At 64.5% G+C, this 57,260-nt stretch carries 49 protein-coding genes (2 of these 49 cut by a window edge); 25 read left to right on the forward strand and 24 right to left on the reverse strand.

Features of this window, described 5'->3' with window-relative positions:
* Together hpnA and AB4Y40_RS16895 are read left to right on the forward strand one after the other, a co-directional pair.
* Positions 1-912, forward strand: partial view of a hopanoid-associated sugar epimerase gene (gene hpnA, locus AB4Y40_RS16890; protein WP_368688675.1) — the 3' portion only. It extends 111 nt beyond the left edge of the window; only the last 912 of its 1,023 coding nucleotides appear in the window; the start codon falls outside the window, past its left edge; its stop codon occupies positions 910-912.
* 109 nt (positions 913-1,021) lie between these two features.
* Positions 1,022-1,651, forward strand: a complete 630-nt coding sequence (locus AB4Y40_RS16895) for a hypothetical protein (protein ID WP_368688676.1) — start codon at positions 1,022-1,024, stop codon at positions 1,649-1,651.
* Between the two features lie 81 nt (positions 1,652-1,732).
* Here AB4Y40_RS16895 and AB4Y40_RS16900 read toward each other — a convergent pair whose 3' ends face one another.
* Complete coding sequence (locus tag AB4Y40_RS16900; RefSeq protein ID WP_368688677.1) at positions 1,733-2,911, reverse strand: glycosyltransferase; 1,179 nt, start codon at positions 2,909-2,911, stop codon at positions 1,733-1,735.
* Positions 2,908-3,777, reverse strand: a complete 870-nt coding sequence (gene hpnC, locus AB4Y40_RS16905; RefSeq protein ID WP_368688678.1) for a squalene synthase HpnC — start codon at positions 3,775-3,777, stop codon at positions 2,908-2,910. The genes AB4Y40_RS16900 and hpnC overlap by 4 nt, the downstream gene beginning before the upstream one ends.
* A gap of 409 nt (positions 3,778-4,186) precedes the next feature.
* Between hpnC and ispH the strand changes: the two genes are divergently transcribed.
* Positions 4,187-5,131, forward strand: a complete 945-nt coding sequence (ispH, locus tag AB4Y40_RS16910) for a 4-hydroxy-3-methylbut-2-enyl diphosphate reductase (RefSeq protein WP_254353571.1) — start codon at positions 4,187-4,189, stop codon at positions 5,129-5,131.
* 12 nt (positions 5,132-5,143) lie between these two features.
* Positions 5,144-6,295 (forward strand): adenosyl-hopene transferase HpnH, encoded by a 1,152-nt coding sequence (gene hpnH / locus AB4Y40_RS16915; RefSeq protein ID WP_028202781.1) that lies wholly within the window; start codon positions 5,144-5,146, stop codon positions 6,293-6,295.
* A gap of 75 nt (positions 6,296-6,370) precedes the next feature.
* Here hpnH and AB4Y40_RS16920 read toward each other — a convergent pair whose 3' ends face one another.
* The 3 genes from AB4Y40_RS16920 to AB4Y40_RS16930 form a co-directional block, all read right to left on the reverse strand.
* Positions 6,371-8,344 carry an SMP-30/gluconolaconase/LRE-like region family protein gene (locus AB4Y40_RS16920; protein WP_368688679.1) on the reverse strand — a complete coding sequence of 658 codons (1,974 nt, stop codon included), beginning with the start codon at positions 8,342-8,344 and terminating at the stop codon, positions 6,371-6,373.
* Positions 8,345-8,632: 288 nt separating this feature from the next.
* Entirely contained in the window at positions 8,633-8,839 is a 207-nt protein-coding gene (locus tag AB4Y40_RS16925) for a YbdD/YjiX family protein (RefSeq protein ID WP_028202784.1), read from the reverse strand.
* A gap of 25 nt (positions 8,840-8,864) precedes the next feature.
* A complete protein-coding gene (locus AB4Y40_RS16930; protein ID WP_368688680.1) occupies positions 8,865-10,952 on the reverse strand; it encodes a carbon starvation CstA family protein in 2,088 nt (695 codons plus the stop codon).
* Between the two features lie 340 nt (positions 10,953-11,292).
* On the opposite strand from AB4Y40_RS16930, the gene AB4Y40_RS16935 reads away from it, so the two are divergent.
* Both AB4Y40_RS16935 and AB4Y40_RS16940 read left to right on the forward strand, forming a co-directional pair.
* Positions 11,293-12,789 carry a cache domain-containing protein gene (locus AB4Y40_RS16935; protein WP_368688681.1) on the forward strand — a complete coding sequence of 499 codons (1,497 nt, stop codon included), beginning with the start codon at positions 11,293-11,295 and terminating at the stop codon, positions 12,787-12,789.
* A gap of 2 nt (positions 12,790-12,791) precedes the next feature.
* Positions 12,792-13,457 (forward strand): response regulator transcription factor, encoded by a 666-nt coding sequence (locus AB4Y40_RS16940; protein ID WP_342919245.1) that lies wholly within the window; start codon positions 12,792-12,794, stop codon positions 13,455-13,457.
* 67 nt (positions 13,458-13,524) lie between these two features.
* On the opposite strand, the gene AB4Y40_RS16945 is transcribed toward AB4Y40_RS16940, so the two are convergent.
* The gene (locus tag AB4Y40_RS16945) at positions 13,525-14,133 is read right to left on the reverse strand and encodes a phospholipid-binding protein MlaC (RefSeq protein WP_368688682.1); all 609 of its coding nucleotides are present in this window, start codon (positions 14,131-14,133) and stop codon (positions 13,525-13,527) included.
* 243 nt (positions 14,134-14,376) lie between these two features.
* On the opposite strand from AB4Y40_RS16945, the gene AB4Y40_RS16950 reads away from it, so the two are divergent.
* Positions 14,377-17,004, forward strand: coding sequence for an MMPL family transporter (locus tag AB4Y40_RS16950; protein ID WP_368688683.1), 2,628 nt, complete (start codon positions 14,377-14,379; stop codon positions 17,002-17,004).
* Positions 17,001-18,059, forward strand: coding sequence for a VacJ family lipoprotein (locus AB4Y40_RS16955; RefSeq protein ID WP_368688684.1), 1,059 nt, complete (start codon positions 17,001-17,003; stop codon positions 18,057-18,059). The genes AB4Y40_RS16950 and AB4Y40_RS16955 overlap by 4 nt, the downstream gene beginning before the upstream one ends.
* Positions 18,060-18,164: 105 nt before the next feature.
* On the opposite strand, the gene AB4Y40_RS16960 is transcribed toward AB4Y40_RS16955, so the two are convergent.
* The 8 genes from AB4Y40_RS16960 to AB4Y40_RS16995 form a co-directional block, all read right to left on the reverse strand.
* Positions 18,165-18,650 carry an acyl-CoA thioesterase gene (locus AB4Y40_RS16960; protein ID WP_368688685.1) on the reverse strand — a complete coding sequence of 162 codons (486 nt, stop codon included), beginning with the start codon at positions 18,648-18,650 and terminating at the stop codon, positions 18,165-18,167.
* Positions 18,651-18,768: 118 nt separating this feature from the next.
* On the reverse strand, positions 18,769-19,434 hold the full coding sequence (locus AB4Y40_RS16965; RefSeq protein ID WP_368688733.1) for a phosphorylase: 666 nt from the start codon (positions 19,432-19,434) through the stop codon (positions 18,769-18,771).
* Positions 19,435-19,487: 53 nt separating this feature from the next.
* Positions 19,488-21,455 carry a squalene--hopene cyclase gene (shc, locus tag AB4Y40_RS16970; RefSeq protein ID WP_368688734.1) on the reverse strand — a complete coding sequence of 656 codons (1,968 nt, stop codon included), beginning with the start codon at positions 21,453-21,455 and terminating at the stop codon, positions 19,488-19,490.
* A 47-nt stretch (positions 21,456-21,502) separates the two neighbouring features.
* Positions 21,503-22,771: a hydroxysqualene dehydroxylase HpnE gene (gene hpnE / locus AB4Y40_RS16975; protein ID WP_368688686.1), complete on the reverse strand. Its 1,269-nt coding sequence runs from the start codon at positions 22,769-22,771 to the stop codon at positions 21,503-21,505.
* Positions 22,771-23,622, reverse strand: a complete 852-nt coding sequence (gene hpnD / locus AB4Y40_RS16980; RefSeq protein WP_368688687.1) for a presqualene diphosphate synthase HpnD — start codon at positions 23,620-23,622, stop codon at positions 22,771-22,773. Before hpnD ends, hpnE begins: the two co-directional genes overlap by 1 nt.
* Before the next feature lie 283 nt (positions 23,623-23,905).
* On the reverse strand, positions 23,906-24,850 hold the full coding sequence (locus tag AB4Y40_RS16985) for a diguanylate cyclase (RefSeq protein WP_368688688.1): 945 nt from the start codon (positions 24,848-24,850) through the stop codon (positions 23,906-23,908).
* Positions 24,847-25,470 carry a chemotaxis protein CheC gene (locus AB4Y40_RS16990; protein WP_110383369.1) on the reverse strand — a complete coding sequence of 208 codons (624 nt, stop codon included), beginning with the start codon at positions 25,468-25,470 and terminating at the stop codon, positions 24,847-24,849. The genes AB4Y40_RS16985 and AB4Y40_RS16990 overlap by 4 nt, the downstream gene beginning before the upstream one ends.
* On the reverse strand, positions 25,463-25,831 hold the full coding sequence (locus AB4Y40_RS16995; RefSeq protein WP_321925897.1) for a response regulator: 369 nt from the start codon (positions 25,829-25,831) through the stop codon (positions 25,463-25,465). The genes AB4Y40_RS16990 and AB4Y40_RS16995 overlap by 8 nt, the downstream gene beginning before the upstream one ends.
* Before the next feature lie 618 nt (positions 25,832-26,449).
* Between AB4Y40_RS16995 and AB4Y40_RS17000 the strand changes: the two genes are divergently transcribed.
* Positions 26,450-28,729 (forward strand): ATP-binding protein, encoded by a 2,280-nt coding sequence (locus AB4Y40_RS17000; protein WP_368688735.1) that lies wholly within the window; start codon positions 26,450-26,452, stop codon positions 28,727-28,729.
* Between the two features lie 166 nt (positions 28,730-28,895).
* Positions 28,896-29,615: a hypothetical protein gene (locus AB4Y40_RS17005; RefSeq protein WP_368688689.1), complete on the forward strand. Its 720-nt coding sequence runs from the start codon at positions 28,896-28,898 to the stop codon at positions 29,613-29,615.
* A gap of 38 nt (positions 29,616-29,653) precedes the next feature.
* Here the strand turns inward: AB4Y40_RS17005 and AB4Y40_RS17010 are convergent, their stop codons facing one another.
* Both AB4Y40_RS17010 and arsC read right to left on the reverse strand, forming a co-directional pair.
* Positions 29,654-30,208, reverse strand: coding sequence for an NADPH-dependent FMN reductase (locus AB4Y40_RS17010; RefSeq protein ID WP_368688690.1), 555 nt, complete (start codon positions 30,206-30,208; stop codon positions 29,654-29,656).
* Positions 30,209-30,570: 362 nt separating this feature from the next.
* The gene (gene arsC / locus AB4Y40_RS17015; RefSeq protein ID WP_368688691.1) at positions 30,571-30,924 is read right to left on the reverse strand and encodes an arsenate reductase (glutaredoxin); all 354 of its coding nucleotides are present in this window, start codon (positions 30,922-30,924) and stop codon (positions 30,571-30,573) included.
* Between the two features lie 493 nt (positions 30,925-31,417).
* Between arsC and parA the strand changes: the two genes are divergently transcribed.
* Positions 31,418-32,080 carry a ParA family partition ATPase gene (gene parA / locus AB4Y40_RS17020; RefSeq protein WP_042271984.1) on the forward strand — a complete coding sequence of 221 codons (663 nt, stop codon included), beginning with the start codon at positions 31,418-31,420 and terminating at the stop codon, positions 32,078-32,080.
* 24 nt (positions 32,081-32,104) lie between these two features.
* Positions 32,105-33,184: a ParB/RepB/Spo0J family partition protein gene (locus AB4Y40_RS17025; protein ID WP_368688692.1), complete on the forward strand. Its 1,080-nt coding sequence runs from the start codon at positions 32,105-32,107 to the stop codon at positions 33,182-33,184.
* A gap of 139 nt (positions 33,185-33,323) precedes the next feature.
* On the opposite strand, the gene AB4Y40_RS17030 is transcribed toward AB4Y40_RS17025, so the two are convergent.
* On the reverse strand, positions 33,324-34,682 hold the full coding sequence (locus AB4Y40_RS17030) for a replication initiation protein (protein ID WP_368688693.1): 1,359 nt from the start codon (positions 34,680-34,682) through the stop codon (positions 33,324-33,326).
* A 1,875-nt stretch (positions 34,683-36,557) separates the two neighbouring features.
* On the opposite strand from AB4Y40_RS17030, the gene AB4Y40_RS17035 reads away from it, so the two are divergent.
* The gene (locus tag AB4Y40_RS17035) at positions 36,558-37,760 is read left to right on the forward strand and encodes a DNA-binding protein (RefSeq protein WP_368688694.1); all 1,203 of its coding nucleotides are present in this window, start codon (positions 36,558-36,560) and stop codon (positions 37,758-37,760) included.
* 65 nt (positions 37,761-37,825) lie between these two features.
* On the opposite strand, the gene AB4Y40_RS17040 is transcribed toward AB4Y40_RS17035, so the two are convergent.
* From AB4Y40_RS17040 to AB4Y40_RS17050, 3 genes are all read right to left on the reverse strand, one after another.
* Positions 37,826-38,818 carry a tyrosine-type recombinase/integrase gene (locus AB4Y40_RS17040; protein ID WP_368688695.1) on the reverse strand — a complete coding sequence of 331 codons (993 nt, stop codon included), beginning with the start codon at positions 38,816-38,818 and terminating at the stop codon, positions 37,826-37,828.
* Between the two features lie 96 nt (positions 38,819-38,914).
* Positions 38,915-39,322, reverse strand: a complete 408-nt coding sequence (locus AB4Y40_RS17045) for a DUF2471 family protein (protein WP_368688696.1) — start codon at positions 39,320-39,322, stop codon at positions 38,915-38,917.
* A 98-nt stretch (positions 39,323-39,420) separates the two neighbouring features.
* Positions 39,421-40,083: a helix-turn-helix domain-containing protein gene (locus tag AB4Y40_RS17050; protein WP_368688697.1), complete on the reverse strand. Its 663-nt coding sequence runs from the start codon at positions 40,081-40,083 to the stop codon at positions 39,421-39,423.
* Positions 40,084-40,222: 139 nt separating this feature from the next.
* Here AB4Y40_RS17050 and AB4Y40_RS17055 point away from each other — a divergent pair, with 139 nt between their 5' ends.
* Together AB4Y40_RS17055 and tdh are read left to right on the forward strand one after the other, a co-directional pair.
* Positions 40,223-41,422 carry a glycine C-acetyltransferase gene (locus AB4Y40_RS17055; protein ID WP_368688698.1) on the forward strand — a complete coding sequence of 400 codons (1,200 nt, stop codon included), beginning with the start codon at positions 40,223-40,225 and terminating at the stop codon, positions 41,420-41,422.
* 17 nt (positions 41,423-41,439) lie between these two features.
* On the forward strand, positions 41,440-42,471 hold the full coding sequence (gene tdh / locus AB4Y40_RS17060; RefSeq protein WP_368688699.1) for an L-threonine 3-dehydrogenase: 1,032 nt from the start codon (positions 41,440-41,442) through the stop codon (positions 42,469-42,471).
* Positions 42,472-42,495: 24 nt separating this feature from the next.
* Here tdh and AB4Y40_RS17065 read toward each other — a convergent pair whose 3' ends face one another.
* Positions 42,496-43,110, reverse strand: coding sequence for a YceI family protein (locus AB4Y40_RS17065; RefSeq protein ID WP_368688736.1), 615 nt, complete (start codon positions 43,108-43,110; stop codon positions 42,496-42,498).
* Positions 43,111-43,373: 263 nt separating this feature from the next.
* Between AB4Y40_RS17065 and AB4Y40_RS17070 the strand changes: the two genes are divergently transcribed.
* The 5 genes from AB4Y40_RS17070 (at position 43,374) to AB4Y40_RS17090 (ending at position 47,312) form a co-directional block, all read left to right on the forward strand.
* The gene (locus AB4Y40_RS17070; protein ID WP_368688700.1) at positions 43,374-44,198 is read left to right on the forward strand and encodes an AraC family transcriptional regulator; all 825 of its coding nucleotides are present in this window, start codon (positions 43,374-43,376) and stop codon (positions 44,196-44,198) included.
* 90 nt (positions 44,199-44,288) lie between these two features.
* On the forward strand, positions 44,289-45,263 hold the full coding sequence (locus tag AB4Y40_RS17075; protein WP_368688701.1) for a DMT family transporter: 975 nt from the start codon (positions 44,289-44,291) through the stop codon (positions 45,261-45,263).
* A 98-nt stretch (positions 45,264-45,361) separates the two neighbouring features.
* Positions 45,362-46,072: a TetR/AcrR family transcriptional regulator gene (locus tag AB4Y40_RS17080; protein ID WP_368688702.1), complete on the forward strand. Its 711-nt coding sequence runs from the start codon at positions 45,362-45,364 to the stop codon at positions 46,070-46,072.
* Positions 46,065-46,544: a DUF1348 family protein gene (locus AB4Y40_RS17085; protein WP_368688703.1), complete on the forward strand. Its 480-nt coding sequence runs from the start codon at positions 46,065-46,067 to the stop codon at positions 46,542-46,544. Before AB4Y40_RS17080 ends, AB4Y40_RS17085 begins: the two co-directional genes overlap by 8 nt.
* 186 nt (positions 46,545-46,730) lie before the next feature.
* Entirely contained in the window at positions 46,731-47,312 is a 582-nt protein-coding gene (locus tag AB4Y40_RS17090) for a hypothetical protein (protein WP_368688704.1), read from the forward strand.
* Positions 47,313-47,499: 187 nt separating this feature from the next.
* Here AB4Y40_RS17090 and AB4Y40_RS17095 read toward each other — a convergent pair whose 3' ends face one another.
* From AB4Y40_RS17095 to AB4Y40_RS17105, 3 genes are all read right to left on the reverse strand, one after another.
* Positions 47,500-47,769: a hypothetical protein gene (locus AB4Y40_RS17095; RefSeq protein ID WP_368688705.1), complete on the reverse strand. Its 270-nt coding sequence runs from the start codon at positions 47,767-47,769 to the stop codon at positions 47,500-47,502.
* A gap of 368 nt (positions 47,770-48,137) precedes the next feature.
* Complete coding sequence (locus AB4Y40_RS17100) at positions 48,138-48,479, reverse strand: type IV toxin-antitoxin system AbiEi family antitoxin domain-containing protein (protein WP_368688706.1); 342 nt, start codon at positions 48,477-48,479, stop codon at positions 48,138-48,140.
* A gap of 132 nt (positions 48,480-48,611) precedes the next feature.
* Positions 48,612-49,052: a hypothetical protein gene (locus AB4Y40_RS17105; RefSeq protein ID WP_368688707.1), complete on the reverse strand. Its 441-nt coding sequence runs from the start codon at positions 49,050-49,052 to the stop codon at positions 48,612-48,614.
* 1,059 nt (positions 49,053-50,111) lie between these two features.
* Between AB4Y40_RS17105 and AB4Y40_RS17110 the strand changes: the two genes are divergently transcribed.
* The 5 genes from AB4Y40_RS17110 to AB4Y40_RS17130 all read left to right on the forward strand — a co-directional run.
* Positions 50,112-50,396, forward strand: a complete 285-nt coding sequence (locus tag AB4Y40_RS17110; RefSeq protein WP_368688708.1) for a hypothetical protein — start codon at positions 50,112-50,114, stop codon at positions 50,394-50,396.
* The gene (locus AB4Y40_RS17115) at positions 50,396-51,292 is read left to right on the forward strand and encodes a TIR domain-containing protein (RefSeq protein WP_368688709.1); all 897 of its coding nucleotides are present in this window, start codon (positions 50,396-50,398) and stop codon (positions 51,290-51,292) included. The genes AB4Y40_RS17110 and AB4Y40_RS17115 overlap by 1 nt, the downstream gene beginning before the upstream one ends.
* 238 nt (positions 51,293-51,530) lie before the next feature.
* Entirely contained in the window at positions 51,531-53,351 is a 1,821-nt protein-coding gene (locus tag AB4Y40_RS17120) for a hypothetical protein (protein ID WP_368688710.1), read from the forward strand.
* Complete coding sequence (locus AB4Y40_RS17125; RefSeq protein ID WP_368688711.1) at positions 53,348-56,428, forward strand: AAA family ATPase; 3,081 nt, start codon at positions 53,348-53,350, stop codon at positions 56,426-56,428. The genes AB4Y40_RS17120 and AB4Y40_RS17125 overlap by 4 nt, the downstream gene beginning before the upstream one ends.
* A 25-nt stretch (positions 56,429-56,453) precedes the next feature.
* Positions 56,454-57,260 carry the 5' end (the start) of a hypothetical protein gene (locus AB4Y40_RS17130; protein ID WP_368688712.1) on the forward strand. Its footprint extends 1,458 nt past the window's final position, so the window shows 807 of its 2,265 coding nt (coding positions 1-807); its start codon is at positions 56,454-56,456; the stop codon falls past the right edge of the window.

Consider the following 57,260-nt stretch of genomic DNA (forward strand, 5'->3'; position numbering starts at 1 on the left):
CTGCTGGTGCGCGCGACGAGCCCGCGCAAGAACCTCGAAGCGCTCGACGCCGAGATCGTCACCGGCGACATGCGCGACGCCGCCTCGATGCGCCGTGCGCTCGACGGTGTGCGCTACCTGTTCCACGTGGCCGCCGACTACCGGCTGTGGGCGCCCGATCCGCACGAGATCGAGCGCGCCAACCTCGAAGGCGCCGAAGCCACCATGCGCGCGGCGCTCGACGCGGGCGTGGAGCGCATCGTCTACACGAGCAGCGTGGCCACGCTCAAGGTCACGAGTTCGGGCAACTCCGCCGACGAAACCTCGCCGCTCACGCCCGAGCAGGCCATCGGCGTGTACAAGCGCAGCAAGGTGCTGTCCGAGCGCGCCGTGGAACGCATGATCGAGCGCGACGGCCTGCCCGCCGTGATCGTCAATCCGTCCACGCCGATCGGCCCGCGCGACGTGAAGCCCACGCCCACGGGCCGCATCATCGTGGAAGCGGCCACCGGCAAGATTCCCGCGTTCGTCGATACCGGCCTGAACCTCGCGCACGTGGACGACGTGGCGAACGGCCACTTCCTCGCGCTGGAACGCGGACGCATCGGCGAGCGCTACATCCTCGGCGGCGAGAATCTGCCGCTGCAGCAGATGCTCACCGACATCGCCGGCATGGTGGGCCGCAAGCCGCCCACGATCGCGCTGCCGCGCTGGCCGCTCTATCCGCTTGCGATGGGCGCGGAAGCCGTGGCGCGCTTCACGAAGCGCGAGCCGTTCGTGACCGTCGATGCGCTCAAGATGTCGAAAAACAAGATGTATTTCACGTCCGCGAAGGCGGAACGCGAGCTGGGTTATCGCGCGCGGCCGTATCGCGAGGGCCTCAAAGACGCGCTCGCGTGGTTCCGCGAGGCCGGCTATCTGAACGCCCGATGAGGGCAGCTGAGGAAACTGTTACAACTTTTCTTGCGACATGCGTACAACGCCTGAAGGGCAATGCACGCGAGCTGCGGGTAAAATCCCCGGTCTTACCTGAGAAGCTCGCATGAATCTTCAAGACCAGATTGGCGTGCTCGAAGCGGGCGTCGATCAGCTCCTTCAGGCCGCCGCCGCCGCGCATGCACCGCGCGCCGATGAACGCGCCGCCGCAGTGCCCCAGCAGGACACTCCCGTTGCAAGCAGCGAAGCGGAGCAAGCCGTCGCTGAGCAGCCGCACACCGTTGCCGTCGAGACGGCCGCGGAGGCTGCCGATGCCGCCGCCGCAGAACCCGTTGAAGCCGCCAATGCAACCGTGACCGACACTGCCGAAGCCATCGAACCCGCGGCCGTTGCGGCCAACGCTGCGCCTGCGCAGCCCGAATTGCACGTGGCGCGTCCGTCGCAAAACGAGATCACGCTGACGATTGGCGGCCAGACGGTGACGCTCAACGCGCTGCAAGTCGGCCAGATGATCGAGGAGCTGTCGAACGCGCGCGCCTCGATGCAGCCCGAACCGCCGCCCGGCATTCCGCAAGGCTGGCGCTTCGCATCGACGAAGAATCCGATGATGGCCGTGCAGAAACAATCGAACGGCGACCGCCTGCTGGTGCTGCGCCACACGGGCCACGGCTGGGTGCCGTTTACGTTCTCGCCCGACATCGTCGTGCAGATGTACATGATGCTCACGCAACGCTGACGCGCGAGCAGACACCGTCAAAACAAAAAAGCCGTCGAAACCGACGGCTTTTTTCATTGGCTGCTTCTCGCGAGAAGCGCCTCAACGCCCCTGAACCGGCGCCTGCACGCGCGCCTTCCACTGACCGCCCTTGCCGCGCCAGAAGCGCCACGCCGATGCGAACGTCGCGCCCACGTAGAACAGCGCGACGAGCGGTAGGAACGGCGCCCACAGCGGCGAGCGCCGGTAGTAGGCGAGCATGGGCGAGTAGGCGCAGCACATCAGCGCCCAGGCGAGCCACGCGGGCCAGCCGTGCGGCCCGAGCACGAGCGCGACCACGGGCGGCGCGAGATAGATGATCGTCATGCCGAGCAGCGTGCCCGCGAGCTGCCACGCCGAGTAGTGCAGTTGCGTGAACGCCGTGCGCGCGATCATGTTCCAGATGTCCTTCCACGAATCGTACGGGCGCAGCGACACGCTCTTCGCGGCGACGTCGAGACGGATCGGGTGATGCCCTTCGCCGCGATGCTTGATGCGCGCGGCGAGGCTGCAGTCGTCGATCAGCTCGGCCCGGATCGACTCGATACCGCCCGCCTCTTCGAGCGCCTGGCGGCGCACCAGCATGCAGCCGCCGGCCGCGGCCGCCGTGCGGTTCTTCGGGTTGTTGACCCACGAGAACGGATAGAGCTTCGCGAAGAAGAACACGAACGCCGGGATCAGCGCCTTTTCCCAGAAGGAATCGCAGCGCAGCCGCACCATCAGCGAGACGAGGTCGCGGCCTTCGGCCTGGGCGCGCACGACGAGCTGCGCGAGCGCTTCGGGCGGATGGCCGATGTCGGCGTCGGTGAGGAGCAGGTAGTCGGCGGGCAGCTTGAGCGTGCGCACCGCCTCGATGCCCTGCGACTGCGCCCACACCTTGCCCGACCAGCCCGCCGGCAGCGGCTTGGCCGTAATCACGCTGAGCTTTTCCGGGCACTGCAGCGCGAGCGCGGCGGCGCGCGCGGCTTCCGCGGTGCCGTCGGTGCTGTGGTCGTCGATCACGATCACGTGAAACTCGCCGCCGTAGTCCTGCTGGAGCAGCGAGGTCACGGCCTCGCCGATCGCATCGGCTTCGTTGCGCGCCGGCACCACGGCGCACGCGGCAGGCCAGCCGGCCGCGGGCTCGACGATCGGCAGCGGCGCGGCCGGGCGCGCGCGCCAGAAACCGCCGCGCCCGAACAGCAGCACGAGCCAGATCAGCAGCGAGAGACAGGAGACGGCAAACAGAATGGTCGTAGTCATGCGTTGTTACTCTCGATCGAAGAGGCGCGCACGCCCACGCGGCGCGACAGCCACATGGCCGCCGTGCGCAGAAGCACCACGGCCCAGTCGGGTGCGCGCAGCGCAGGCCGCGCGCGGAACACATCGTAGCCGCCGCGCTCGATGATTTCGAGCACGCGCAGTCCGCCATGCACGACGCTGCACAGCTCGAGGCCGAAGCGCCCCGGCACGCGCAGCGCGAGCGGCGCACCGCTCACCATCAGCGCCCGCGCGCGCGCCACCTCGTGCGCCATCAGCGCGCGCCAGGCGTCGTCCACCCTGCCGGCGGCAATTTGCGCTTCGGTCACGCCAAAGCGCTCGCGGTCGGCGAGCGGCAGGTAAATGCGGCCGCGCGCCCAGTCGGCGCTCACGTCCTGCAAGAAGCTGACGAGCTGCAAGGCGGTGCAGATCGCGTCGGAATCGGCCAGATTCTCGGGCGTCGCCGCGTGGATCAGATGCAGCATCAGATGGCCGACCGGGTTCGCCGAGCGCCGGCAAAAGTCCAGCAGCTCGAAGCGGTCGGCATAGCGCGTCGTGTCGATATCCTGATCGAACGCCGCGACGAGGTCGTAAAACGGTGCGAGCGGCAGGCGGCACTCGCGCACCACGTCCGTGAGCTGCGCGAACAGCATGGGGTGCACGCGCGCGGGGCGGCCTTCGGCCACGGCGTTCAGGCCTTCGCGAAAGTCGGCGAGGCGCGTGTGGCGTTGCCCGGGGCTCCAGTCGCCTTCGTCCGCGATGTCGTCGAGCGTGCGCGCGACGTGGTAGATCACGCCGACAGGCGCGCGCAGCGCCTTCGGCAGCAGTACGCGCGCTACCGGAAAATCGTCGTAGTGGTCGGGTTCCATCAAGGCGTCCAGAATGGGGTCGTATCCCCGGGCGCCATCCAGGCGACCCGCGGGACGCCACATTTTAAGGGTTCCCGGAGTATGTTGCACCGCGCAACGCCCGGACGCCGGCTCCCGGCGCCGTGCTGCGCCGCGTGCGCGGCGCGAGTTGCGCAGGCCGTGGGAGCGCCACGCAGCGGGCTTTTCGAGATAAATTGGGGCGCTGACCGGACTGCACCGTCGCGCGCACGCCGCACCCGCGCGTGGTCCACACAGCAAACGAAAGGCGAAGGGGTTAAAATGCGCGTCTGGTTTTTACTCCGTCACCCCTTTGGCGGATTTTTGCATCTTTAATAATAGACAGCCGCCGGCGATCAGGTCATTTTTACCGACTTGCTCGTTTTGTGCGGCAGTCGGAGTTCGCCACCCTATGCGAGTGATCCTTGCCCAACCCCGCGGCTTTTGCGCGGGGGTTGTCCGCGCTATCGAAATCGTCGATCGCGCACTGCAGAAACACGGCGCGCCGGTCTACGTGCGCCATGAAATCGTCCACAACCGTCACGTGGTCGAAAACCTGCGCAACAAGGGCGCGCGTTTCGTGGAAGAGCTCGACGAAGTGCCGGAAGGCGCCGTGGCGATTTTCAGCGCTCACGGCGTGGCCAAGACCGTGGAACGCGCCGCCGAGGAACGCGACCTCGACGTGCTCGACGCCACCTGCCCGCTCGTCACGAAGGTTCATGTGCAGGGCCGCCAGTACGTCGCGGCGGGCCGCACGCTGATCCTGATCGGGCACGCCGGCCACCCTGAAGTGGAAGGCACGATCGGCCAGATTCCCGGCACCGTGCTGCTCGTGCAGAGCGAAGCCGATGTTTCGAAGCTCGATCTGCCGCTCGATGCCCCGCTCGCGTACGTGACGCAAACCACCCTTTCGGTGGACGACACGCGCGGCATCATCGACGCGCTGCTCGCGCGGTTCTCCGACATCGTCGGCCCGGACACGCGCGACATCTGCTACGCGACGCAGAACCGCCAGGCAGCGGTGCGCGAACTGTCGGATCAGGTGGAGGTTCTGCTCGTCGTCGGCGCGACGAACAGCTCGAACTCGAATCGTCTGCGCGAGATCGGCAGCGAAACGGGGGTGCCGAGCTACCTCGTCGCCGACGGCTCGGAAGTGAAGGCCGAATGGTTCGCCAATGTGCAAACGGTCGGCATCACGGCCGGCGCATCGGCGCCCGAAGAAATGGTTGAGAACGTCATTGACGCGCTGCGCGCGTTGGGGCCTGTCGAGGTGTCGACGATGGCGGGCCGTGAAGAAAAAGTCGAATTCAAGCTGCCGTCGAAGCTCTTGCAACCGCTCGTCGCGCGCGAAGTTTAAGGAGGACACGCTTTGTCTATTCCGCTGCTACAAAAAGTCCGCGTTGGCTCGTACATCTTCCGCCAGCATTTCAGCGGCAACAAGCGCTACCCGCTCGCGCTCATGCTCGAGCCGCTGTTCCGCTGCAATCTCGCCTGCAATGGCTGCGGCAAGATCGACTATCCGGATCCCATCCTGAACCAGCGCCTGTCGCTGGAGGAATGCCTCGAAGCCGTCGATGAGTGCGGCGCGCCGGTCGTTTCCATCGCAGGCGGCGAGCCGCTGCTGCACAAGGAAATGCCGCAGATCGTGAAGGGCATCATGGCACGCAAGAAGTTCGTGTATCTCTGCACGAACGCGCTGCTCATGGAAAAGAAGATGGACGACTACCAGCCGAATCCGTACTTCGTCTGGTCGGTGCACCTCGACGGCGACCGCGAAGCGCACGACCACTCGGTCTCGCAGGAAGGCGTGTACGACAAGGCCGTCGCGGCGATCAAGGAAGCCAAGCGCCGCGGCTTCCGCGTGAACATCAACTGCACGCTGTTCAACGACGCCGTGCCCGAGCGCGTGGCGAAGTTCTTCGACACGGTCGGCGAGATCGGCGTGGACGGCATCACGGTGTCGCCGGGCTATGCGTATGAGCGCGCCCCGGACCAGCAGCACTTCCTGAACCGCGACAAGACCAAGAACCTGTTCCGCGAAATCTTCAAGCGCGGCAACAACGGCAAGAAGTGGTCGTTCAGCCAGTCGAGCCTGTTCCTCGACTTCCTGGCCGGCAACCAGAGCTACCAGTGCACGCCGTGGGGCAACCCGGCGCGCACGGTGTTCGGCTGGCAAAAGCCGTGCTATCTGGTCGGCGAAGGTTACGTGAAGACCTTCAAGGAACTGATGGAAACGACCGACTGGGACAAGTACGGCACGGGCAAGTACGAGAAGTGCGCGGACTGCATGGTCCACTGCGGCTTCGAGGCCACCGCCGTGATGGACACGGTTGCGCATCCGCTCAAGGCCGCGCGCATCGCCCTCTCGGGCCCGCGCACGACGGGTGCGTTTGCGAAGGACATCCCGCTCGAGGGCGCGCGTCCGGCTGAGTACGTGTTCTCGCGTCACGTCGAGATCAAGCTCGAAGAGATCAAGAACTCGGCCAAGACGAAGAAGCCGGTTACGGTGGCGGCTAGCTAAAGCGGTTTCCGCCGCGGGCGGATGAAACGCAAAAAGGGCGCAACGGTTTTAGCCGTTGCGCCCTTTGTTTTTTTGTCACTTCGCGCTGAACGGCGACACCGTCGCATTCGTTGTGGTCGTGCTCGCCGCCGCCGGCGTCCACCGGTACACCACCGCGCTCGAAGCGTTGTAGTTATCCTTCGTCACGACATACTCGCCCGTCGAGCGCAGATACGCACGCAGGCCATACATCGAATCCACGTCGTTGCCCACGTACACCGCGCTCGGGTTGCTGTTGATGAGCGTCGTGTCGAGCGCGCCCGTGGTGAGGTTGAACGCATCGATGTTCGGCACGGTGTGCACGTAGCCCACGAACAGATAGTTTCCGGCGGCCGCAATCGATTTGGGATTCGCACTCGTGAGCGTGATCACCGGATTCGGCGCGCTCGTATTGCCGGCGAGCCAGCCGTGATACACCTCGACGCGCGTGCCGACCGCCGTCCAGTCGGTCACGCTGGCGTCCTCGCCCGTGAGGATCATCGTGTCGCTTTCGGGCAGATAGACGATGCGGGTGAGCCGCGAGATCGTGGCGGGAATCGGCGTGGTGATCGCGGCGCCCCAGGTCGGCTTGCCGGTCGAGTCGAAGCCGGTCAGCGGGTAGTGGGAAATGACGTTGGTCTTGTCGAGGCCGACCCACAGGTCGCCCTTGCTGTCGAGACAAAAGCCGTTGCGCACCGGGGCCGACGTACTGAACGCCGCCCCCGGCAGCGTGTAATCCGGAATGGCGATATAGCCGCTCGCCGCGTTGAAGTGGAAGAAGTAGAACGTATCGGGGTTCTGGCCGGCCGCCACGAGAATGCGCTTGCCGCTCACGCTCGCCACCTGCGCGAAATGGTTGCCGCGACCGGCGTCGGCGAGATTGATGCGCGGATCGGACGGATACGTGATCGGGTCGATGGTGTTGGCCACAAAGGTGCCGCCTGCCGTGCCCGAATAGATATTCATGCCGCCGTAGAACAGTGCGCCATCGGTGCCCGGATCCGGCGCCGCATTGCCTTCGAAGTTGAGCGACTGGAGCTTCCAGCGCAGCGTGCCGGTGCCGTCGTAAGCCTGCAGATCGGTGCCGCCGTTGCGGCCGAGGTCCCACGAGCCGCCCCACGGATTGTTCAGCACGTACAGCGTGCCCGCGGAATCCTTGCCGATGCCGACCACGCGCGTAAAGCGCTTGTCGCCCACCTGGCCCTTGATGCCTGAGGTCGTGTCGAGATAGCCGCCCAGCACGCCGAACGTGCCGGTTTGAGACGGCGTGCCCGCGACGCTGAAGGTCTTGATGTTCATGTCGGGACCCGAGTCGCCGATCATCAACTGCGAGGTCTGCGCATCGAAATACAGCGACGACGGCCGCGCCGTGGACGCCAGCTGGATGGTGTTCAGGAGCTGACTGCCGGCGCCGAACTCGAGCACGGCGCCCGCGCTCTTCTGCGCGACCCAGAGGTTGCCGCCCGCGTCGAGCGTCAGCGCGCCCGGGCCCGCCACGCTGATATCGCGCTGCCAGACGCCGTCCGTGGTGTACACACGCACGCGGTTGCCGGGGCAATCGCTCACGTAGAGCAGCGAGCCCGAGGTCGCGAGTCCGGTGACGACATCGGCGAGCTTTTCGGTCGTATCGGCGCTCACGGGGATCAGCAGGTCGCGCGCGCCGCTCGTGCGGTTATAGCGCCCGACGTTGCCGCTGCCATACGCGGCGTTGTACTGCATCGCGACGAACAGCGAAGTCGCGTTGCCCGTGATCGCGCCGCCCTGGAAGTCGCCGTGCCCGCCGATCGAGCCGAGGCTCTGGCCGTTCTGGTAGATCGCCACGCCGCCTTCGTTTTCATCCCACATCGACGACGTGTAGATGACGCCTTCGGGCGCGACCCACATCGAGCGGGCCACGTTGCCCACGTGCGTCGCGTTGGTGCCGTAGGTGTTCGCAATCCAGTCGGTGGAGTATTGCGCTTCGCAAACGGGCGCAGCCGTCGCGGTGAGAGCGGCGGCAAGCCACGCCGCGCCGATTCGATGCAAGATCATGAAAGATTCTTTGATTCGTACACCTTACGGTGCAACAGTTGAAGATGCCGTGCTGCCCACGCGGCAAACGCGCAGGCCGATTCCCGACGATTCGCATCCGTGCGCACCGCCGCGTGCGGCGTCATGCGTCGAATTGGTGTGGAACTTCGTCAGAGTTAACGGCAGCCGCCCTGCCGGAATTGAGTGCTTTTTGAGCGAACACCGAGCCGCGCAGATTACAGGCGTAAAAAAAGGCGCGACGGCCTTCGCCGTCGCGCCTCTTGCTGAACGTATCCGCTCAGTCGGGGGTCAGCAGCACTTCCCCGCGCCCGACCCATAGCGGGCGTTTTGCCGCTCGCGGAAAAACTCCTCGTAGGTCATGACCGGGCGGTCGGGATGCGTTTCGCGCGCATGCGCAACGTAGCCCTCGTAGTCCGGCAAACCGACCATCAAACGCATGGCCTGGCCGAGATAGCGCCCGGCCGTCTGTACGTTGTCGCGAAGTCCCGAGAACATGATGTGCTCCGTTCAGTAACGTCGATCAATGCACGCGATTCGTCACAGCTGCCGCGCCGCCAGCCGGCATCGCCTGATACGGCGTTTCCTGCACGGTCGGACGGTCGATGCGGCGCGCACGCGCAATCGCGATCAGGCCATACACGACGATGCTGACCACCACGAAGATGAACAGGCCGGAGAGCGCGGCATCGACGTAGTCGTTGAAGACCATGCGCTGCATCTGCTCGAGCGACTTGGCGGGCGCGACGATCTTGCCTTCCGCGATCGCCGCCGAAAGCTTCTGTGCGTGCGCGACGAAGCTCACCTTCGGGTTGCTGTCGAAAATCTTCTGCCAGCCCGCCGTGAGCGTGCAGATGAGGAGCCACACCGTGGGCAGTGCCGTGACCCATGCGAACTTCTCGCGCTTCATCTTGAAGAGTACGACGGTGGCGAGCATCAGCGCGATACCGGCGAGCATCTGGTTCGAGATGCCGAACAACGGCCACAGCGTATTGATGCCGCCCAGCGGATCGACCACGCCCTGGTAGAGGAAGTAGCCCCACGCGGCCACGCACAAGCCCGTGGCGATCAGGTTGGCCGGCAGCGACTCCGTGCGCTTGAGCGACGGGTGGAACGTGCCGAGCAGGTCCTGCAGCATGAAGCGGCCCGCACGCGTGCCCGCGTCGACAGCGGTCAGGATGAAGAGCGCCTCGAAGAGGATGGCGAAGTGATACCAGAACGCCATCATCGCCTCGCCGCCCACCACCTGGTGCAGGATCTGCGCCATGCCCACGGCCAGCGTCGGGGCGCCCCCGGCGCGCGCGACGATGGTCGTTTCGCCCACGGCCTGCGCGGTGTGCGTGAGCATGTCCGGCGTGAGCACGAAGCCCCAGTGACCCACGGTTGCCGCGACGGCGTCCGGCGTCGTGCCGAGCACGGCGAGCGGTGCGTTCATCGCGAAGTACACGCCCGGCTCGATCACCGAGGCGGCCACGAGCGCCATGATCGCGACGAACGATTCCATCAGCATCGCGCCGTAACCGATGAAGCGCGCGTTGGTTTCGTTATCGAGCAGCTTGGGCGTCGTGCCCGACGAGATCAGCGCATGGAAGCCCGACACCGAGCCGCACGCGATCGTGATGAAGAGGAACGGGAACAGGTTGCCCGACCAGACCGGACCCGTGCCGTCGATGAACTTCGTGAAGGCCGGCATCTTCAGTTCCGGCGCGACGATCAGAATGCCGATCGCGAGCGCGAGAATCGTGCCGATCTTCAGGAACGTCGAGAGGTAGTCGCGCGGCGCGAGCAGCAGCCACACCGGCAGCACCGAAGCGACGAAGCCATAGCCGATCAGGATCCACGTGAGCTGCGTGCCCGTGAACGTGAACATCGCTGCGAGCGTGGGCGAGTCATGCACGTGCTGACCGAAGGCGATGGAAGCCATCAGCAGGACGAAACCGATGATCGAAATCTCGCCGATCTTGCCCGGGCGGATGTAGCGCACGTAGAGGCCCATGAAGATCGCGATGGGAATCGTCGCGGCCACCGTGAACGTGCCCCACGGCGAGTTCGTGAGCGCCTTCACCACGATCAGCGCGAGCACCGCGAGGATGATGATCATGATGAGGAAGGTGCCGAACAGCGCGATCACGCCGGGCACCGGGCCCAGCTCCATCTTCACGAGGTCGCCCAGCGAGCGGCCGTCGCGGCGCGTGGAGAGGAACAGCACCACGAAGTCCTGCACGGCGCCCGCGAACACCACGCCCGCGAGAATCCACAGCATGCCGGGCATGTAGCCCATCTGCGCGGCCAGCACCGGACCGACGAGCGGACCCGCGCCCGCGATCGCCGCGAAGTGATGGCCGAACAGCACGAACTTGTTGGTGGGCACGTAGTCGAGCCCGTCGTTGTGGCGCACGGCCGGCGTCATGCGCAGGCCGTCGAGCTGCAGCACCTGCGTGGCGATGAAGCGGCTATAGAAGCGATACGCGATCAGATAGACGCACACGGCGCAGATCACGATCCACAGTGCGCTGATTCGCTCGCCGTGCGCGAGCGCGATAGTGCCGAACGCGAACGCGCCAAGCAGCGCGACCAGCGTCCAGACGACAAAACTGGATGTCCGACTCATGCGGTGTCTCCATTGTGTTTTTAGCTTTGTGTCCGGCATCGGAACCGGACCCTGGCGCGCCGTCCACAGCATCGTGGCGATGGCGGCGCATGCATGACGCATTGCGCCATGTCGTGGGCGGTAGTATTCGCTTTCAGACCGTCAGCCACAACCGGACAACTACGTAAGCGCGCTACGTAGAACTACGTAGGGGAGGCAACAATTCGTTGCGCACGCAACGACAATCGCGACCCACCGCGCAACGTGTCGCGCAAGGACACCGTCTTGCGCGGCGCGTGGATTTGTCCGCCTCGCCGCGCGCGCCCGGTTATGCTTGCAGACTCAGCTTCCGAACACCGTCATGCCCGCCCCATTTTTCTTCGCCGACCGCCGCCTGAAGACGAAAATCTTCCTGCTCGCGGTCGTACCGTTCCTCGCGGCCATTGCCGGCATCGGGATCGGCGTGCGCCAACAGGGCACGCAGCTCGCGCAAACGCAGCACGCGACGATGCAGAGCGCGTATATGTCGAGCAAGGAAATCGAACTGCGCCACTACGTGGAGCTGGCCACGAGCGCCATCGCGCCGCTCTATGCGCCCGAGGAAAACGCCAGCGACGCGTTGCCCGCGCCCGACAGCGAAGCCGACCGCCAGCTGGCCGCGCTAGCCGTGCTGCAGAAGATGGACTTCGGCCCCGACGGCTATTTCTTCGTCTACGACATGCACGGGCGCTCGCTCATGCATCCGCGCGAGCCCGCGCTCGTCGGCCAGGATCTCTGGAACCTGCGCGACCCGCAGGGTGCGCTCACGATCCAGCAACTGATTGCCGCGGCCCAGCGCGGCGGCGGCTACGTGCGCTATATGTGGCACCGGCCGTCCACGGGCAAGCTCGCGCCCAAGCTCGGCTATGTCGTGCCGCTGCCGCGCTGGGGCTGGATGATCGGCACCGGCATCTATCTCGACGACGTCGATTCGACGCTCGCGCACATCGACGAGCGCGCCTCCGCGAATATCGAGCACACCATTCAGTGGCTCGGCGTGATCGCACTCGCGGGCGTGCTCGTGATCGCGCTCGGCGCGCTCGTGCTCAACGTGAGCGAGCATCGCAGCACCGACGCCAAACTCAAGCGCCTCGCGCAGCAGGTGGTCGAGTCGCAGGAGCAGGAGCGGGCGCGGCTCTCGCGCGAACTGCACGACGGCATCAGCCAGATGCTCGTTTCGGTGAAGCTGCTGCTGGAGTCGGCGCTGGCGCGCTTCGAGCGCGGCGAAACGCGTGTGCCTGCCGCCGAAGCGTCGCTCGCCACCGGCCTCTCGCGGCTTTCCGATACGCTGCGCGAAGTGCGCAGCATCTCGCACGCACTGCGCCCCTCGATGCTCGACGACCTGGGCCTCGCGGCCGCGCTCGAGCAACTCACGCGCGAGATGGCCGAGCAAACGGGCATCGAGATCGCCTTCACGCAAGCCGCGCCGAAGCCGGCGACGAGCCGCAAGGCGCCAGTCCTCACGCTGCCGGACGCCGTCAACACCGTGCTCTTTCGCATTGCTCAGGAAGCGCTCACCAACATCGTGCGGCACGCGCAAGCAGCGCGCGCCGCGCTCACGCTGGAGGTCGCCGCGAGCGGCGTGACACTCGCCATTGCCGACAACGGCCGCGGCTTCGACGTGGCGCACGCGCTGGTCGACCCGCGCGCGGGTCTGGGCCTGCGCAACATGCGCGAACGCCTGGAGGCGCTGGGCGGCCGCCTCGACATCACCTCGCAGCCCGGCCATACGCTCGTCACCGCGTGGGTGCCTATTGCGTCGCATGCGGCGTCGAATGCAGCACCCAAAGCCGCTGCCGTATCAGGAACACCGAAATGACGATGACGAATGCAAACGTGAACGATTCGACCAGCCCGGGCGCCAAACCCGCGCGCCTCGTCCTCGTGGACGACCATCCGCTCGTGCGCGACGGCCTGCGTGCACGGCTCGAAGCCGTGCCGGGTTTCGAGGTGGCGGGCGAAGCCGGCAACGCCGACGAAGCCATCGCGCTCGCCGCGTCGCTCGAACCCGATCTCGTGCTGATGGACGTGGGCATGGCCGGCGTGAACGGCATCGCGCTCGCGGGTATTTTCCATGAACGCTTTCCGGCCATCCGCGTCTTGATGCTGTCGATGCACGACAACGTCGAATACGTGACCGAGGCGGTGCGCGCGGGCGCGAGCGGCTACGTGCTCAAGGATTCGCCGGCCACCGAGATCATCCGCGCGATCGAGGCCGTGCTGGCCGGGCGCACGTATTTCAGCGCGGGCTTGAGTGCGCGCATGATCCAGGCGTCGGCGCGCAGCACGCCCGTCGAGCGTCTCACGCCGCGCGAGCGCGACATTCTCGACGCGCTCGCGCAAGGACTCTCGAGCAAGCAGATCGCGCAGCGCGAGGGGCTTTCGGTGCGCACAGTGGAAACGCACCGGCTCAACCTCAAGCGCAAACTGGAGATCGAAGGCCAGGCGGAGTTGATCAAGTTCGCGGTGGAGCACCGCAGAAAGTGAAACGGGCGCTCCGGCTTACCCGGAGCGCCCGCAGCGTCACAGTGCGTGTGCAACCACCGATCGAAGATCAGCTGCGCGCGTTGTGGTCGACGAGGAACTTGATGAGGCCGTCGATGCCGCCCTTGGCGATCTGGTCGGCAAATTGCGTCTGGTAGACCTGGATCAGCCAGGCACCCATCATGTTGATGTCGTAAATCTTCCAGCCGTTGGGCGTTTGCGCGAGACGGTAGTCGATGGCGTCGTCGCCGCCGTTGCTGATCACGTGCGACTGCACCACGGTGTCTTTCGCGCCCGCACCTGTGTTCGAAGGCGAGAACTTGAAGGTCACCTGGGTATCGCGCAGTTGCGAGAGCGACGAGGCGTAGGTCTTCACGAGCAGGAGTTGAAATTGCTCATACAGCTTCTGCTGTTGTTCGGGCGTGGCCGTCGCCCAGGGCTTGCCAACGGCGATCCGCGTGGTGCGTTTGAAGTCGGTGGCGGGAACGAAATGGGTCTCGACCACCTGGGTGATCTTGTTCATGTCGCCGCCCCGTGCCTGCGGGTCGGCCTGCATCGCCTTCACGGTGCCTTCCACGGCGGCCTTGACGACGGCGTCCGGCGTGGTTTGCGCGAACGCGGCGCCCGAAACGCCCGTGAAACAGGCGGCGACGAAAAATGCGGTCAGGTAACGTTTCATACGCTCTTCTGGAACAGTGAAATTCAGGCGCCGGTACAGTGCGACTCAGTGCGTGCGGTTAAGTGCAAGTGCAATCACGTAACCGTCGCGCCGCCGGCTGAGCCAGTATAACGGCTTTGGCAGATGCGCTGCCGGGGCGCCGCCTCGAGCCCAGGTGTGCATGACCCGCGCCGGGACGGGCGGGGCCGGTATACTTGTGCGTTTCGCGTCAAAGAACCTAATTGACAGGGCCCCCTCGCCTGTATGCTGAAGCCATTCATCATTAGCCTCGTCGCCTGGTCGGTGCGCCGCGCGGCGTGGGTGATCACACTCGCGATCGTGCTTGCCGTCCTCTCCGGCGTGTACGTAGCGAAGCATTTCAAGATCAATACCGACGTCAGCGGTCTCGTCGAGAACACGGCCCAATGGGCCGCGCTGAGCGAAGCCAAGGACAAGGCGTTCCCGCAGCGCGCGAGCTCGCTGCTCGTGGTCGTCGAAGCCGACGCGCCCGAGCTCGCCGACGCCGCCGCCGACAAACTCGCGCAAGCGCTCAAGGCTGACTCGCGCGAATTCAGCGCCGTCTCGCAGCCCGCGGGCGGCCCGTTCTTCCAGCACAACGGCCTGCTGTTCCCGTCCACGGCCACCGTGCTCTCGACCACGGGCCAGCTCGTGCAGGCGCGCCCGCTCGTCAACCAGCTCGCGAAGGACCCGAGCCTCGCGGGTCTGGCCGGCACGCTCACGACCACGCTGCAACTGCCGCTCACGATCGGCCAGATCAAGTTGCCGCAAATGGCGAATCTGCTTGGCAGCGCCGCCACCGTCGTCGACGAGGTGCTCGCCGGCAAGCCCGCGGCGTTTTCGTGGCGCGCGCTCGTCGACAAGGACGCGGCCACGAAGCCCGCGTTCGCGTTCATCACCGTGCAGCCGGTGCTCAACTTCGGCGCGCTCAAGGCGGGCGCGAACGCGTCGGAGGCGATCCGCGCGACCGCCGACTCGCTTCATCTCGACAGCGAATTCGGCGCGCGCGTGCGCCTCACGGGCGAACAGCCGCTCGCCGACGACGAGTTCGCCTCGGTACAGGACGGCGCCGCGCTCAACGGCGTGATCACGCTCGTCGTCGTGCTCGTGATCCTGTGGCTCGCGCTGCGCTCGGGCAAGCTGATCGGCGCGACGCTCATCACGCTCGTGATCGGTCTCGTCATCACGGCCGCGCTCGGCCTCATGATGATCGGCTCGTTCAACATGCTCTCGGTCGCCTTCATGGTGCTGTTCGTGGGGCTAGGGGTCGATTTCGGCGTGCAGTTCGGCGTGAAGTATCGCGAGGAGCGCTATCAGGACGAGCGGCTCGACGCCGCGCTCCTCAAGACCGCGCGCACCATCGGCGTGCCGCTCACGCTGGCCGCGATCGCCGTGGCCGAAAGTTTCTTTTCCTTCCTGCCGACCGCCTACAAGGGCCTCTCGGAACTCGGGCAGATCGCGGGCGTGGGCATGTTCGTGGCGTACGTCTGCAACATGACGGTGCTGCCGGCGCTCATCCGCGTGTTCAATCCGGGAGGCGAGCGCGCCTCGCCGGGCTTCGCGTTCCTCGCACCCGTCGACAGATGGCTCGCCGAGCATCGCAAGCCGGTGCTGATCACCACGCTCATCATCGTGGTGGGCGCGACGCCCTTGCTGCTGCACCTGCGCTTCGACTTCAATCCGCTGCATCTTAAGGATCCGCATACTGAGTCGATGGCGACGCTGCTCGCACTCAAGAACTCGCCCGTCATCTCGATCAACGACGTGAGCGTGCTTGCGCCGTCGCTCGAAGAAGCCGACAAGATCGCCGCGCGGCTCTCGAAGCTGCCGGAAGTGGCGCGCGCTACCACGCTCAGTTCGCTGATTCCCGACGATCAGCAGCAAAAGCTCATGCTGATCTCGAGCGCCGCGCAGCAGCTCCTGCCCGCGCTCACGCAGCAGCCGTCTTCGCCCGTGACCGACGAAGTGCGCGTGCAGACGCTCAAGCGCGCGGCCAACCAGCTGTCGCTCGCCGCGGGCGACCATCCGGGGCCGGGCGCGGCGGAGGCGAAGCATCTGTCCGACTCGCTCAACAAACTCGCGAACGCGAGCCCGGCCACGCGCGACCGCGCGGAAACCGCCTTCAGCCTCACGCTCAAGCTCGCCTTCGCGCAGCTCGCGCGCCTGTTGCAGCCCTCGGAAATCACGCGTGAAAACCTGCCGCCCGAGATGGCGCGCGACTGGGTGGCGCCGACCGGCCAGGCGATCGTGGACGTCGCGCCGCGCGTGCCGCCGGGCGTCGATCCCAACGACGACGTGATGCTCGCCCGCTTTGCACACGCGGTGAAGGCGGCCGAGCCGAACGCGATCGGCGGGCCGATCTCGATCCTGCACTCGGCGAACGTGATCATCCTCGCGTTCTTCCAGGCAGCGGGGTGGTCGGTGCTGCTCATCACCGCGCTGCTCTGGATCACGCTGCGCAATTTCGGCGACGTGCTGCGCACGCTCATTCCTCTGCTGGTATCGGCGCTCGTGACGCTCGAACTGTGCGTCGTATTTGGAATTCAGCTAAATTTCGCCAACATCATCGCGCTTCCCCTGATGCTCGGCGTCGGCGTCGCGTTCAAAATCTACTTCGTGATGGCCTGGCGCGCGGGGCAGACCGGCCTCCTGCATTCGAGCCTCACACACGCGGTGCTTTTTTCCGCCGCGACCACGGCCACGGCGTTCGGGAGCCTGTGGCTATCGCATCATCCGGGCACGTCGAGCATGGGCAAGCTGCTCGCGCTGTCCTTGTTCTGTACGCTAATAGGCGCCGTGGTGTTCCAGCCGGTGCTGATGGGCAAGCCGCGCGCAAAACGCGCGAGATCGGAAACTCAGGGGATCGACCAATGAAGAAGAATCAAGCCGCGCTCACCATGGCGGCGGCGAGCCTGGCGCTCCTCGTGACGTCAGGCTGCGCCACGGGCCCCGACCGCAAACCGGGCGATCCGTTCGAGCCCGCGAATCGCGCAATTTTCACGTTCAACGACAAACTCGATACCTACGTCGCGCAGCCGGTTGCCAAGGGCTACCAGAAGGTGACGCCGCAGCCGCTGCGTCAGGCGATCACGAACTTCTTCTCGAACATCGGAGACGTCGACAACTTTGCAAACAACGTGCTGCAGCTGAAGATCACCGACGCCGTCCAGGATCTGATGCGCATCGCGATGAACACGACCTTCGGTCTGGGCGGCCTGATCGACTTTGCGACGTTGGCGGGGCTGCCCAAGCATCATCAGGACTTTGGCCTCACGATGGGCCATTACGGCATGCCGGCCGGCCCGTATCTCGTGCTGCCGCTGTTCGGGCCCAGTTCGGTGCGCGACGGCATCGGCATGGCCGTGGACGTGAAGTTCAACGTCATCAACTACTTCGAGCCGGCGGTGCGCAACCCGATGTATCTCGCGCAGTTCATCAGCGCGCGTGCGGACCTGCTCGGCGCAACCGACCTGCTCAAGCAGGCCGCGCTCGACCCGTATTCGTTCGTGCGCGACGCCTACCGCCAGCAGCGCGAATCGCTGATCCGCGGCTCGCGTGGCAACAATGCGCCGCTGCCCAACTATGGCGAGCCGGACGGCGAGCCCACACCGAACGAGAACGGGGCACCCAATTACGAGGATCCGGGCGAGTCTGGCGGTGCCGGCGGTGCGGGTGGTGCGGCCGCCCCCGGCGCGTCGAACAATGGTCTGCCGAATTATGAGGATCCGGGCGACGGGAGCGCGGCGGGCGCTGCCGGGGCGGCTGCGACGGGTGCTGCCGCGGCGGGTGCGGGTCCAGGTGCTGCTGCCGCGGCCGGCACAGCGGGTGTAGCGGCAGCGGCGGCCGCTTCCGCACCGGCGAGCGCATCGGCGCCCGTCGCGGCTTCGGGTGCGACGGCAGTGCCTGCGAAGCCGGCATCGGCGCCCTGAACGGCACATAGCGGCCGCCCGTTTGTGGGCGGGCGGCGTACGAACGCAAAAAAACCCGGCAACCTTTCCAGGTTGCCGGGTTTTTTACTGCGTCGTGCGCGCCGCTCAATGCACCGAAGCGTCCTCGCTCTCGGCCTGGCGCTCGGCTTCGTTCGCCGCCGCCAGCGCCGTGGCGTCCGCCGACGTCTGCACGGTCTGGCGATATCGCTCGTAGGCTTCATCGGCATAGCGGATGCGTTCGCGGCCGTGCGGGGCCGGCACGCCATCGGCGCCCAGGTTCACGAACACCATCTTCTCGATCGTCAGGATGCTCTTGCGCGTGATCTTGTTGCGCACTTCGGCGCGCAGCGTGATCGACGTCCGGCCGAAATCCGTGGCCGTGATGCCGAGTTCGATGATGTCGCCCTGGCGCGCCGAGCTCACGAAGTTGATCTCCGACATGAACTTGGTCACCACGCGCTGGTTGTCGAGCTGGCAGATCGCGTAGATCGCCGCTTCTTCGTCGATCCAGCGCAGCAGGCTGCCGCCGAACAGCGTGCCGTTCGGATTCAGGTCTTCAGGCTTGACCCACTTGCGAGTATGAAAATTCATGGCTGGTAACTCCCCGAAATGTGATTCGTCCCCAGCTCGCGAGTACGAACCTAGGGTTAACACTCAGATCTTACCAGAGATAGGGGTTTACCCTATGTATTTCAATAACCCGCCAGGGTCATTTGGGGAAAAAGGCGCCGGTGGCCGTCAGTACCTGCCGCGCGGCGCTCAGCGACTCGCGTGCCGCTTTCGCGTCCGCCGCCACGCGCAGCAGGCCGCCCAGTTGCGCCGGGTCGCGCGCCAGCTCGCGCAGGACCGGGAGCACCGCCGTCGTGCCGTCGTCGCGCAAACCGGCCATGGCCGCTTTCGGCAGGCTGCGCCACGCCGGATCGACGATCGCGCGGCACACCGCGAACGGCACGCCATGCGCGGCCGCCGCGGCGGCGGCCAGATGCGATTCCATGTCGACGGCGAGCGCTCCGCACGCGCTGAACAGCGCGGCCTTGTCCGCCGCACCGGTGAGCGGCGCGGCAACGGCTGCCTCCACGCCGCGCCGGGTTTTCGCGGCGAGCGGCGAGGCCATCAGCGCGTCGGCCATGCGTGCGCTCCAGGCGGCATCGGTCGCGACACGCCCGAACGGTCCTTCGATCGCCTGCGCGATCACGAGGGTGCCCGGCTCGAGATCGGGCGCCAGACCGCCCGCCGTGCCGAAGCTGACGATGCCCGCCGCGCCGTCCTGGAGCGCCGCCGCGAGCGCACTCTGCAGCAGATCGGCGCGCGCGGCGTAGACGGCGCGCACGCCGTCCTGGCCCTTGCCCGCGGCAATGCTCGCCTCGAAGGCCATACCCGTTACTGCGATCACGGGCAGGGCACGCGCCTTGATACCAGCCGCCACGCTCACAGACCGACCGTGACGCGCGTCACGCCCGCGCGCTTGAGGTTGCGGTAGCGCGCCAGCGCCCACAGCGGGAAGAACTTGCGATAGCCGTGGTAGCGCAGATAGAACACGCGCGGGAAACCCGTGGCCGTGAAGCGCGTCTCGTCCCAGAGACCGTGCTCCTGCTGCGTTGTCTGCAGATACTCGATGCCGCGTGCCACCGCCGGATGATCGACCGCGCCCGCGGCCATCAGGCCGAGCAGCGCCCAGGCCGTTTGCGAGGCGGTGCTCGAGGCGCGCTCGTAGCCGCGGTATTCGAGCTTGTAGCTCGTGCCGTCTTCGCCCCAGCCGCCGTCGTCGTTCTGGATCTGCACGAGCCATTGCACCGCACGCTTCATGCGCGGGTCGTCGTGATCGAGGCCGGCCGCGTTGAGCGCGCACAGCGCCGTCCACGTGCCGTAGATGTAGTTCATGCCCCAGCGGCCGTACCAGCTGCCATCGGCTTCCTGCTCTTCGAGCAGGTAGTTGTACGCGCGGCGCGCGTGCTCGCTCGCGGCCGGCAGTTCGCCGAGCTGCGCGAGCATCGACAGGCAGCGGCCCGAGACGTCGGCGGTCGGCGGATCGAGCAGTGCGCCGTGGTCCGAGAACGGGATGTTGTTCAGGTAGTACTGCGTGTTCTCCGGCTCGAACGCGCCCCAGCCGCCGTTGCTGCTTTGCATGCCGACCACCCATTCGCGCGCGCGGGCGATCGGGGCGTCGTAGGCCTGCGTGTTGTCGAGCTTGTCCACGCGGTCCATCGCGGCCACGACCACGGCCGTGTCGTCGACGTCGGGGTAGTGCGGGTTCGCGTACTGGAACGCCCAGCCGCCCGGGCGTACCGCCTCGCGGCGCGAGATCCAGTCGCCGCGCACGTCGAGAATCTGCAGCGGACGCAGCCATTCGAGACCGCGGCGCGCGGCATCCTCGGCGCGCGCGTCGCCAGTCTCCAGCAGGGCGTGCGCCGCCAGCGACGTGTCCCACACGGGCGACAGGCAAGGCTGGACGTACGCTTCCTCCGTATGGACCGTCACCAGCTTTTCGAGCGACTGGCGCGCGATCGCGCGATGCGGATGATCGGCGGGATAGCCGAGCACGTCGTACATCATCACGGCGTTGGCCATGGCCGGGAAGATCGCACCGAGACCGTCCTCGCCGTTCAGGCGCTCGTCCACGAACGCCACCGCGGCGTCGATCGCGCGCTGGCGCAGATAGCTCGGAAAGAGCGGATCGGTCACGCGCAGCACGCCGTCCACGGCGCGGAAGAAACCGAACCAGCCCTTGCTCTGATGCGGGGAGCGGGCGTTCAGGCCCACGCTCACCGGCGCGCCGCGGAACAGCTCGTCGATGCGCACGCCACGCGGGTTGCGCGCCACCGGGCGCTTTGCGCCCAGCACGAGCAGCGGCACGATCACCGTGCGCGCCCAGTACGACACCTTCGACAGATGGAACGGGAACCACTGCGGCAGCAACGTGATCTCGACGGGCATCATCGGGACTGCGTACCACGTGATCACGCCGAAGAGCGCGAGCAGGATGCGCGTGAACACGTTGACCTGCTCCGCGCCTCCCGCCGCGAGAATCGCCTCGCGCGCACGCACCATGTGCTCGGCATCTTCGGCATCGCCGATCATCTTGAGTGCGAAGTAAGCCTTCACGCTCGCGCTCACGTCCATCGCGCCGTCGGTGAAGAGCGGCCAGCCGCCGTCCGGCAGCTGGATGCGGCGCAGGTAGCGCGCGATCTTCTGTTCGAGCTCGAGGTTCGCGGTTTCGCCCAGGTAATGCACGAGCAGCACGTATTCGGCCGGGATCGTGGCGTCCGCTTCGAGTTCGTAGACCCAATGGCCATCGGCGCGCTGGTCGGCGAGGATCGCGTCGGTCGCGCGCGCGACGGCGGCGTCGAGCGTGGCGAGCGGTGCGGCCGTCTCATCGGCAAACGTGGGGGTGGGCATCGCCACGCCTGGCGTGGCGACGCCGAGCATGTCCTGGGATAAATCGTTCATCTACGTTCCAAATTTTCGGTCAGGAGCAGCTCGGCGGCCTTGCGGCCCGAGCGGATCGCTCCTTCGATCGTCGCGGGCAGACCGGTAGCCGTCCAGTCGCCTGCAAGCATCAGATTGTTCCAGCGCGTGCGCGTCGCGGGGCGGCGCCATTCCTCGTCGGGCACCGCGGCGAAGGTCGCGCGCGCGTCGGCGCACACGCGCCAGGCGGGCAGCGGCTCGAGCGGCAGCGAGGCCGCCTCGGCCACGTCGGCCCACACGCGGCGCGCGATCTCCTCGGGATCGAGGTCGAGCACGCCCTGCGCGTCGTGGATCGTCGCCGAGAGGCGACCTTCGGCCGCGCACAGCCAGTGGGCCGTGCCGTTGACGAGCGCCATCGGCGTCACGAGGCCCGGCGGCGCCGGCACCGCGTAGTGCACCGTGACGATCGCATTGTGGCGCTGCGGCGCCTGCAGCGCAGGCACGAGCGCCGCGGCGGCCGCGCCGGGCACGGCCAGCACCACCGCCTCGTCGGGCGCGAGCGTGACGCGCCCGTCTGAAAAATCGAGTGCGGCGACGCGGCCCGCCGCGTCGTCGTACACGATCTCCCTGAGCGGCGAGTCGAGGCGAATCGCCGCGCCGCCGTGCTGAAGCATGCGCAAGGCCGGATCGACGAACGCGCTGGAAAGGCCCCCGCGCGCCGCCAGCGGCCGGAACGACTCGCCGCCCGCCGCGAGCGACTCGCGCAGCATCGCGCCCGCCAGCTCCGCGCTGCCCACGCGCGGCTCGACATTGAGCGCCGTGAGAAAGAACGGGTGCAGCAGCCGATCCCACAGCACGCCTTCGCAGCGCATGGTCTGCGCCATCGTGCGGCCCGGCTTGGCGAACAGCAGCGGCAGCAGCCCCAGATAGTCGGCGGCGCGCGTACCCGGCACGCGCGAGCGCGAATCGCCGATCCAGAACGGCATGCGCGAACGCGAGAAGCGCACCGTCCAGCGCGAGCGCGCGGCGATATCCATGAACGCGAAGCCCGGCTCGGTGGGGCCGGAGAGCGCGTCGCCGGCGCCGATCGTGCGCACGTACTCGAGCGTGCGCGCATGTCCCGCCAGCACCAGATGATTGCCCGTATCGAGCGTCGCCGACAGCGTGCGGTCGTAGTACGAGCGGCAGCGTCCACCTGCCTGGCTGGCGGCCTCGTAGAGCGCCACCTGCACGCCGCGCCGTTGAAGCCGCACGGCCGTCGCGAGGCCCGCAAGCCCAGCGCCGATGACGTGGACTAGCCGAGGCATCAGAACAGCGCGTAACGCGCGACGATCCACATGAGCCGTGCGCGCGGCTTGCTGACTTTCGTGCGCGGCAGGTCGAAGCCGCGATCCACGGTGCGCTCGAGCAGCACGCGGTAGACACCCGACATGATGCGCGGCGCTTTCACCTGCGCGCGCGGCGCGGCGTCCATGATCGCGTCGGCCTGCGCGAAGTGCGCGCGGGCGCGCTGCACGAGCGTCTCGCACACGCGCGGCAGCGACGGGTCGGCGGCGATCGTGTGCGGATTGCCGGCCGCGATGCCTTCGCGCGCGAGCAGTTCGCGCGGCAGATAGCAGCGGTTGATGTCCGCGTCTTCGTCGATGTCGCGCAGGATGTTGGTGAGCTGCAGCGCGCGCCCCAGATGGTGCGACAGCAAGCGGCCCGGCTCCTCCCGCATCCCGAAAATCCTCACCGACAGCCGGCCTGCGGCGCTCGCCACGCGGTCGCAGTACAGGTCGAGCGTGTCCTCGTCGGGGGCGCAGATGTCCTCGGCGGCGTCCATGGCCATGCCGTCGATCATCGCGTGGAAATCTTCGCGCTGCAGCCCGAACGTATGGATGTGGCGCGTGAGCGCCGCAAGCGAGGCGCGCGGCGTGCCGGCATAGCACGCGTCGATGTCGGCGCGCCATTGGTCGAGCCCTGCCGCGCGCTCGGCACGCGGCAGGTCGCTGTCCGCGATGTCGTCGACAGCGCGGCAGAAGGCGTAGACCTGATACATGGCGTCGCGCTGCGCGGGGGGCAGGATCCGCATCGCCAGATAAAACGAGCTGCCCGACGAAGCGGCGGCAGCGTCGGTTTGTTGTGTATCGTCCACGACGAGATTGGAAACAGCCAAGACGATCTCCGCTGGGGCGCCCTCACGGGCGTTCGACTCTATTCGGGCCCGCATTGCCGCGGGTCGCCCGCGCGCGCGGACACGCGCGAGGCACCCGGCCCTTAAATTGCTCACCAGGAGGCGCGCAAGGCCGGAAACGGGCAAAAGTATATCAACCTTTGGGCGACCCGCGCAGGGCGGTCGGCGCATCAGGACCGCAGCGGAGAGAGGGGCGCGCAGCCCCGGAGCATGCATGGGGCGAAGAGCCGGATTGAGGCGGGGGCCGTCGGCGCCCCGGCCGGGATCAGGCGAGCGCGACCGAGCGGTTGCGCCCCTGGCGCTTGGCCGTGTAGAGGGCGGCGTCCGCCTCGTTGATCATGCCTTCGTAGTCGGGCGCACCCGTGCGCGCCGTGGCGGCGCCGACGCTGGCCGTCACGGGCACGATCACGCCCTGCACCTCGATCGGCTCGTCGCCGATCGTGCGGCGGATTTTCTCCGCGACGTAAAGCGCGTCGTCCAGCGGCGTGCACGGCAGGAGCAGCGCGAATTCCTCCCCGCCGAAGCGGCCGAACACGTCCTGCTTGCGCACCACGCCCGAGACACGCTGCGCCATCGAGCGCAGCACCGTGTCGCCGGCCACGTGGCCGAATTCGTCGTTGATGCGCTTGAAGTGATCGAGGTCGAACAGCAGCATCGACAGCTCGCCGCCGTAGCGCTGCCAGCGCAGGAATTCGTCGGCGAGGCGCGTTTCGAAAAAGCGCCGGTTCGCGATGCCGGTGAGGCCGTCGCGGTCGGCGTATTCGCGCAGCTTCGCCACGGCGTCCTCGCGCTCGCGCTGCATGACGCTCACGTGCGTGACGTCCGAGATGGTCACGCACACGGCGATCACATCGCGCCCGCGCATGAGCGGCATGAAGGTGCAGTCCTGCTGCATGTAGTCCACACCGCCCGTGATCGGCCGGTCATGGTCGAACTGGAACAGATACGGGCGCTGCTCCCACGAGCTGAACGCGAAGCTGCCCAGCTGGAACACGCTCTCCACCTTGCGCGTGAGCCACGCGCGCGGCAGGTCGGGGAAGCGCTCGAAGATCGAGCGGCCGATCACTTCCTCGGCGGTCACGCCGCTGTGATCCTGCATGAAGCGGTTCCAGCTCAGCACGTTCATGTCGCGATCGACCACGAAGATGCCGAAGCCCACCCGTTCGACCACGAGGTCCGCTAGTGTTGGCAACCCGGCTGGCTCGTTCATAGGCTATGTAACAACGCGTCGATGGCCCGGCTCACGACATGGATCGACTCCTCGGCCATCAGCATGACGAGGTGGGCGCGAAAGCGCTGGTCTTCCAGCGCGAAATTGACTTCGACGAGCAGCGCGACGTCCCAGGCGAGCAGGCCCGGCTGGAACACCTCGTCGAGCATGATCGCCTCGCCGAGCAGGCCCGGCTGCGAAAACACCGGCATGCGCCCGAGCTGGTCGAGCATCGACGACACGCACGCGCCCGTGAGCGCGTTGGCGACGTCGAACATCAGTTCTTCCTCGGTGAGGGCATCGTCGCCGATCGTCGCATAAGGTCCGCCGACCAGGCTGCCAAGTTCGGCGATCTCGCCGCTGCGGCAGATCACCAGCGCCTCGCCCTTGATCTCCGAGCGAAAGCCCTGGCGCACGGCCGCAACCGGGCCGTCGATACCGGTCATCTCGCGCAGCGCCGCCGCGGCCTCGGAGACGGCGACCACGCGCACGCGCGGCACCGACAGCTCGATGAAGGCGTTGAGCAGCCCCGACAGTCGCGTCGCAGCCTGCCCCATGCCGAGATTGGCGATCTCCTGCAGCGCGTCGCGCTGGAGTTCCGTGAACACTCGATCAGGCATACAACCCGTACTCCTTCAGGATGGGCAGCAGCGCCTCCTGGGTTACCGGCTTTGCGACGAACGCCGCCGCGCCGAGCGCGTGCACGCGCTCGCGGGCACGAGGCTGGACGTCCGCGGAAACGACGATCACGAACGTATTCAGGTCTTCGTGCTGCAACGCTTCGAGGACCTGAAAGCCCGTCAGGTCGGGCATCGTGAGGTCGAGAAACATCACAGCCGCGCGACCGGCGCGGTAATGGGCGAGCGCTTCGTGTCCGTTCGACGCGTACGAAATCGCCACGTCCCAGTCCTCGGGCAGCGCCTTCGTGAGCACCTTGCGGGCTAACAGCGAGTCATCGGCGATCACGATGGGCAAGGACATGGATATGCTGAATGAGTGTGCGTTGGACGGAGTGCGTTTCGACGGATTAACGGCGGCGTGGGCAATTACTTTAGGGAAACTTCAAAGAAAATTGCAAACCGGGCCGAATAATTCGTAACGCATAAACGGACCCGCGCGCGGGCGCGCCGACGCAAGGCGCATGGCCGCGCCGTTGCCCAATGGCTACCGGCAACCCGTGCGCCGGTCGTGAAGGCCCTCGTCTGCATGCCTGCAGCCACCCCGTAGCATGGCCATGCGCCGCAATGGCGAGCATGGCGCTCATGCGAATGCGTTATTTATCGTGTCCGGGATTCTCGAATCAAATTGAATCAAATGCAACTCGCCGTTAATCAATCAACGAACAAAATCGACTCATTCCGACTAGTTTATGGAAATAAATGATCCATCCCCTAAATAAAGAACGTCGATTATCCCTTTGTGGTACGTTTGCGCTTCGCCGATTTTCGCGCATTCGGCATCCGGCGAGAGGAAAACCCCTGGGCGGCCAGCCTGCCGCACGATGCTTGCGGCGCGCCGGGGATGCGCTGGCGTCGGGGCGTCATCGCGGTCGTTTATCATGTCGACTGCCCCGCCGCCTTTTCCCTGCTTTTCCGTACGATGATTGCTGACCGGCCCGAGCGGCCAGACGAACGCATAGCCCAGCCGCCCCCTGCCGACGACGCGCCGTTTCCGGCCGCGCCGGGCCACGACTTCACGGTACGCCGGCGCACGCTGCTCGCGCTGCTCGTCGCGGCGATCGTGCTGCCGTGCCTCTACGTCGCCGCCATGGCGTACAACGACCTGCGCGCGCGCGAAGCCGACGCCACCGACACCACGCTGCGCACCGTGCGCGTGGCCGAAGAGCACGCGCTCAAGGTGTTCGACATGAACGAGGCGCTCGACGCGCGCGTCGTCGACCTCGTGCGCGACCTGAACGACGACGGCATCCGCGCCAGCGAGCCGCAGATCCACGAGAAACTCGATGCGATCGGCGGCGGTTATCCGCAGGTGGCGGCGGTGTCGATTTTCGGGACGGACGGCGCCCTGCTCGCGAGCAGCCGCTATTCGCCGCCGCCGCCCATGTCGATCGCCGCGCGCGACGACTTCACCGGCATCCGCGACGGCCACGTGCTCGACCACGTCTCGCGCGTGATGCAGGGCCAGGTGAGCGGCGAGACCGTGTTCAACATGGGCGTGGCGCGCCTCGACAACGCCGGCGGATTCGCGGGTCTCGTCTCGGTCGCCTTGCGCCCCGGCTATTTCAGCTCGTTCTACCGCGACCTGCTCGGCCCCGACTCGCCGATGTCGCTCGGCCTCGTGCGCAGCGACGGCACGATCCTCGCCTTCGACCCGCCGCCGCGCATGGACGCCCCGGCGATCACGCCGCACTCGCCGCTGGGCGCCGCGCTCCAGCGCGGCACCGAGTCCGGCGTCGTGCGCATGCATTCCGCGCTGCTCGGCAGCAACGTGATCCTCGCGTTCCGGCGCGTGGGCGCGTACCCCGTCTACGTGACCTGCGCGTATCGCACGCCGGCGATCTGGGCGGCCTGGTACCGGCACCTGAGCGTGCTCATCATCTCGATGTTCACGCCGTCGATTGCCCTCTGGTGCGTGATCTGGCTGTCGCTGCGGCGCCTCGCCGCCGAAGAGGAGGCGTGGGAGCGCTGGCAGGCCGAGGCTTCGATGCGCCGCTCGATCGAATCCGCCTACCGGCAGTCGCGCAAGATGGAAGCGCTCGGCAACCTCGTGGGCAGCGTCGCGCACGACTTCAACAACCTGCTGATGATCGTCTCGGCCAACGTGCAGATCGCGCGGCGGCGCGGCGCGGCGGGCTTCGAGCGCGAACTCTCGGCGGTCGAGCGCGCGCTCAAGAGCGGCCAGTCGCTCACGCGCCAGTTGCTCGGCGTGGCGCGCAAGCAGCCGCTGCGCAACGAGACGATCCACGTCGGGCGCTGGCTGCCGGCGGCCCGCGAACTGCTGCGCGCATCGCTCGGCGCGAAGGTGTCGCTCATCGTCGAAGTCGACGACGACGTGTGGTCCGTGCTCGTCGATGTGGCCGAATTCGAGCTTGCGCTCATCAATCTCGCCGTGAACGCGCGCGACGCGATGCCCAACGGCGGCCGCTTCACGGTGCGCGCGCGCAACATCAGCTTCCGGCCGGGCGAAGGCTTCCCGCTCGACGGCGACTTCGTGCATGTCACCCTCGAAGACACCGGCACGGGCATGCCGCCGGATGTGCTCGCGCGCGCGTTCGAGCCGCTCTATACGACCAAGTCGAAGGGCACGGGCACCGGACTCGGGCTGCCGCAGGTGTTCGCGTTCTGCGAGCGCACCGGCGGGCTCGCCGCCATCGACAGTGCGATCGGCGCGGGCACGACCGTGCATCTGTATCTGCCGCGCTCGCTCGCCGAGCCGCCCGTGCCGCGTCCGAGCGAGCCGCGCGAGGAGAGCGCCCAGGTGCAGCACGGGCTGAACGTGCTGCTCGTGGAGGACAACGACGAAGTCGCGGCCGGCACCGAGGCGCTCCTGCAGATGATGGGCCACCGCGTGACCTGCGCGAGCGACGCGGCGAGTGCGCTGGAACGGGTCGAAGCGCCGCCTGCCGAGGGCGAGCCCACGCCGCGCTTCGACCTCGTGCTTTCCGACATCCACATGCCGGGGACGATGAACGGCATCGATCTGGCCGAGGCCCTGCAGGGGCTCGAGCCGGACCTGCCCGTGATCCTCGTGACAGGCTACGCGGAGGAACTCGAGCGCACGCGCAATGCCGATGTGCGCGTGCTGTCGAAGCCGTTCGACATCGCGCTGCTGGAGAGGATGCTCGAGGCGATTCGCGAGGACAGCCAGGCGCGTGCGAAGCGCGAGCACGATGCGACGCTCCCGAGCCCTCGCGCATGACAGGCCGCGGGTGACGCGCCTCGCGGCACGAGGCTTGCGGCAGGCGGCACGACCCGCAGAATCAGGCGGTTAGACGTCGCGCGCAGCATGCGCCAGCCGATGCACGAGCCACGCACAATCGGCGCATGATGGAAGCAGGCGTCGCCATCTGGCGAAGGAGGCTGCCATGAAACAGACCGTGACCGGCGTTTTCCAAACCTACGACGAAGCACGCCACGCGCAGGAGGCGCTGCTGCAACGCGGCTTCGCGGCGGGCGACATCGACCTGCCGGCGCGCACCGAGGGCGTGCTGGCCGGCATCGAGCGGCTCGTGGGAAGTTTTTTCTCGTCGACGGGCGATGCGCGTCGCACCACCGAGGCGCAGGCGGGCATGACGCCGCCGCCGGGCGAAGCGGTGCGCATCGGCGTGCACGTGAGCGACGAGGCGCACGCCAATCTCGCGTACGAGACGCTGCGCGAAGAGCACGCGACGGAAGTCGCGCTACGCGGCACGCCGTGGGCTTGGCCCGCGACGGACCGTCCGGTTGCGCGCGAGCACTCGGCGCTCGACGAGCTGGGTCTCTCCGAATTCGCCGACGCCATGCGCCGCCGCGCCGCGCAGACCGAAGCGGCACGCGAACGAGGCTCCGTTGCCCCGACCGTCGAACCCACTGTCGAACCGGTGCGGCCGACGAGCGAGGCCGAAGCGACCGTGCTCACCTCCGCCAGTGCACCAGGCGCCGGTGCGGTGATGGGCGCGCATCACGTGGACGTTCCTGGCGCGCCCGAAGCGACGCGACCCGCAGCAGGTGTCGCGCCGCAAATTCCGGACGAATTCCTCGAATACGAGGAAGACACGCCCGAGCACCACAAGGATATGCCGGGGCAGCGCCGCACGTTGCACTGAAGCCCCTCGCGCCAATGCGGCGTGGTCGCGATCAGGCGTCAGCGGCCGAGCTGGCGCTTGACCCAGGCCACGTAGGTGTCGACGAAGCCCTGCAGGAACTTGCGCGTATCCTCGCTGACGATCTCGCCTTTCTCGTTGATGCGGCTCGGGTCGTGTTTGATGAACATTTCGGGCTGACCGAGCAGCGCAACATCGAGATAGGCGAGCACGTTGCGCAGATGCTGCTGCGAGAGCGCTGTGCCCGTTGCCCCCACCGACGTGCCGAGCACTGCGCCCGGCTTGCCGCGCCACGAATTCGTGCCCCACGGCCGCGAACCCCAGTCGAGTGCATTTTTCAACCCGCCCGGAATCGAGCGGTTGTATTCGGGCGTGACGAATAGCAGGGCGTCGACGGCTTCGATCTGCTGCTTGAAGCGGCGCGCCACCTCGGGATAGTCGGCGTCGTATTCCTGGCTGTACAGCGGCAGCACACCGATGTCGAGATACTCAAAAGTAAAATCGGCGGGGGCCAGCGAAGTCACCGCGTGTGCGAGTTGCCGGTTGAATGAATCCTTGCGCAGACTGCCGACCACAACTGCGATCTTGTAGGCCATTTCGGTTTCCTCGGAAGCGCGCGCGAAGCGCAGTGGAAGGAAACATCATCATAGACGCGTGCGCATTCCGGCGATGCGCACGCGCTCGCCCGGACCCGCCCGATATCAGTATCGGCGCGGCGCTGTGGATAACCAGGGGTAACGCGAGTTTATCCACAGATTTTGGGCATAAGCTTGTGGACAACTTGCGTGGAGAGCCGATGAACAGGGGCCTCGCGTCGGATTCGTCTGCAGGTTAGCAAAGATGCAATTTCCATGCGCGCATGGCCGGGTTGGCACCTCGTCCCTGCACGCGGGCGCATGCGCTCGCAATTCACTCGCGTTTGGCGCGTGAGCAACCCAACGCATGCATCCCGGCAAGGTCAACCGAACAGCGCCGCGATGCTTTCGGTCGGGCGTCCGATCACGGCGCGGCCATCGCGTACGACGATGGGTCGCTGCAGCAGAACCGGATGCCGCGCAATTGCTTCGTAGAGCTGATCATCGGTGACACCGGGTGCATCGAGGCCGAGCTCCGTGTACTCGGTTTCGCCGGTGCGGATCATGTCGAGCAACGTGCCGCCCAGCATTGCGTGCAGCGCCTTCAGTTGGTCGACGGTGAGCGGCTGCTTCAGGTATTCAATCACCTCGACTGGCTCGTTCGCCTTTGCGGTGGAGACCAGCTCGCAAGCCGCGCGGGACTTGGAGCAGCGGGGGTTGTGGTAGATCGTGATCATGGCGTCGGAAGTGCAAGAGGGGAGTAGTGGGTGAGCCTCGGTGAGACCGGGGGCGTCGCTGCGATTTTACCGGGGGGCGTGTTGGCACGCGTAGGGCTTCAGTCGATGAGGTCGGACTCTTGTGCTCAAGGCTTGCTGCCAGGGGGGCCCGCGTGTGGGATTCGCGCTGAGATTCTCCGGTCGCGCGCTTGTGCGAGACGGGAGTGCGACGAGGTGAGCCTGACTTTATGCGCATAAAGCGGTGAGGTCCGCGCAGGGTCATCTTCCAGCGCGCCCGTTATTCGACCGATCGACACCACGCACCGAGGGCATCGCTGAAGCGTATGTCAGTACTGCAGGCGACCGCTACGCGGCATCCCCATCCTCCGCCCGAGCTTTATGCGCATAAACCTTGTCCGAATGGCTAATTCAGCCACGAATTACGCCAAAAATCATTGAATTGAAAAACATTCCAGGTAAAATCCCAACCTAATAGCAAAAAGGAGAATACCAATTGGCAGCAGAGATAATCGCAGTCACGCAGCAAAAGGGCGGAGTCGGCAAGAGCACGATCGCGATGCATCTCGGCGCGGCCTTTCACGAGAAGGGGAAGCGGGTTCTCGTCGTGGATGCCGACGGCCAAAACACGCTGGTCCATTGGGCCAGTGCGTCAGCCGATGGTGATACCGGCATCCCGTTTCCGGTCGTCAATCTTTCGGAAGCCGGTGGCCAGATCCACCGGGAGATCAAGAAGTTCGTCAACGACTACGACGTGATCGTCGTGGACTGCCCGCCGTCGATCACGGAAAAGGTCTCCGGTGTGGTGTTGCTCGCTGCGACCGTCGCCGTCATCCCGACTTCGTCTTCTCCGGCTGACTACTGGTCGAGTGTCGGTCTCGTGAAGCTCATCCAGCAGGCCCAGGTCATGAATGAAGATCTGCGCGCGGTATTCCTGCTGAACAAGACCGAAGAGAAGCGCATGCTCACCCGCGAGCTGAAGCGCGCCCTCGAAGAGCTTGGTTTCCCTTTGCTCAGAACGCAGATTCCCACACGAGAGGCGTACAAGCAGGCGATGGCCTTGGGCCAGACGGTTCTGCAAATGAACGACCGCGGCGCTCGCCTCGCCGCAGTGGAAGTGCGCGCATGTGCCGACGAGATCGCGGCGATGCTCCCCTGACTTTATGCGCATAAAGGACCCTGAATGAAACCCTCCCAATTCGCCAAAGGCTTTCAGGCTCGCCCTGACACGACGAGCAGCGAGAAGCGCACTGCGCTCGACCGCCTCAACGCCATCGACGGGCTCGTCCAGGACAAGCCAAAAACGCGCGAAGTTGCTGGGCGCTCGAGTCAGCCTGCGCTTGTGACGGGCCTTGAACCTGCCGTCGAGCCGATTCTCGACGACGCAGTCGGCCTCGAAAACGAGTCGGTCGAATACCGCGCCTGGCGCATCGCGCAAGGCTACCGCCCGGGGCAGATCATCGAGTTGCCCCTCAAGGACATCAAGCCGAGCCCCTTCAACCCGCGTCACTTTTATCTGAAGGCCTCGATCGCCGAACTCGCTGTCAATCTCGCGAAACAAGGTCAGCAGCAGGCGATCCATGTGATCCCCGACTACGCAGCGCCGGGCAGCTACTACGTGAGCGATGGCGGCCGTCGCGTGCGGGCCCTGAAAGAAGCGAACAAGGAAGTCGTCAAGGCCATCGTCGTCGACCTGCCGATCGGCATCCAGAGCTACAAGCTCGGTTACGACCTGAACGTCCAGCGTGATTCGCAAACCGTTTTCGATAACGCGGTGGTCTGGAAGCGATTCATCGACGAAAAGCATTTTCAGAGTCAACGCGAACTTGCGGATCACCTCGGCCTCGACGAATCGACAGTGGCGGTCGCGCTCGCGATCGGCAAGTTGCCGGAACCGGTCATGCAGGAAATGGTGGCACGCACGGACCGCTTCGGCTCGAACATGGCCTATCAGGTCGGGCGCTATCACGGCGCGCGCGGCACCGACGCCACGCTGCGTCTCATCAACCGCATCGTGGCCGACGACCTCAGCACGCGTCAGGTGGCGGATATCGTGAAAGGCCGGGCGAGCGCACAGGAAAGCCCGAAGCCGGCTGGGCGGCAACGCTACGCACAACGGCTGGAGATCAAACTGGATGGTGTCGCCGTCGGCGACCTGAAGTCATATGGCGACGACCGGCTCGAGTTGCGCCTGAAGGGACTCACCAAAGATCGACGCGACGCGATTCTTCAGCAGATCGAGCAGATCCTGAAGACGAAGTAAGGTTGGAAAATGTGTCGACGGCTGCCATGCTTTGGGCGGACCGTCGACGATGGAAGCAGGATCGTTTCACGCCTTCCAATCGGCCGAACGGCCCCCACCATCACTGCCCCGCCTTGCACGGGACGGCCACTCCAGACGCTCAGGCAGCGCGCGTCTGGCTCAACGTGAACGCGAGCAGATCGCCGTCGGTCGGTTCGCCCCAGGTCTTGCGCGCGAGCCAGTCGAAGAACGCCGTATCGGCCAGTTTCGATTCGAGCCCACGACGACGCCAGTCGTCGCGCAAATGCGTGCCCAGTCCGGGCAGTTCATCCGTCTCAAACGACTGACGCGCCAGTTCGCGCTCCATGTCGCCCTGCTCCTCGTAGAGCGAGCGCGCTTCCTTGCGCCGATACGCCGCGTATTCATCGAGCAGGCGCGCCTTCGGATCGTCGGCCGTCACCGCTGCCGCCGCGCTGCGGCCCACGGCCGGTGTCGCGCCAGCCGCCGTCTCGACCGGCGGCGCATAGCCCTTCTTCAACGCGTCCTTGAACAGCGCCGCGGCGCTGCGCACCGGCGGCAGGCTCGTACTGCGCATGCGCTGTTCGGTCAGCTGCAACGCGGCGCGAATGCGGTTTTCCTCGCTGTCGGCGTAAAGCGACTGCGCTTCCTTGAGCGGGATCCCGATCTTGACCATGCGGTCGACGAGCGTGCTGTCGAACACATTCGGATGCTCGTCGAGCGCAAGCATCGGCTGTTTGCGCTCGGTTACGCGAAACTGGATTTCGGCGACCCGGCGCCCTTCGCGGTGCTCGATCAACTCGACGAAGATATTCGTCACCGCGTTCACTTCGGCAATCGCTGGCCGCAGATAATCGCGCTTGAAATACTTGTACTCGCGTTTGGCTTCGTCGCCCGCTTCGGTGTCCGGGGTGCCGGACAGGATCGGGCGCCACCACTCCCAGGTCTCGCGCATCGTCAGATGGCTGGGGTTGGTCAGATAGCGCACGCAGATCTCGTAGAGCGCCAGCCCCGCGCTGCTGCGCAACTGACTCTGGAATTGCAGGCTCAGGCGGGCGTACTGGACCGGATCCAGCAGCTTCTTCTTGATCTTCGGCGCGAACGAGAACTCCACCCAGACGCGACGAGTTTGCGGATCCTCAAGAATTTCCGCGTCCGCAATCAGCGTGGAGATCCCCCACTTGCGACCGGGCTTCTGGCTCGACGTGCCCTGACTCCATTCGACCTGCACCGACACCATGCGACGCAGGTGCTCCTTCACGAGCGCCGTATCGTTCGAATCGAACGCCGAGTTGGCGACGATGTCGGACAGCAGCGCACGGTAGGTATCGCCAGACTCGTCGGCCTGCTGGGCGACGGCCAGCAGGACGTTGAACAGCTTGCGGGTCAGCAGGGTGATCTTGCCGCTCTTCGGCTGGATCGCGATCGCCTCGACGGCCTTGCGCAATTCCGCCGAGCTGGGGCTTACCACATCGGTCTTTTTCACGCGCTTCGTGGCCATGCGTCGGGTCGAGGAGAGAATTTCGCGAAAGGATACCGTCTGTGGTGATAGGCGTCTATAGGGCCTCCCTCACCATTGCCGGTGATGCGCATCTCGCGCGCGCCGCTCACCGCGACACCTTCCCGTATCGCCTCACCTTTAGCCAGACGCCCATCCGGCGGGGCGCTTTGCGTCATGCACGATCCGGCTGGGTTCCGCATTTCTGCCGGTTGCCAGGGGGCGACATCGGCTCCCGTATTCGCTCACCTTAAATATTTTCGCGCGGACGGTGAAAAAAGTCCGTCGATGGTCGCGAAATCCTGGCGACCGGCCAGTTGTCAACCCAAACATACGCAATGAGGCGATCGCACTGCAACAAAACATGGCGTGTCACCGGCACAAAGCGATCGGAAAGCCCCAATTGTGGCGGCAAAAGTGGCCCGACACGGCGATCGAGGCACCCAATCATCGGCGCGGCGCCCAGAAGTGCCCGAAGCATCCCGAAAAGCCTCACCTGTCGTCGCGCGGACCAATCACATCGAACCGCTCCCGAAGGCCGCCGCTGCGGCTGCCATGCCGTAACCGCTCCTGAAAACCCTCACCTTTGGCGTCCAAGTACGGTTCCGCTGCACCGTCGTGGCCTCTCCCGGAGATCCTCACCATTCATCGCATCGAAAAGAAAAATTCAATGGATTCCGTGACTTATCCACATGCGTGGCAGGCGGGGGACGGCGATATCGGCTCCCGCATTTCCTCACCGCAGATCGCGACGCAAAATTCAGCCACGTGCGAGTTTGCCGCGAAAACCCTCCTGAAAAATCTCACCCACGCTGGATTCCAACCGGGAGCGACACCATCCGCGAACCCGTAATCTCGGCGTTTGCAGCGCAGTGAACACCAACTTTCTCCCGAATCGGCTCACCTTCGGCAGGAAATGTGCCAAAAAGCGCCCCCGAAAAGCCTCACCTTATCCCTCCAGGCGCCAACGAACGCCTCTGCTTTCGCGGCACTGCGGCAATCTCCCGAAAATCCTCACCTTATGTCGCGAAAAGTCTTCGCGAACGTCCTGCGGGCAGCTGGCCGAACCGCGCGGCTCGCGTGCAAGCCCCCGAAAAAGCTCACCTCTGGGCCCCGAAAGCGCCCATTTCGCCCGATTTCGGGCGTCGGCTCCCGAAAAACTTCACCTTCGACCCGCATTTTTTCCCGATCCTTCTCACCCCACGCGTTTTCGCCCCTCGATTTCGCCGAAAAATGGCGCCAATCGCCGCTCCCGAATCCGCTCACCGTTGCATTTCCCGTAACATCCAAGCCAGGCCCGGCCACGCGTGATCTGCCCGGCCGTGACTTCCCGTATCGCCTCACCCTTGCCGGGAAGTCAAGAATCCCCCCGCTCCTGAACCCGCTCACGTCCTCTCCTGCAGTGGCTCACCGGCGTTCCCGAAGCCCGCCACCCATCTGTCCCGCAGGCGCTCACCCAGGGTCCCGTAAAGCTTCACCTGATCGGCCGCAAAGTCCCGCCAGGTAAGGATTTGCCGTGGCGTTAACGTTTTTAACCGGTATCAAGGGTGTTTACTTTTATATCTCTCAAGCAAGAATCCCCCCGCGAGCTACCCGAGATATCCACATCCCAAACCAGACACCGCGCCAGATCCTCGAGGCCGCTCGCGTGAAACAACGGATCGCAGTAGAATCGAGCGAGAAATTCGCGCGTTTACAAGGGCTTATGAAACAAAGTTCGATTTGTTTCACGGAAGCCACACGCTAATTGCCTCTCGCGACGAGATAAAAGGCCCCATGAGCGCCATTTCGCCACTCCCGGCAATCTCAGATTCAAAAACGTAGCAAATAGAACGTAATTTGTTATTATTCGTCCACTCCCCTGCCGAGAAGACGAAGATGCGAGACCAGGACCGCCAGGCAATCCGCGAAGAAATCGAGGATTTGCGCAAAAACGGAGCACGCAGGCAGGAACTGTCCTTACACGCCTGCAAACGCTTGTTCTTCGATTTCGAGATCAAGCCATCGATGGCTGCCGTCCGTGAGCTGACCCAAACCGGAAGCGCCAGCGACATCCCCAAGGACATCGAGCTTTTCTGGCAGCGCATTCGCGCGACTTCCAAAGTGCGGGTCGGCGCCGGGGCCATTCCGCCCGCGCTGGAAGAGCGCGCCGGCGAGTTGCTGGGCGCGCTTTTCGAGGAAGCGCTCGCGCTCGCGGGCGAAGCCCTGCAGGCGGACCGCACGGCATTCGAAGCCGGCCGCCTCGATGCCGAGCAGGCGACCCGGGAGGCCGAAGCCCGTCGTTCAGCCGCCGATGAGATGCTGCAACGCAGCGAAGCGCGTGTGGAAGCCGCCTATGAGCGGGTGCGCGAACTCGAAAGCCAGCTCGCCGCGGCATCTGCCCAGGGCGTCGCGGCACACGGCAACCGCGAAGTGCTGGTGCAGCGTCTGGAAATGGAAAACGACGCCCTGCGCAAACGGGTCGAGGCGGAGCAGACCACCAACGCGGGGTTGCGCGATCGCATCGACGGCTTGCACGAGGAAATGCGCAAGAGCACCGAGCATTACGCGCAGCAGATCAAGGACGCGCTCGCCGAGGCCGAACGGCGCGTCAAGCCGATGCTGGTCGAACTGGATTCGTTGCGTACGATGTCGTCGACCTGGCAGGCGGCCCAGCGCGATGCCAGCAAGAAGGAATTCGATTTCATCCAGCAGCTGGCGACGGCGAAGGCCCGCGCCGACCGGCTCGACGCCGTGCTGCGCGAACGCTCCGACGAAGTGGACGTGCTCACCCGCCAGGTCACGGCATTGCGCGGACAGCAGGGACTCGACACCTCGGTCGCGTCCTTGCTGTGTTCACTCGCCGCCGCGGGCCGGCTAGGCGCAACCGAACTGGCGAACCTCGGCACCGTGGTCGATGGTCACGTCGCCTTGCCCGCGCGTTGTCCTAACTGTCACGAAGGGGAACCGGAGTTGTCCGAAGTGGACGAGGGTTTCGAATTCACGTGCCCGGAGTGCGAGCACACCTCGGGAGCGGGGGCGTCGAAGCTTGCGGCGTACGCGCGCTTCATGGCCGGCAAGCATTCGCACGAACAGGCTTGACGTGAGCTTTTACGGGAGGCGCGCACGCGCCTCTCAAACGCCCAATCGCCGGCCGACGCGGCGTTTCACGCCTCGTCCGCTTGCTCAGAGATGTGCTGGGACGCCTCGCGTTCCGCCCACGTTTTCCATGCGCGATGGAGCCGGCCCGCAGAGATCGGCTGCAGGAAGCCGAGCCACTGCCCTACCTGATCCGTATCGACGCCGCGCTCGAACAGGTCCGCCGCGAACGTGTTGCGCAAGGTCTGTGGGCTCGCGCGTTCGGCGCGCGTTTCCGCCACGCCGGCCGCTTTCATCAATGCGTCGATGGCGCGCAGCACCGTGGCCTTGTGCATGGGGCGCCCCGAGGGCGAGCCCGGAAACACCAGCTGTCCCGGCAGTCCAGCCAGGCGGCGTGCTTCGAGCCAGGCGCCGAGTACGTCGACGGCAAACGGTGTCAGTCGCGTGACGCGCGTGAATGCCGGGTTGGCGGCTTCGATCGTGACCCACTCCGAGCCGATCGCCACGCAATCGAGCGTGAGCGCGATGGCGTCCCCCGTTTTCAATCCGCCGCCCAGAAAGATGGCGACGAGCGCCCGGTCGCGGCGTTCGCGCCATCGTTTCGCAGCCGATGGCTCGACGAGCGGTGAGAACAACTGGCCGATGATCGCGGCGCGCTCGGCGGTCGCCAGGAAGCCGGTCGGCTCGTTTTCGCGCGCGTTGCGCCATGCGGCCTCGCCGTCCTGGGCGATGAAGCGCGCCGGATTCGTCGAGGCAAGTTCGATTTCGCGCACGTGATCGAGCACGCGCTCGATGAGCCGCAGGTAGCGAAGCCGTTGCGGTTTCTTCACGTCGAGGCTCGCGACGAATTCGGCGATCGTGCCGGTATCCACGGTCATGATCGTCTTGCGCTTGAGCGCGAGCCATTCGAGAAAGCGTCCCCATTGCACGCGATAGACCTCGGCGGAGGAACGGCGCAAGTCCTGTGAGGCGAGCCAGGCGTCGAACGCGGCGACAGGGTCGCGCTGCCAGTCCTGGCGTTGCTGGTCGAAGAGGTCGCGTGAGGAAGTGGAAGACGCCATCTCTATCATTCCGTTAGTTGCGTTACAGGGCCATTATAGCGATAGCACGATCCTGGCTGACGCTATTGTTCCGTGCGATGCCTCGCCGCCTTGCGATCAGCCACCCCAGGCCCTCGCACGCCGTACAGCGTCGTGGCGTCTTGCCTGCCGGCGCGATTCTTCTGCGCCTTGTGCGGCGCGTTCGTAGGCCGACACCGCGAACGCAAATACGGCCGGCAGCGCGTTGGATTGTCCGAAGTCGACGGTCTCGTCCGTTTCCGGCCAGGCGAGGTCGCCCGGCCGCTGAAAGAGGCCGAGCATGAGGGCGTCGTGGCGGCTGGCGAAGCCGAGATCCGCGAGGGCTTCGGCCTCGATGGCATGCAGCAGACGCCAGGTGAGCGGCACCTGCCGCGCGATATAGCGCTGCGCGATGTTGCGGACGATGCGTTCGAGGTCGCGCGCGGCGGCCTGAAAGCGCAAGGCCGCTAGAGCAGGCTCGCGCGGCAGTTCGGTTGGGAGGGACATCGACGGCTCCGGTCGGACTTTCACTGTATAAATATACAGTAGTCAAGCCGATCGCGCAGCCTCGTCCGTTCGGTCAGGGCGAGTGGTGAAGCGCACTCTCAGCCGTGGATCACCACCAGCAGAGCACGCGCCTCGCCCTTGCCGACGTTGCGGATCGCATGCGGCTGATCGGCGATGTAGCGCGCCGTGTCCGCGGCCTTCAGACGCTGTGCCGCGCCGGCCGCCTCCACCTCGATGCTTCCCTGCAGCACCGTGAGATGCTCGCGCGTGCCCGGTTCGTGCGCCGCCGAAACCAGCGCCCCGCCCGGCTTGAGCGTCAACTCGTACCATTCGAAATGGCCGGCCAGCTCGATGGGCCCCCACACGCGCAGCTGGTAACCCGCGTCGTGGCCGTGCAGCGTCGGGATGTCGTGCGGACCGGCCACGGCGATCGCTTCGGGCGCCTTCGGGGCGGCGAACAGCGAATCGAGTTTGACGCCTAGCGCGTTCGTGAGCCGCCAGGCCACGGCAATCGTCGGGTTCGCCTTGTCGCGCTCGATTTCCGATAGCATGGATTTTGAGACGCCCGCGGCGCGCGACAGGTCGTCGAGCGTCATCTTGCGCTCGGTGCGCAGCCGCTGGATCTGTTCGCCCACGCGCGGCGGCGTGGTGGCAGGTACGGCGGATGCAGGCGGTACGTTGGTTGCAGCCGATGCAGCCGATGCCGGAGCGTCAGGAACAGCGCCCGCCGGGGCGGTTCGCGATTTGCGGGTGCTTGCCATTCACGGCCTCATCCATTAGAGTGCGTTCGACATATCGAACTTAGGTTCGAAATAAAGGAAATTTTCGCCAACGGCTGACGGCGACTATAGCACCGCAGCAAAACTGCGGCAGGCCGCAGCGATGTGAGGAGCACGACTCATGCGTACCCCGTATCTCGACCACTTGCGCGCAACGCTCGACCAGATCCGCGCCGACGGCTTCTACAAGAACGAGCGCGTGATCGCCACGCCGCAGTCGGCCGACATCCGGCTCGCAGACGGCAGCGAAGTGCTCAACTTCTGCGCGAACAACTACCTCGGCCTGGCGAATGACGCGCGGCTCATCGCCGCCGCCAAAGACGGCCTCGAGCGCGATGGCTTCGGCATGGCGTCCGTGCGGTTCATCTGCGGTACGCAAACCGTGCACAAGCAGCTCGAAGGCGCGCTCGCCACGTTTTTGCAAACCGAAGACTGCATTCTCTATTCCAGCTGTTTCGACGCGAACGGCGGTCTCTTCGAAACGCTGCTTGGCGAAGAAGACGCCATCATCAGCGACGAACTCAATCACGCGAGCATCATCGACGGCGTGCGTCTTTCGAAGGCGCGCCGCTATCGCTACAGGAACAACGATCTCGCGGATCTCGAAGCCAGGCTGAAAGAAGCCGACGAAGCCGGCGCGCGCTACAAGCTCATCGCCACGGACGGCGTGTTCTCGATGGACGGCATCATCGCCGACCTCAAGGGCATCTGCGATCTCGCCGACCGCTACGACGCGCTCGTGATGGTCGACGACTCGCACGCGGTGGGCTTCATCGGCGAGCATGGGCGCGGCACGCCTGAGCACTGCGGCGTCCTGCAGCGCGTCGACATCATTACCGGCACGCTCGGCAAGGCGCTGGGCGGCGCGTCGGGCGGCTATATCGCGGCGAAGCAGGAAGTCGTCGACTTGCTGCGCCAGCGCTCGCGTCCGTATCTTTTCTCGAACACGCTGACGCCGAGCATCGCGGCCGCCACGCTCGCGGTGCTCGAGCTGATTGCGAGCGACGAAGGCGCGCGACTGCGCCGCCGGGTGCGCGAGAACGGCGCGCAGTTCCGCCGCGAAATGAGCGCACTCGGCTTCACGCTCGTGCCCGGCGAGCACCCGATCATTCCGGTGATGCTCGGCGACGCCCAGGTCGCCTCGAAAATGGCCGACGCGCTCCTGCACGAGGGCGTCTACGTCATCGGCTTTTCGTATCCCGTCGTGCCCAAGGGCCGCGCGCGCATTCGCACGCAGATGAGCGCCGCCCACACGTCCGCGCAGATCGGGCGCGCCGTCGAGGCGTTTGCACGCGTCGGCAGACAGCTCGGCGTGATTTAACAAGGATTGCGAATCAAATGAAAGCACTCGCCAAACTCGAACGCGCGCCCGGACTCACGCTCACGCGCGTGAAGAAGCCCGAAGTCGGCCATAACGACGTGATGATCAAGATCCGCAAGACCGCGATCTGCGGCACGGACATCCACATCTGGAAATGGGACGACTGGGCGCAGAAGACCATTCCGGTGCCGATGCACGTGGGCCACGAATACGTGGGCGAGATCGTCGAGATGGGCCAGGAGGTGCGCGGCTTCCAGATTGGCGACCGCGTGTCGGGCGAAGGGCATATCACCTGCGGCTTTTGCCGCAACTGCCGCGCGGGGCGGCGCCACCTGTGCCGCAACACTACGGGCGTGGGCGTGAACCGCGAAGGCGCGTTCGCCGAATACCTCGTGATTCCGGCCTTCAACGCGTTCAAGATCCCGCCCGAGATCTCCGACGAGCTCGCCGCGATCTTCGATCCGTTCGGCAATGCCACGCACACGGCGCTGTCGTTCAACCTCGTCGGCGAGGACGTGCTGATCACGGGCGCGGGGCCGATCGGCATCATGGCCGTGGCGATCGCGAAGCACGTGGGTGCGCGCAACGTCGTCATCACGGACGTCAACGACTACCGGCTCGAGCTTGCGCGCAAGATGGGCGCGACGCGCGCCGTGAACGTTTCGCGCGAGTCGCTGCGCGACGTGATGAACGAACTGCACATGACCGAAGGCTTCGACGTGGGCCTCGAAATGTCGGGTGTGCCGAGCGCGTTTACGGCGCTGCTCGAGTCGATGAACCACGGCGGCAAGGTGGCGCTGCTCGGCATTCCGCCCGCGCAAACCGCCATCGACTGGAACCAGGTCATCTTCAAGGGGCTGGAAATCAAGGGCATTTACGGCCGCGAGATGTTCGAGACCTGGTACAAGATGGTCGCGATGCTGCAGAGTGGGCTCGATCTCTCGCCCATCATCACGCACCGCTTCGACGTGGACGACTACGAGAAGGGTTTCGCGGCGATGCTCTCGGGCGAGAGCGGCAAGGTCATTCTCGACTGGACCACGGCCTGATCGTGCATTGATTCGATGCTGCGCTTACGACGCTGCGCCCGGCGCCGGCTGCTCGAATTCGGCCTCGATGCGCACGTCGATCTCGTCGCCCACGGCCGGATACCAGCTCGTCAATCCGAACGCCGAGCGCTTGAAGTGGCCCGCTGCGGTGAAGCCGAGCGTGGGCTGCTTGGTGAGCGGATTCGGCGCGTAGCCGTTCAAGGTGACGTCGAGCGTGACTGGTTGCGTCACGCCGCGGATCGTGAGATTGCCCGTGAGCGTGCCGCGCCCTTCGCCCGTGCGCTCGAAGTGCGTGCTCGTGAAGCGGATCTGCGCATAGCGCGCTACATCGAGCATCTGCGGTCCTTTCACCATGGTGTCGAGTGCGCCGACGTTGGTGTCGAGGCTCGTGGCGTCGATGGTCGCGTCGACCGTGGCCGCTTCAAGGCCGCCGGCCTGCCAGTCGAGCGTCGCCTGCGCGCGGTCGAAGCGCATGACGAAGCGCGTGTAGTGGAAGTGATCGACGTCGAACACGACGCTCCAGTGATGCGCGTCCATCACGTAATGTCCCGCCGGCACGTCGGTTTCCGTGCGGCTCACGCTGTGCGTGACGACGCGCAGCGGCGTGCACGCCGCGAGACTCGCTGCGCATAGCGCCATGCAGAAGGCGCGGCGCGAGCCGCGAACGAGAGGCGCAAGCGATACCAGCGGCCGGTCTTTCATCTCATCTCCCTTTGACTCGTCGACACCCGTAAGGACGTTTGGCGACGTGCGTTTCTTCCATCCGGTTCGCGAAGCATAACGGACGGGGCCGGATCACGGCGAACCGCGCAGTTCCTCGTCCAGGTCACGCGCACATTGCGCGCCGCGCGAAACTCGGGTCTCATACGCCGATTGGAGCCCGAACGAGCGGAGAGCCGAGCATGCCAGCCACGAACCACGCCGTGCGTTTTCACGCCACGCTGGTGCGCGACGTCGACGCGATGACGGCGGCCACGGCGCGCGCGTTCGGGCGTCACACGCACGACCAGTACGGCATTGGCGTGATCGATCGCGGCGGCCATGTCTCGCTCAGCGATGCCGGCCAGGTCGAGGCCGTGCCGGGCGACCTCATCCTCGTCAATCCAGGCGAGGTGCACGACGGCCGCCCGCTCGACGCCGCCGGGCGCACGTGGCGCATGCTGTATTTCGAGCCGCGCTGGGTCGATGCGCTGCAAGCCGACATCACGCAGGGTGACGACGCGGCGTTTGCGCTGCACGCGCCGGTGATCAGCGAACCGCGTTTGCGCGCCTTGTTCGATGCGGCGTTCACCCACGTCACCAACCAGAGCAGCGACCTCTCGCAGATGGCCTTCGACGCCGCCGCGCTCGAGGTGATGACGCGGCTCGTCGAGGCGCTCGGCCACCGGCGCGCGCTCGCGCAGTGCTCACCGGCGTCGCTTGCGCGCGTGCGCGAGATGATCGACACCGATCCGGCTCAGCCGTTCTCACTCGCCGAACTCGCGCAGGCGGCGGGGCTGAGCCGCTTCCAGCTCCATCGCGGCTTCCTGCGTGCGTTCGGCGTCGCGCCGCACGGCTACATCCTGCATCGCCGCGTGGCGCTCGCGCGGCGCCTGCTCAAGGCGGGCCATGCGCCGGCGCAGACCGCGCTGGCCGCCGGTTTCTGCGACCAGAGCCACCTGAACCGCGCGTTCGCGCGGCAGTTCGGCGTATCGCCGGGACGTTACCGGCTCGCGCGCGCGGCATGAGTCGCACGCGCGTCAGGCGCTGACGCACAACGATCCAAGACGGCGCGTCGTGGTGAGCCTATACAGGCGTATCACCACGAGGAGCGCTCCATGTCGAACCGATTGCCGTCGCGCGAAAATGCGCGGCGCTTGACCCACTCCCCCCGATCCGTCGCGCAGGCGCAATTGACGGCGGCCATGCTCACCGTCGGCAGCACGGTCATTGCGAGCAAGGCCATCGGCGCCGGGCTCGATCCGCTGCCTGCCACCGCGCTGCGCTTCGGCATGGCGTTGCCGGTATTTCTGCTGCTCATGCGTCTCACCGGCACAGCGTTTCCGCGTCCCGGCCTGCGCGACGCGCTGCTGCTCGTCGCGCAGGCGGCGATCGGCAGCGTCGGCTATACGGTCTTGCTGATCGCGGGCACGCAGCGTACTTCGGCGAGCGACGCCGGCATCATCCTCGGCACCCTGCCGGCCGTTTGCGCGTTGACTGCCGCGCTCGTGCTGGGCGAGCGGCTGCGCGCGAGCACGCTCGTTTCGGTGACGATCGCGAGCCTCGGCGTGGCGCTGGTCACGCTCGCGCCCGGGGCGCATCGCGATGGCGCACGCTCGCTCACGGGCGACGCGATGATCCTCGGCGCCGTCGTGTGCGAAAGCCTGTTCGTCCTGCTGAACAAACGCCTTTCGCGGCCGTGGCCGCCCCTTGCGCAGGCTGGCGCGATGACCGGAATCGGCTTCGTCGTAGCGGGTTTGTGCGCGCTACCCGGCTGGCTTGGTGCGCCCCACGCCGTGCCGCTGAACGCCGTGCTCGGCGTGGCGTATTACGCGCTCGTGCCGACCGTGGGCGGATTCTGGCTCTGGTACGCGGGCGCGGCCCGCGTGCCGGGCAGCGAGGCCGCGGTGTTTACCGCGGTGGCGCCGGTGTCGAGCGTGGCACTGGCCACGGTGCTGCTAGGCGAGCCGCTTACGCTCACGCGCGTGCTCGGCCTCACCCTGGTCGTGGCCGCCGTGTTCGCGGTCTCGGGGCGCGCGCTTTGGGAACGCTTAAGCGCGCAACGCGGCGCGCGCGACAGCAAAGTGTCTTGACTTCGGAGAATGATCGTTCTACATTGCGGGCTGGGAGAACGATCATTCTCCCGCTGATTCCCGCAATCCCGCCGCAATCGCGCTGAACGAGACTAGCCATGAGCCCGCCCGCCGTAACGAACCCCGAAGCGAATGCAGACGCGCCGCAGGCCGACGCGCGCGAGCGCCTGCTCGAAGCCGCCGAGGCGTTGATCTACGCGGGCGGCATTCACGCAACGGGCGTCGATGCGATCGTTCGCGCAGCGGGTGCGGCGCGCAAGAGCTTCTACACGTACTTCGAATCGAAGGACGCGTTAGTCGCGGCTGCGCTTTCGCGGCGCGACGAGCGCTGGATGCGGTGGTTCGTCGCCGGCACGCTCGCTCACGGACGTACGCCGCAGGCACGCCTTGTCGGCATGTTCGACGTCTTGCGCGCGTGGTTCACGTCCGAAGGCTTTCACGGTTGCGCGTTTCTCAACGCCGCCGGCGAGATCGCGTCGCCCGACGACCCCGTGCGCGTGGTCGCGCGCGAACACAAGGAGCGTCTGCTCGACTTCGTGCGCGAACAGAGCGAGGCGTGGGCCGCGAGCGTCGGCGTCGATCGCCGGGTCGCCGCCCGCCTCGCGCGGCAATGGCTGATCCTGATCGACGGCGCGATCGGTGTCGCGTTAGTAAGCGGCGACGCTGATGCGGCGCTCGACGCGCGCGCGGCAGGCCGATCGTTGCTCGACACCCTCGCACCGAAAAGCGGTGCCGATTCCCAAAACCGATCCCCATCGCGCGCACCGTCCAGGCGCGCCATCCAACGCAAGGAGCAAGACCATGAGTGATTCGCCCGAAGTGCGTCCGCCGCTGCCGCCGTTCACGCGCGAGAGCGCCATACAGAAAGTGCGCGCCGCCGAAGACGGCTGGAACACGCGCGACCCGCAACGCGTTTCGCTTGCGTACACGCCGCAAAGCGTGTGGCGCAATCGCGCCGAGTTCGTGACGGGCCGCGAGGCCATCGTCGAACTTCTCACGCGCAAGTGGGCGCGCGAGCTCGACTATCGCCTGATCAAGGAGCTATGGGCGTACACGGACAATCGCATCGCGGTGCGGTTCGCCTATGAGTGGCACGACGATTCGGGCAGCTGGTTTCGCTCGTATGGCAACGAAAACTGGGAGTTCGACGCGAACGGCCTGATGGCGCACCGTCACGCATCGATCAACGACCTGCCGATCCGTGAGGCGGATCGTCTCTACCACTGGCCGCTCGGGCGCCGTCCCGACGATCATCCGGGCCTCACCGAGCTCGGCCTCTGACGCTTCGCTTTCATCGGGACGACTCGCTACGCGGCACCATGCCAGCGGTGAGCGAGTTGCCCGATCCGAGCCTGGACTCCATTGCGCACGCATCGGGTTGCGGTACAGTTCGTCATTCACCGCGAACCAGCAATCAGAAAACAGGCGATCCCCAGGTGGATCGGCGCAAGAAAGGACGGAGAGCCCATGCGGTTTTGGCAGAAGCAAGGTGGCGCAACTACCATAGCGACAACGAACGCGACAACGCGAGCGAACACGCAATCGAAGAGAACGAAACGCGGCGCGGCGGCTGCCCTGCTGCTCCTGCCGCTGCTGTTCGGCGCGGCGCAGTCGGCACACGCGGCGAACTGGTGTAGTTCGGGACTGTGGGTCGATGCGATGGTGGGCTCGTACCACATCCATCCCGACAAGGACTTCGAACAATTCAACCCGGGCCTCGGCATCGAATGCTGGCCCGGCGATACGTGGGCGCTCACGGCTGGTGGCTTTCGCAACTCCTTGCGCCGGCCCTCTTATTATGGCGGCGCAGTGTGGGCGCCCGAGTTTCTGCACTGGGGCTTCGTGCGGCTAGCGGCGATGGGCGGCATCATCTCCGGCTACAACTATGGCAACTGGGGCCTTGGCCACGACCATACGATCGGGCCCGTGGTCGCGCCTATCGTGATGGTCGCGTACAAGCGCGTGGGCGTGAACTTCATCGTCATTCCGCCGATACCGTCTGACGATCTGCCGTTTACCATCGGGTTTCAGTTGCGGTTCAAGTTTTAAGGGCCCTGTCGGCGGGCAAATAAGTCCGGACTTGGAGGAAACTGCGGATTTTCGGCAAATAAGTTCAGAGTTGCCTTGCTGGGCGGGGGGCGGTTCTGCCCAGATGCAAACTTTTCCGAACGGAATTGCATCGTTATGCGAATTATAAGTTTGGAGTTGCCTTGCGTAGCCGGCATTGCAGCGATTCTCACCACGCGAAGGTGAGGCTTTTCGGGATATGCGATATATCGCACATGAAAAAAGCTGCGATGATCAGAAAGGGGCGCAAAACTGACAATAGAGTCCAGTGATCAAAAAACAGCAGATGCAAGCCTAAGCGCTTCCTGAGGGAGGTGGAGCGCGGATGGGTGAGCGTTTCCAGGATGGTGAGGACTTCCAGGAGGTAAAAAAGCGTTGAGAATAAGGTGAGCGCTTTCGGGCGCCAGCGACGCGGCACGAATTGGCGAATCGAACGCATGTCACGTGGTCGGTGATGAATCTGGCTCACGCGATCCCAACAAAACCTGCATGTATGTGTCAAGGACGGTGAAGGAGTTCGGGACGGTGAGGATTTCCAGGAGCTAAGACGATGGGCAAGTCCGTATCTCCCGAATTTGCTCACCTTGCCTCCGGTGGCCGCAGCGAAATGTATGGTTCGCGCCAATTGGCGTGAGAAGATGCGTCCCATGCGACGTCGCCGCAGGCGTTTACGGTTGGAATGAGTCGCCGATTCTACGGCTTTAGCGTAAGTCGGCGGCCATCCTTTCCGCTTCTTGACCATCGCTTTCCAGGACTACGCATCGCGACGTACGCCTGAAGATTGTTGGCCCATGCATATCCGCGAGTTCATCCCAAATCTCGCACAAGTTTGAGAACTTTCACTCGAATGCAGTACCCGAGAATTGAGGTTAAAACGTCAACGCGAAGATTACGCATTAGTTTAGCGAGATGCATTGCCTTTTCCAGAGTCTGTCCTTTACCACTCGCCTTGCCGCTGGCGCTTGCAAGTTCCAGAAGGGCTAGTCCCGGGATTGAAACGAGAATGTCGTTGTCCTTGTTGGGTAATGATCGTAGCCAAGCTGTTATTCGTGCATCGTCCTGAAACAGCTGGGTGGTCTGAAAGCTGAAGGGCATGTGTTCGGCGCCCCAGTCCTGGAACCTAAACGATTGGAAAGCCCATAGAGCCATTCTGGGGCGGATCGCTATGTTGTGTCTTATCCCTTGCCAATCAAGCGCAGTTTTCCCCCCGACGTCTAGGCCGGGCACGCATCGGCTCACATTCTGCTTCGATGACGCTAGTCCGCGTCACAGGCGGCAGTTCTACCAAGGCGCAGCGGGATCACCCCGGAATTCGCCCTTTGCGATCGTGATCACGCGCGCCGGTGCGACCGGAAATACCTCTGCAGGCGTCTGGCCTTCGAGAAGAGCATGCGGCGAATAGAGCCAGAATGCACGCCTCCAGCCACCGTCATCGTTGTTGCTGGGCAGTATGGCAAGGAGTTCGGCAACCTCCTGCCGGATTGCGCCCAAGTGGTCAAACTGGAAGTCGGGATAGATGAAGCCTTGCAACCGGACTGACCAGACACCCAGCAGAGCGCCCCTCGCTCTCGCCTGAGCCGCACAGGTTGTCGATTCTGGACCGGAATTCTTGCCGGTCAGCACTGCAACGCCATGATCGTCCGGCCACCCCTTTGCGAGCAGTTCGTCCCGAAACTCGATCGCCGTCGCAGTAGGCGGCTCTTGTGCAGGATGGATAGTCATGGACAGTCTCCACAGGTTTCATGTTCTTCGGGCCGGGGTCGCGGCGACCGGCAGCCGTGCCCGTCATTCCCAAGGACCGGATCGCGGGCTCGGTTCTGAGGATACCGTCGCAGGACACGTTGCGGGTACTACGGTTGATCACCACCCCGTCATAGGACAGAAAGGGCCGGTATTTATTGGTCGACCACGGGTCGGGCTCCCTAACCCGTAGCATCCAGACCTTGCACTTCGGGCAGTGGATGCGAGCGGGATCGGCAGCGACAGCCAGCATCTTGTTCGTCGCGGCACTCAAAAGCGTCGTCAGCGCCGCGACGGTCTTGAAGTCGTGCCGCGTCCCATGACCGTTCAGCAACAGGTGCTTAAACTCGTAACGCGTCTCGCCGAGCGCCCCGCCTCGAGGGTGGACGTACAGGCCCGTTGCTTGGACGAACCACTCGTCATCAAGGCGACGATGGAAGGTGTCCCCTTAGAGCCCGAGCCCGGTGCCACGAGCTTATCAAGCGGGAGTCGACTCGAGACTGATACGCTCAACCGGTACTTGCAGGCGCTCGAACGGCTGAAAAAGGGCGCAACTAAGGTGGTTCGAACGGCACTTGGATCTCGAGGGATGCAGTGGCGCTGGAGGCAGGCCGCGGAAAAGGTAGCATCAAAAGTATCGGTCTTGTCGGTGCGCAGATGGTTTGATTGTTTTTTTGGTTTTGACGTAATTCAGCGGCTGGTCGCATCGCGTCCCGCGACCGAGTGCGCCAATTGTCGCCGGCGTGCAAATCATGCAAACCGCATAAATTGACCTCCGTATCGTTTATTCGGATTTCAGCAACCTGACGGCTGCTTCCAAGGGCGAATTAGCCGCTCGACGTCCTGAATTGGGAAAGCGGTAACGAGAGTTCACTCCCGATAACTGTGGCGAAGCGGCAAGAGGGTGCTTGCCTAGGCGAATGCATCTGAAAATGAGTTCAGCGGCCCCCGTTACTCAACGAATGAAGCGAATATAGCTCCGCGCACAGTGCGCCCTTCTATCTGATAATGTCCTTTATCACACGTAGAAGGAGACCAACGATGTTTAAGATTGATGGACTGGACAAACTGACGCGCGATCTGGAAGCCGCCCAGAAAGCGCTTGGCGAACTTGATGGCGAGCTGGGCTCGGTTAGCATGGACCCGCACGATCCGGCCAGTATCGAAGCAGCAATCCAGGAAGCCTCACGCCTCGTCGACGAGCGCGTGGCGCACTATGCATCGAATCCGCTGGTTGCCCAGCTTGTCGAGGGCGTGAAGGAAACACAGCGCGAAGCGATCCTTGAGCGGGCTGCGGCTGTGCGTCTCGAGAAGGATGCGACCTGATGGTGCAGGCCGACCTTTTCCAGCAGATCAACAATGCGGTTCTCGATCTGCAATCCTCCGATTTGCAGTCGTACGTCCGCCCGGTCAAGACGCTCGCGCGGCTGCTTCAGGACCCAGCTCTTGACGTGATTAACCAGCAACTTACTGCTGGCTTGGATCTCGATACGTTCCTGGCCGAGAGCATCAAGTCCCAAGGTGGAATGGTCGGCAGCGCCCGGCTGGCTTGGCCGGATGATCGTGATAAGGGCCTCGGACTGGAGTGGCTGCTCATCCGCAAGTTCGCAGACGACCCGGACTTCATGATCAACTTCGGCCATACCTATTACTACGGTGGGTCGAAGGTCATGGCTGGGATTCATAACATCACCCGCCAGATGATCATTCCCTTCACACGGGACTACAAAGGTTACGTCATGGCTCGTGGTAACACTCAACCGAAGCTGGTGATGCCTATGTCGAACAAGGTTTTTATCGTGCACGGCCACGACGGCGAAGCACGCGAGACCGTGGCCAGATACCTGCATGGGCTAGGTTTCCAGCCGGTCATCCTTCATGAACAGGCCAACCAGGGACGCACGGTTATCGAGAAAATTGAGGCGAACCGCGATGTGGGCTTCGCCGTCGTGTTGCTGACCCCTGATGATGTTGGTCGCAGTGTGAAAGAGGACGAATTGAAGCCCCGGGCGCGACAAAACGTGCTGCTCGAGCTCGGCTATTTCATTTGCCATCTCGGACGCGAGAGGGTCTGTACGCTCAGACGCGGCAATGTCGATATTCCCAGCGATTTCGCTGGTGTCGTCTGGGAAAACATGGATGACGGCGGCGGCTGGAGGCTGAACTTGGCCCGTGAGCTCAAGGCCGCGGGCCACGAGGTTGATCTGAACAAGGCGTTCTAGTCGTGCGCCCGCTTGTCGCGCTCGATTCTTCGTCCATGCCGACACACGTCGTTGAGGTGGGGGGGGCGTGCGTTTTCTGGGGTTTTTCGCGTCCGCGATTCGCAACCCGTGCAGACGCGTAGATCGCCTTTTAAACTGGGCCGGCGGCTCGCCGATTGAGACGAATATTGCGTGCTTTTAGCAGCCAGGAACGCCGGAATAAGTCATTCTGGGCGGCAGTTCGCGCTATGGGGAAACAGTGGCAATTGACATAATCGACGTTGAGGAAATGCTCAGTCAGCGGCCTCGGCCATTAGAGCTCATTGGATTGCAGGCGCTGAACCCCGCCCGTGAGCCGTATCGCGCGCTCCTGCTGCAGCCTACCGGCGTAATCGAAGCGAATGACATGAGGGTGGGGCATGCGGACGCGGCGCTTGGTCATGCGCTCTGCAGTGGCTTTCTCTCGACTGCAGTCGAAGCTCACGCGGACTTGGCTGTCGCCCCTGAGTATTGCGTTCCATGGAGCGTTGTTGACGAAATTATTGACGGGCGACATCGCCCGCCGGTAGGCGCCCTGTGGGTTCTTGGCTGCGAAAGTATTCCTCCGGCGGAAATGGAGGCGTTAGCCGAACGCTGCAACACCGGTGGACGGTGTGAGTTTCACCACGAGGCGCTCGATCCCCGGCAAGTAGCGCAAAAGCGCTACGTCGACCCGTTGCTCTATGTTTTCTGGGTGAAGGATGTGGACGGGAAAGCTGTACTGTTCCTGCTAGTGCAGTTTAAGACGGTCGCGTGCAGAGACTATCGCGACATCGAACAGACCTCGCTCTGTGTGGGTAAGTCTGTGTACGCGTTCAATCGCGGGCTTGGGAAGATGAGCCTGTTGTCGATCATCTGCTCAGACGCTTTCGACTTTACCGAACACGTCGATCAGGCCCACCTCAATTGCTTGCTTATTCACATTCAACTCAATCCCAAGCCGGCTCACTCCGACTACGCCGCATATCGCGCGCGGCTATGTGCCGTCGGCACGAACAATGATGTCGAGCTTCTTTGTCTGAACTGGGCTCAAAATATCAAGGAAGCGAAAGCCGGGGGAAAGTTTGCCGAGTGGAAAAACGTCGCCGGGTCAGCTTGGTACGCACCGCCAGCGAAGTTCGGAGCTGACGACGGGCTAATCGACGAGTTGCATCGCCAAGGACTTTATTACAACGTTCTGGCACAACGATGGCACTCCTTCTTCCTGAACTACGAAGGCCAAATCCTTCAGTTGCAGAAGCAGAAGCTGCTCTTCCCGGGCGAACAAGCTCTCGTTCCGAAGAACTTTGTCGCGGTCGAAGAGCGCTTTACCTGGAATTCGGACGCGAGCGCCTGGGAGCGGGGCGCGGTCGCACACGATGGCTTCGCTCTTGCGTTGGTAAGCTATCAGGCAATCGCTGAACCATTGCAGCGCGCATCCCAAACCAGTCCACTCGCTGTGGAGCGAGCCATTGAGATCCTCGTTGGTCCCCACGGAAATCCAAGCAGTTGGTACGCGGTCAACGAACTTGACTCGTTTCAACTGGACCGGGACGAGGAATCGATTCGACGGGTGACAGTTCATCAGGAAATCGAACTAACCCGGCCAGGTGTCGCTTACCGCAGAAGAAGGCTGCAGCGTGCTCAAGATGCGATCGGGCTAGCTCGGAGCAACGTGCCATGGCCTGCACCGGTGCGGGATCTGGCCGGTGGCTTCCGCTTCTCCTGGCGACGAGAGGTGCCACATCACAACGTGGAGCCGGCTACCGGGGCGCGTGGATCGGCTGCGCTGGTATATCTTGCGGACCAAGCAGACGACGCGGAAATTGATAGCGCACATCAAAAACTCACACAGGCTATCGTCAATCACGCTCTGAATATCGCTATTAGAGAGGGCAAGTTCGGTGAAGAATTGGGGGACGCCATTGTGCGTGCGCAGGACCGACTGTGCGTTGTCTTTCGCAGGGGCAACGAGTACGGCGCACGCGGACCGCAAGGCATGAATCTCATTGACATTCCCGCTGGCGCATCGCCGGTGGACTTCGCGGAAGACAGGTCATGATTAATGCCCAGCGCGTGGAAGCAATCCTCAGAGGCCGATACCCCGATCTCGAAGATGTGGGTCGCGGGGTTTTTCGTGGGGTCGATCGTTTCGGCACGCGGGAATATGCTATTCGCTATTTCGATTTGAATGATCGGCTAGGCGCAACGGTCCCGATGCTCAAGCGATACCAGGAAGAGGTCCTCTCCGAGATGTACTTTTCCACCCAGGTCGCTACGGATCTGCGATGGAGCCATTATCTCTATTTCGTCACGAGTGACGAAGAGGCGAGCCGAACCGAGTTTGGCCGCCTCAAGGCCACAATTGAAGCCGACCGAGAATACGCGCGCAAGCAGGTCATCCGTGAAGGGGACATGCCCGCACTGCTTGCGAAAGGAAGCCCTGCCGCCGCGTCAACAGGCGCCATGCCGCTCGATTTGGCGACTACTTGGTCGAATACGCTTGAGCAGCACGGGCTCGGATTCATACTGGATGACGACATCTCAGTACCCGATGCTGTGCGCCGTATCGTCGCCGGAACGAAGGACAAAGCCGCGCGGCCGGTCTCGCCGATGGCACTCCTGCCTGCCGAAATGGCGGCGGCTGCTCATTTCCTTAGGCGTCTGACAATCAAGGGGTTTCGCCCCCATCCCGAACAAAAAGACCACCCTCTAGGGAGGGTCAATTTGATCGTTGGCAGCAACGGGGTGGGCAAGACCTCGCTGCTCGAAGCGATCGAATTCGGCTACTGCGGTCGAAACCGACGCTCATCAGTCTTGCTGGATCGGACATCCATCACTCTGGAGCTTGCTGGCAGCGCGGAAAAGCTGTCCTCCACGACGGATGCGGCGCGACTCAGAGCGCGCCACTCGAACTGGTACGCAAAGACCGAACTCAAGAAGGTCAGCATCCACGACAGCTTCGGGAAATTCAACTTTCTCGATACCGATGCCGCGGTCAATCTCAGTGTGTCGGCAAGTTCCGATCAGATCGGCGCCGACGTCACCCGTCTGGTGCTTGGGGCCGCCGCTGAAAGCCTGGCAGATCGGCTACGCCGTGTGATGGATCAAGTACGTGAAGAATTGAAGGGGCTGCGTCGCGACAAGACGACTAACGAACAATTGCGGGTGGCCGCCGCAGGCCGTGTCGATGCTATCAAGAAAGCGCCGAAGCTCTCGGACAGTCTGTTCCTGGAGCTGCTTGCGGCTTTGACGCAGTTGGGCTGGCTGCAACCCCCGGAAGAGAAAGGTGGCATGGCTTCCTTGCGCGAAAGTCTGCAAGAGGCGGTCTCGGCGGCTGAGCTGCTTCGTCAGTCCTCGGTCGACGTGCTTCACAGTGATTTGCACAGCGCATTGCAGCTTTTGGCGAACCTGAACGAGGAAGCCGACAAGGCAGCTGCCCTGGACGAACGAGCCAAGGCCGTAAAGATTGACCTGGCCAAGGCGAAGCGCGCAACGCAAGCTACCGCCGACCGAATTGCGGCCATTGATGCGCTGCTACCCTACGCACGCGTCGATTTTTCGCGGCTGACCAAGGAGGCAAGCGAACGACAGGATCGTTTGCGCGCACGCACTGTAAGGCTTGCGCTGGTCCCGGAGAATGTGAACGAGAACACGGTCGAGCATCTGCTGGACCAACGTTTCGAGGCAGCCGTCTCTTCGGTAGAGGCGCGGGCTGAAGAACTTCAACGTTGGCTCACCACAAATCGGGCATCTCTTCAGGCGTTGGAGAAGTCGCAGAGCAGCCTGACAGTGCTCACGCAGCGTCTGCGCGCTACAGCACTAGATATCTTGCAGCGCGTCCCCAATCCCGACCACTGCCCTGTTTGCCACACCGAGTTCGAACGCGGCCAGCTGCTCGTTAGGATGACGTCCGACGTCGACGGCAACACATCAGAGCATGCGGCCCTGCTTCAAACCGAGATTGCCGGGGCAGATGAGGCATTGATCAGTGTTCGCTCAACCCAATCGGCACTGGAGTCTATGCGGTCATTTATTGGGGAGAGCGCTCGATCTGCGACGGTCCGCGAGGCTCTCGCGCAGATTGAGCAGGAGAGGGCATCCCTCGAGCGCGAGCGGGTGACCGTTGAAGCGGCGCAAAGTCAGGTTCATCAACTGCAGACCGACGGACTCTCTTCTGAAGACTTGTTCGACAGGTTGCTGGAGGTCGGCCTGACTGAGCTGCCGTCGCTTGATGAGTTGGAGGTCTTACGAGCGAGCAACAAAGAGGCGCTCTCCACTTCGCAAGAGGCATCGAACGATTCCTTGCAGGAGTCAAATGAAGTCCAACGCGAGTGCGAAGCCTTGGCCGCGCGTCTGTCGATCAACCTTCCCGACAGTGCCGAAGCACTCGCGAAGGTGGTCAGTCGGCAAGTTTCCGACATCGAAGCCGCGCTAGGGGCTCGTCAGACTCTCACATCGATTCTGACAATCGGATCAGACACGACCGCCGACGAAATTGCCATCAATCTCTCAGCTGCCCAGCAGGTGGTTGCGAAGGTCGCCACGGCCATTGAGCAAGAAGGTGCGAACGATGTGGCACTCGAAAAGGAAGCCAAAGCAGTTGACGGCCTGAACACCAAGATCGAGGCGTGCGAGACGAAAATCGGGAACTTGGTCGAAGCCGAGCATGTTTTGGAGACTCTGACGCGACAAAGCTCGGGCGGAGAACTGACCAACCAGATACTTGCCGAGAACGCACAAGAGATTGCTCGCACGTTCGCCAGCATTCACATGCCCAACGAGTTCGAACTGAGCGCCGAACACGGGACGCTGGCTATCGTCCGTCGCCAAACGGGCGCCAAGGTCGAACTCGATCAGATGAGTACCGGACAGCGCGCCGCATTCGCGCTTTCGCTTTTCTTGGCCATGAACGGGCGCCTACGATCGGGCCCACCAGTGCTGCTCTTCGATGATCCGGTTGCACACGTGGACGACATCAACGTCCTATCGTTCCTGGATCATCTGCGCTACCTGGCGATCAGCGGATCTCGGCAGATTTTCTTTGCGACTGCGGATACCAAGCTCGCGGGCTTGTTCCGCCACAAGTTTCGCTTCCTTGGCGAGGAGTTCAAGGAATTGTCACTGACTCGTACGTAATGTGAGAGACAAATAGGAAGCGAGAATGTTTCATCTCCACACGCTGGGCTGGCATAGTTTCCAGCAACTGTGTCTGTCAGTATCGCGCGAGGTTCTCGGTCAAACAGTCCAGTCATTTCTCGATACAAATGATGGCGGTCGAGACGGTGCGTTCTCAGGTCACTGGACAGACCAGGATGGTGAATTACTCACCGGTCGATTTGTCATCCAGTGCAAATTCACGTCTCGGGCCGGGTACGCGCTCACACCTTCAGATCTCGAAGAGGAATTCGCAAAAGTCAGACGGTTGGTCGACAAGGATGAGTGTGACATCTACATCTTGATGACGAATGCCGGTGTTTCTGCTGAGACTGACCTAAAGATAAAACAGAAGCTGCGAGAGGCTGGCGTTGAGAGCGTCCGTATATTTGGCGCAACCTGGCTTGAAGATCAAATCCGCGAGAGCAAGCACTTGAGAATGATGGTCCCGCGGGTCTACGGTCTCGGGGATTTGAGTCAAATCTTGGACGAGCGGGCGTACGCACAGGCGAGGGCGGTACTCGAGTCGATGCGCGATGAGTTGGCTAAGGTCGTGGTGACAGATTCCTATCGCAAGGCGGCCAAAGCCCTGGACGCGCATGGTTTCGTGCTCCTAATAGGGGAGCCAGCATCAGGAAAGACGACCATCGCCTCATTGCTTGCGATGGCGTCTGCTGATCAGTGGGGCGCGTCCGTTCTGAAGTTAGTGGACCCAAAATCTGTTGTGGAGCGCTGGAACCCAGACGAGAAATCCCAATTTTTCTGGATCGATGACGCATTTGGCGTGACTCAGTATGAAAGCGGTCTTGCAGCT

It is taken from the genome of Paraburkholderia sp. EG287B, from assembly GCF_040965595.1.
Taxonomy (GTDB): domain Bacteria; phylum Pseudomonadota; class Gammaproteobacteria; order Burkholderiales; family Burkholderiaceae; genus Paraburkholderia.

Coding starts and splice junctions, on each gene's coding strand:
- AB4Y40_RS16960 (WP_368688685.1), bottom strand. CDS start 18,650: ATGAATTTTCATACTCGCAAGTGGGTCAAGCCTGAAGACCTGAATCCG.
- AB4Y40_RS17070 (WP_368688700.1), top strand. CDS start 43,374: ATGCCAGCCACGAACCACGCCGTGCGTTTTCACGCCACGCTGGTGCGC.
- AB4Y40_RS17125 (WP_368688711.1), top strand. CDS start 53,348: ATGATTAATGCCCAGCGCGTGGAAGCAATCCTCAGAGGCCGATACCCC.
- AB4Y40_RS16945 (WP_368688682.1), bottom strand. CDS start 14,133: ATGAAACGTTACCTGACCGCATTTTTCGTCGCCGCCTGTTTCACGGGC.
- AB4Y40_RS17050 (WP_368688697.1), bottom strand. CDS start 40,083: ATGGCAAGCACCCGCAAATCGCGAACCGCCCCGGCGGGCGCTGTTCCT.
- AB4Y40_RS16930 (WP_368688680.1), bottom strand. CDS start 10,952: ATGAGTCGGACATCCAGTTTTGTCGTCTGGACGCTGGTCGCGCTGCTT.
- AB4Y40_RS16925 (WP_028202784.1), bottom strand. CDS start 8,839: ATGTTCTCGGGACTTCGCGACAACGTACAGACGGCCGGGCGCTATCTC.
- AB4Y40_RS17095 (WP_368688705.1), bottom strand. CDS start 47,769: ATGCGTTCGATTCGCCAATTCGTGCCGCGTCGCTGGCGCCCGAAAGCG.
- AB4Y40_RS16990 (WP_110383369.1), bottom strand. CDS start 25,470: ATGCCTGATCGAGTGTTCACGGAACTCCAGCGCGACGCGCTGCAGGAG.
- AB4Y40_RS16940 (WP_342919245.1), top strand. CDS start 12,792: ATGACGAATGCAAACGTGAACGATTCGACCAGCCCGGGCGCCAAACCC.
- AB4Y40_RS17055 (WP_368688698.1), top strand. CDS start 40,223: ATGCGTACCCCGTATCTCGACCACTTGCGCGCAACGCTCGACCAGATC.
- AB4Y40_RS17065 (WP_368688736.1), bottom strand. CDS start 43,110: ATGGCGCTATGCGCAGCGAGTCTCGCGGCGTGCACGCCGCTGCGCGTC.
- AB4Y40_RS17045 (WP_368688696.1), bottom strand. CDS start 39,322: ATGTCCCTCCCAACCGAACTGCCGCGCGAGCCTGCTCTAGCGGCCTTG.
- AB4Y40_RS16935 (WP_368688681.1), top strand. CDS start 11,293: ATGCCCGCCCCATTTTTCTTCGCCGACCGCCGCCTGAAGACGAAAATC.
- arsC (WP_368688691.1), bottom strand. CDS start 30,924: ATGATCACGATCTACCACAACCCCCGCTGCTCCAAGTCCCGCGCGGCT.
- AB4Y40_RS17110 (WP_368688708.1), top strand. CDS start 50,112: ATGTTTAAGATTGATGGACTGGACAAACTGACGCGCGATCTGGAAGCC.
- hpnE (WP_368688686.1), bottom strand. CDS start 22,771: ATGCCTCGGCTAGTCCACGTCATCGGCGCTGGGCTTGCGGGCCTCGCG.
- AB4Y40_RS16995 (WP_321925897.1), bottom strand. CDS start 25,831: ATGTCCTTGCCCATCGTGATCGCCGATGACTCGCTGTTAGCCCGCAAG.
- AB4Y40_RS17030 (WP_368688693.1), bottom strand. CDS start 34,682: ATGGCCACGAAGCGCGTGAAAAAGACCGATGTGGTAAGCCCCAGCTCG.
- AB4Y40_RS16895 (WP_368688676.1), top strand. CDS start 1,022: ATGAATCTTCAAGACCAGATTGGCGTGCTCGAAGCGGGCGTCGATCAG.
- AB4Y40_RS16965 (WP_368688733.1), bottom strand. CDS start 19,434: ATGGCCTTCGAGGCGAGCATTGCCGCGGGCAAGGGCCAGGACGGCGTG.
- AB4Y40_RS17105 (WP_368688707.1), bottom strand. CDS start 49,052: ATGACTATCCATCCTGCACAAGAGCCGCCTACTGCGACGGCGATCGAG.
- AB4Y40_RS17100 (WP_368688706.1), bottom strand. CDS start 48,479: ATGGCTCTATGGGCTTTCCAATCGTTTAGGTTCCAGGACTGGGGCGCC.
- AB4Y40_RS17090 (WP_368688704.1), top strand. CDS start 46,731: ATGCGGTTTTGGCAGAAGCAAGGTGGCGCAACTACCATAGCGACAACG.
- AB4Y40_RS17040 (WP_368688695.1), bottom strand. CDS start 38,818: ATGGCGTCTTCCACTTCCTCACGCGACCTCTTCGACCAGCAACGCCAG.
- tdh (WP_368688699.1), top strand. CDS start 41,440: ATGAAAGCACTCGCCAAACTCGAACGCGCGCCCGGACTCACGCTCACG.
- ispH (WP_254353571.1), top strand. CDS start 4,187: ATGCGAGTGATCCTTGCCCAACCCCGCGGCTTTTGCGCGGGGGTTGTC.
- AB4Y40_RS16900 (WP_368688677.1), bottom strand. CDS start 2,911: ATGACTACGACCATTCTGTTTGCCGTCTCCTGTCTCTCGCTGCTGATC.
- AB4Y40_RS17085 (WP_368688703.1), top strand. CDS start 46,065: ATGAGTGATTCGCCCGAAGTGCGTCCGCCGCTGCCGCCGTTCACGCGC.
- AB4Y40_RS16955 (WP_368688684.1), top strand. CDS start 17,001: ATGAAGAAGAATCAAGCCGCGCTCACCATGGCGGCGGCGAGCCTGGCG.
- AB4Y40_RS17025 (WP_368688692.1), top strand. CDS start 32,105: ATGAAACCCTCCCAATTCGCCAAAGGCTTTCAGGCTCGCCCTGACACG.
- AB4Y40_RS16920 (WP_368688679.1), bottom strand. CDS start 8,344: ATGATCTTGCATCGAATCGGCGCGGCGTGGCTTGCCGCCGCTCTCACC.
- hpnC (WP_368688678.1), bottom strand. CDS start 3,777: ATGGAACCCGACCACTACGACGATTTTCCGGTAGCGCGCGTACTGCTG.
- AB4Y40_RS17010 (WP_368688690.1), bottom strand. CDS start 30,208: ATGGCCTACAAGATCGCAGTTGTGGTCGGCAGTCTGCGCAAGGATTCA.
- AB4Y40_RS17115 (WP_368688709.1), top strand. CDS start 50,396: ATGGTGCAGGCCGACCTTTTCCAGCAGATCAACAATGCGGTTCTCGAT.
- AB4Y40_RS17080 (WP_368688702.1), top strand. CDS start 45,362: ATGAGCCCGCCCGCCGTAACGAACCCCGAAGCGAATGCAGACGCGCCG.
- AB4Y40_RS17005 (WP_368688689.1), top strand. CDS start 28,896: ATGAAACAGACCGTGACCGGCGTTTTCCAAACCTACGACGAAGCACGC.
- AB4Y40_RS17000 (WP_368688735.1), top strand. CDS start 26,450: ATGATTGCTGACCGGCCCGAGCGGCCAGACGAACGCATAGCCCAGCCG.
- AB4Y40_RS17035 (WP_368688694.1), top strand. CDS start 36,558: ATGCGAGACCAGGACCGCCAGGCAATCCGCGAAGAAATCGAGGATTTG.
- shc (WP_368688734.1), bottom strand. CDS start 21,455: ATGCCCACCCCCACGTTTGCCGATGAGACGGCCGCACCGCTCGCCACG.
- AB4Y40_RS16985 (WP_368688688.1), bottom strand. CDS start 24,850: ATGAACGAGCCAGCCGGGTTGCCAACACTAGCGGACCTCGTGGTCGAA.
- AB4Y40_RS16950 (WP_368688683.1), top strand. CDS start 14,377: ATGCTGAAGCCATTCATCATTAGCCTCGTCGCCTGGTCGGTGCGCCGC.
- AB4Y40_RS17075 (WP_368688701.1), top strand. CDS start 44,289: ATGTCGAACCGATTGCCGTCGCGCGAAAATGCGCGGCGCTTGACCCAC.